Source organism: Curtobacterium sp. PhB128, from assembly GCF_004340725.1.
In the GTDB taxonomy this organism is placed as follows: domain Bacteria; phylum Actinomycetota; class Actinomycetes; order Actinomycetales; family Microbacteriaceae; genus Curtobacterium.
In genome coordinates this window covers 169,568-224,542 of the sequence record NZ_SLUR01000007.1, presented here as the reverse complement: position 1 = coordinate 224,542, position 54,975 = coordinate 169,568, and the positions used below count along the sequence as shown (strand labels likewise).

Below are 54,975 nucleotides of genomic sequence, written 5' to 3'. Positions count from 1 at the left end.
TCGATCGCGTCGACGAACACATCGGCCGCTTCACCCTCCCAGTCGGTCAGCCACCCGGACCCCTTCACCGACTTCAGCCGGGTCGAGGCGTCATCGGCTGCGTCGGAGATGCGCTGGTACTCCCGCGACATCATCCGCAACGTCGACGGATCACCCTTGACCGGATCATCACCCTGATCGACGACATCCCACCCCGACGGCCGCCCCATGACTACTCCGCCCTCGAGGCAGCGGGTCCGCCGCCGCCGTTCTCGTCGTTGACCTGCAGTGCCTGTGCGAGCTGCTCGTCGGTCTCGGTGTAGGTCTCGACGGACGCGCTCAGCATGTCCGCCAGCGCCTTCGTCGAGTCGCTGATCTTGTCGCGCTTGTCACCCCAGCGGTGGTCGAAGTCGTGCAGGGCGTCCTGCACGGTGCCCGAGCCGATCTCGTCGTCGGACGCATCGACGCGCTTGTGCGCCTGTTCGAGCGTGCTGTGCACGGTCGACAGGTCGGTCTGGAGCTCCCCGAGCCCCATCAGGTCAACGAGCAGTCTCGAAGCCACGGAACAATCCCTCCCCGATCACGAACCGGAAGCCACCGCCACCGGAACCGCGTCGACCCCGTGCCCCACGCGATCGCGGGACACGGGGTCGTCAGCGGTGTCAGCCCTTGAGGCCGGAAGCGAGCGACTCGTCCGTCTCGGACAGGGTCTGCGACGCCTTCGACAGGAACGTCGACAGGCCCTCGAGCCCCTGGACGGTCTGGGTCACGCCACGGTTGAACTCGTCGTAGGACTCGCCGAACGCGACGGACGACTTGTCGGTGACGTAGCCGTCGGAGATGAGCTGCTGGATCTTGCGCTGCAGGGCGGAGAGACGGTCTTCGATGTCCGCCTGACCCGCCTTGAGGTCGGAGGCTGCTGCCTCGAGGTCTGCGTACGAGACGTTGATGTTCGCCACGGTGTGACTCCCTTTCCCCGGAGTTTCGTCATGTCCCCCCAACGGGGCGTGTTGCAGGGGACACTACCATCGTCCTGCGACATGTAGTCAATGCTACGGGGGATGCCATGACCTTCACGTTCACGATGGTCGACCGCGAGAGCGGTCAGACCGCCAACGTCTACGTCGACGGGGACGACACCCGTGCGGTCGGCGAGCTCGTCGCCGAGGCCGAACGCCTCATCGCGACGGACGTCGTGGCCTCCGGACGGACCCCGGCGTACTTCGTCGGCGAGCAGCCGCTCGACCTGGCCGCGACGGTCGCCGAGTCCGGTGTGCGCGAGGGTGTGGTCGTGGCCCGCAGCCTCGAGCAGGTGCCGCCGCAGCCGCTCCGTCCGCTGACCGACGCCGAGATCCGGATCGTCTCGGGCCTGCACGCCGGCACCATCGTGCGGGTGGGCACCGGCACGGTGACGATCGGCACGGCGACGAACGCCACGGTGCGCATCCCGGTGAGCACCACCGCCGAGGTCGAGGCCGAGGCCACCGGGGCCGAGACCGTACCGGAGGTCGCCCTGCTCGTGTCGGTCACGGCCGACGGCGCGAAGGTCCGTCCGGCGAACGGCTTCGCCGGGGCAGTGCTCGACGGTGCTGCCGTCACCGAGGAGACCGACTGGCCGGAGACCGCGCAGCTGGCGATCGGCGGGGTCCTGCTCGGCTTCGGTCGGGCGCCGGACCGTGGGGCGCACCTGTCCCTGGCCGACGACGGCATGTCGCTCGAGTACAACCGCCCGCCGCGCATCCTGCCTCCCGACGAGCACACCCGCTACCAGCTGCCGGCCCCGCCGACCGAACCCCCGGCGCGGGCGCTGCCCATCCTGATGGCGCTGGCGCCGATGGGAATGGCCGTGATGTTCGTGTCGACCACCGGTCGCTGGATCTACCTGCTCATCGCCCTGCTGTCACCGATCCTGATGATCATCACGGGCCTCCAGGGTCGCCGTCAGGGCAAGAAGACGTACCGCCAGCGGATCGTGGAGTACGAGGACACCAAGGCGCGCATCGAGGCGGACGCGACCGAGAGCCTCCAGTCCGAACGGGCACGCTGGATCGCGAGCGCCCCCGACCCGGCTGCCGTCTACGAGACGGCGGTCACGCCGCTGCCGCGCCTGTGGGAGCGGCGTCGGACCGACCCCGACCACCTGCTCGTCCGTGTCGGCACGGCGACGCAACGGTCCGAGGTGACCATCGAGGACCCGGAACAGCTGTCGCACAAGCGGACCGTCGCGTGGGACGCGACCGACGTGCCGGTCCGGATCCGCCTGGCGGAGCGTGGCGTGATCGGCATCGCCGGCCCGGACGACGACGCCCGACGGCTGGCGAACTGGGTGGTCGCGCAGCTCGCGACGCTGCAGAGCCCGAAGGACGTCACCTTCACGCTGCTCACCGACACCACCCGGACCGCGCTGTGGGAGTGGATGTCCTGGTTGCCGCACGTCCGCCGCGACGGCGCCGACCAGCCGATGACGAGCATCGCCTCGAACGCCGCGACGACCGCGCGGGCCATCGCCGAGCTCGCGGCGGTCATCGACGCCCGGAAGGAAGCCGGTATCGGCAAGAAGACGCCGCCGGCCGACGAGATCGTGGTCGTGATGGACGGCGCCCGACGCCTGCGTGCGATGCCGTCGCTCGTGCAGGTGCTGAAGGAGGGGCCGTCGGTCGGGGTGTTCAGCATCTGCCTCGACCTGGACGAGCGGCTCCTGCCCGAGGAGTGCGACGCCGTGGTCGTGGTCCGCGACGACCGGATCCGGGTCACGCAGCAGCGCAGCGAGCGCATCGACGACGCCCGGCCCGACCTGGTCGACCAGGACTGGCTCGAGTGGGTCGCCCGGTCGCTGTCGCCGATCGTCGACGCCAGCCCGGACGTGCAGGACGGCGCCATCCCGTCGTCGGCGCGGCTGCTCGACGTGCTCCAGCTCGAACCGCCGACGTCCGAGGCCGTGCAGGCCCGCTGGCTGCTCGGCGGTCGCAGCACGACCGCCGTCATCGGCGCCTCGATCGACGGGCCGTTCGCGATCGACCTGCGGAACGACGGTCCGCACGGACTCGTGGCCGGCACGACCGGTTCCGGCAAGTCCGAGTTGCTGCAGACGATCGTCGCGTCGCTCGCCGTCGCGAACCGGCCGGACGAGATGAACTTCGTGCTCGTCGACTACAAGGGCGGTGCGGCGTTCAAGGACTGCGTCGACCTGCCGCACACGGTCGGCATGGTCACCGACCTCGACACCCACCAGGTGGAGCGGGCGCTCGAGTCGCTCGGCGCGGAACTGCGCACCCGCGAGCACGCCCTGGCCGAGGTCGGCGCGAAGGACCTGGAGGACTACCAGGACCTGCAGGCGAAGCGCGCGGCGTCGGGCGACGCGATCCCGAGCCTGCCGCGGCTGCTCATCGTCATCGACGAGTTCGCCTCGCTCGCCCGCGAGCTGCCCGACTTCGTCAAGGGCCTGGTGAACATCGCCCAACGTGGTCGGTCGCTCGGCATCCACCTCGTGCTCGCCACGCAGCGCCCCGGCGGTGTCGTGTCGCCCGAGATCCGCGCCAACACGATCCTGCGGATCGCGTTGCGCGTCACCGACCAGTCGGAGAGCCAGGACGTCATCGGCGCGAACGACGCCGCGCGGATCGCGAAGACGACGCCCGGTCGCGCGTACGTGCGGCTCGGCGCGGCCTCGTTGCTGCCCTTCCAGTCCGGTCGGGTGGGCGGGCGTCGGCCCGGCACGGACGACCAGGAGGCCCGGCCCGCCCTGGTCCGCGAACTCACCTTCGCCTCGTACAGCGAACCAGCCCCCCGCCCGGCAGCCGTCGAGGCCGCCGCCAGCGACGTGGAGGTCACCGATCTGAGCGTCCTCGTCGCGTCGATCGGCGACGCCACCCGCGCCCTCGGCACCCCCGAGCAGCGGAAGCCCTGGCTGCCCCCGCTCGGTGCGGTCGTCGGACTCGACGACGTCGAAGCCGCCGGTGCCGCAGGTGCCGCCGAGCTGCCGCCGCTCGCCGTGGCCTGGGGCGTCGAGGACCACCCCGCCGACCAGCAGCAGCGCCCCGCCGTGTTCGACCTCGACGCCGACGGCCACCTGTTCGTCATCGGGTCGCCGCGCTCCGGCCGCAGCCAGACGCTCCGCACCCTGGCCGGTGCGATGGCCCTGCGCCTCGGCGTCGGTGACGTGCACATGTACGGGATCGACTGCGGCAACGGCGCCCTGCTCGCGCTCGGGGCCCTGCCGCACTGCGGTGCCGTGGTGCAGCGGCACGAGCCAGACCGGGTCTCGCGGCTGCTCGGCATCCTGCTCCGCACCGTGCAGGAGCGCCAGGCGGCCTTCGCGAGCGGCGGGTACTCGTCCATCGCCGAGCAGCGGTCCGACGAGCACACCACCCCGCTGCCGCACGTCGTCGTGTTCCTGGACCAGTGGGAGAGCTTCATGGCGACCCTGGCCGACGCCGAGAACGGTGCGCTGCACGACGCCGTCCAGACGCTGCTGCGCGAGGGCGTCGGCGTCGGCGTGCACCTGATCGTCTCCGGCGACCGCACGCTGACCTCCGGCCGGATGTCGAGCCAGGTGGAGCGGAAGCTGCTGCTCGCCCTGGCCGACCGCGGCGACTACAACTACGAGGGCATCAACGGCAAGAAGCTGCCGGAGTCGATCCCGCCCGGTCGCGGCTTCCGGAACGCCACCGCGACGGAGACCCAGGTCGCCGTGCTGCCCGGCGGCCTCGGCGGACGCGACCAGGCGGCGGCGATCCGCGGCATCGGTGACGAGGTCCGCGCCCACGTCCCCGCGACCGTGCCGAAGCCGTTCCGGATCGACGTGCTGCCGCGGTCCATCACGTTCGAGGAGGCCGTGCGGTACCTGCCCTCGGCGGACGCCTCGGTCGGCCGGGTCGCGCTCGGAGTCGGCGGCGACGAGCTCCGGCTCTTCACCCACGACTTCGTGCAGGACACCCCAGTGTTCATCGTCGCCGGCAGCCCGCGCTCCGGCAAGAGCACCGCGCTCGTCGCGATGGCCCGGCACGTCCTGTCCGCGGGTGGGTCGGTCGTCGCGGTCACGCCGCGGGACTCCCCGCTCCGGGCACTCGAGGGTGCACCGCGCGCGACCGTGGTCACCGACGGCGGGATCGGGGCCGAGGGCCTCTCCGCCGCGATCGACACCGGCTCGGACGGCTTCACGCTCGTGCTCGTCGACGACGCCGAGGCGCTCAAGGAGACCCCGGCCGAACCGGTGTTCCGGGCGGTCATGGACTCCGACCGGGGTCGTTCGGTCGGGCTGGTCATCGCCGGCGACGTCGAGGGCGTCGCGAGCGGGTTCCGTGGCTGGCAGGTCGACGCGAAGAAGGCCCGTCGCGGGATGCTGCTCGCACCGCTCAGCACGGTCGACGGCGACCTGATCGGCACGAAGCTGTCGAAGAGCCTGGTGACGCAGGACCGGGTGCCGGGTCGGGCACTGCTCAACGACGCCGACCAGGCGCTGCGGCTGGTGCAGGTGCCCGCCGACTGACGGGGACGGCGCGACGTCGCGCGCCAGCGTCGCGCCGCCGCGCCGCTCGGCGTCAGCCGAGTGGGGCTTCGCCGACCAGCGCGGTCTGCGGCTCGGCGCGCAGCGTGTGGCCGCCGAACACGACCACGTCGCCCGGTTGCACCACGGTGCGCTGCGCCGGCGGCACCATCGTCGCCGGGAACCCCGGCCGCTGCAGCTCGACCCCGTTCGCCGACGCCGTGTCGAGCACCCAGAGCGAGCCCTCGGCACCGAAGCCGAACTCCAGGTGCGTGCGGCTGAGCAGCTTGTCCGGGTCCTCGAGGGCGATCATGTGCGCGTAGCCGCCGTCCGGGTGGGCGCTCGCCGGGTCGCGGCCGATCAGCCCGCCACCGGACACGGTCACCCGCTGGTGGTCGTCGAGCACCAGGACGGCCGCCGCAGTCTGCCGGGCCGGAGCCGCGTCGCGGCGGGCCGTGCCACCGGCGGAGCCCAGGGGACGCCCGGGCAGCTGCGCGACGGTCGCCCGCACCCGGTCGGCGCTGGCGCGGGGAGCCGGCGGCGGCGTGACGACCGCGCGGGCGAGTTCGCCGCGCTGCGCCATCCGCGCGAGGTCGTCGACGGTGACCCGCTCGACGACGGGTTCGACGGGCTTCCGACGCTTCCGGAACGGCCAGATCCGCATCAGTCGACCCCGCCGCCGACCGTGGCCGAGTCGATGAGCTCGAAGGTGTCGGTCACGGTCTCGAACAGTTCGTACAGCGGCTCGGCCAGGTCGGTCGCGGGCGAGGACACGCTCACCAGCGCGACCTGGTCACCGGCCGGCACGAATGTCTGCATCAGCACGACGTCGAACGATCCGCGGCCGTCCGGCGCCTGCACGGTCGAGACGCCCCAGACGCGCGGCACCCGACCGACGCGCGGGACCTCGTGCACGTCGACGTGCATGCCGTCGTCGTCACCGCCGAGTGCGGCGACGTGGTCGGTCAGGGCGGCGAGCGGGTCGCCGCCGGCCTCGGGAGCGGGCAGGACCGTGACGGTGAGGGCGCCGGAGACGATGCCGTCCTCGCTCGGCTCGGCGAAGGCCGCGCAGTACCGCGCACCGCTGTCCCACGCCGACCGCGCGAACCGACGGAGGGCCCGGACGATCTCGGTCCGGTGGTCCCAGAGCTCGCGCTGGTCCTCGATGCGCTCCTGCACCAGGGCGCTGATCCGGTCGTCGCGGCGCTCCGGCTCGACGGGCAGCTCGAACCAGGAGCGCGGGACCGTGATGGCGAAGTGGTCGACCGACATGCCCGCTACCGTACCGTGGCGTGTCGCCCGGCCGTCCGGCGCATCGCCCGCAGCAGCAGCGGACCCGGCAGCCGCAGCAGGGCCCCGGGCACGACCGACCGCACGCCGCTGACCGCGGCGACCGTCCGCTGGAACCGCCGTTGCTCGCGCGGCCCCCACGCGAACCCGTACGCGGTCCGCAGCCGCTCCGGCAGCATCCCGACCGTGACGATCCGGACGAGCGGCATCGCGGCACGCACCCAGAGCGGCGCGAACCGCGGGTGGAGCAGGTCACGCACCACCCCGCGGGCGTCGTCGGTGACCTCGAGCCGGTCGAGGGCGTCGGCCCAGTACTCGTCGAAGGCCGCGACCGAGGTCGGCCAGCGCTCGGCGGGCACCCGCAGCGTCGTCGCGATCGGGGCGTACGCGGCGAGCACGGCCTCGGCGCGTTCCGCCGTGACGGGAGCGCCGAACAGGTCGTGCGCCCGACGAGCCGAGTCGAACAGGGTCGCGGCCACCCACAGCTGCCGGTCGACCTCGTCCGCGCCGGTCACGGGCGCGTGGGCCCGGTTCACGAAGCCGGCGGCGATCGCGGCGTCCTGCTCCGTGCCGGAGACGACGGCGTACACGAACATCAGGGTGTGGGCCAGCCGCTGCTGCGGTCGGCGGGCGAAGTCCGAGTGCCGGCGGACCCCCGCCGCGACGACCGGGTCGGCGATCTGCAGCAGGATGGCGCGGCCGCCCGCGGCCACGGGTGTGCTGTCGGCGAGGAACCGACGCAGGCTGCGGTCGTGGACGCGACCGAACGACGGACGGGAGGTGGGCCCCACCAGCCGGTTCCGGCGCACCGCGCCAGCGGGGTGACGGCCGTGACTGGAGGCCCGTGGCGGGCCCGGCACCGGGCCTCCAGGCCGTGGGGTGGTCACGGTCCACCCCGTCGGCGTCGCGCCCGCAGGACGGGGACGAGATCAGCGCCGATCGCCGCGACGAGCGCGACCGCGCCGGTCACGAGGGCGGCCACCAGGTACGTGCCGTCGACCCGGACGTCGCCCGTCAGGGCGAGCACGGTCGCGACGAGCCAGATCGCGGGGAGCGGCCAGAGGCGGCTCGGCGCTCCGGTGACGACGGCTCCGACCACCGCGACCGCGAGGAGCGGAACCCATCGACCTGCCGGCCCCGACTGCGCGGCGAGGTGTGCGGCGGCTGCGACGAGCAGCATCGCCGCGATCGCCACCAGGCGGGCGGCCGACGGCATGCTGCGGACGCTGGCTCGGACACGACGGAACACGGCCCGATGGTACGGGCCGTGTTCCGCGGATCCCTGGGGGAGGCGCTGATCAGGGGATGCGGGTCAGAGCGGCTTGGTGCCGAGGTCGCCTCCGAGGTCCGGCCGGTCCTCGTCGGCGTCGTGCTCCCACAGGTCGGGGGAGCCCTCGCGTGGGGAGCCGCCGGTCGGGCCGTCGTCGGTACCGTCACCGCGCTGCGGCTCGACGGTCTCGCCGGCGACGGCGTCGTTCGTCACGGTCTCGAGGGACTCCTCGGACTCGTCCACCTCGTACGGGCCGACGTGCTCGCGGTCGATGTCGTCGTCGCGGCGCTGCTGGGCCTCGAAGTCGTCGACGGGGCTGATGCCGGGATCGCTCATGGTGTCCTCCTGGGTGTGGGTGGTGCCGGGTGTCCGATGGTGTTCAGGCGCTGACGAAGTGGACGTCGCCGGAGCCGAGCGCGAGCTGCTCCGCCAGGCCCTTCTCGTCGGTCGAGCCCCAGCGTTCGGCGATCTTGCCGTCACGGAACTTCGAGACCTGGATGCCGCGGACCTCGAAGGCGCGACCCGTCGGCGCGTGGCCCTGGAACGGACCGGTGTGGGTCCCGCGGATCGTGAACACCGCGGTGATGTAGTCGTCCGTGACGACGAGCGGGTCGGGCTCGAGCGTGAGGTCCGGGAACGCGGTGGTGAACTCGGTCCAGAAGTCGACGATCCCCGCGAGGCCGGGCTGCTGGTCGGGCGCGGGGTCGTGGTCCACGACGTCCTCCGCCCACACCTCGGGGAAGCGGTCGAAGGCCCGCGCCTCCAGGATCTCGCCGAGTCGTTCCTGTGCCTGCTGGTTCTGTTCCGCGGTCATGCGCGCTCCTTCGTTCGGGCCATCCGGTGGTTCGGGCCTGCCGGTGGTTCGGGCCTTCCGGTGTACGCCGGGTCGGTGAGAGCGGCGTCCAGGGTGCGCGAGTTCACCTCCGGGACACCTCCCCGTCACGACGGCCGTGCACACTGCCGGTGCTCGGGGGAGTGGAGCGCGGTCGCCGACGGGTGGTCGAGCGACCGCGCCTTCCCCTGCGTCCCGCGCCGCCCGTTGTCTCGACGTCCATGTCGCCGCGCTAGGCTGCGTGACGGCCGTTGTCTCGACATCGAGCGACCCTCGATGTGGAGTGCGCGACCGGGAAACCGATGCCGATCGCACGAACCGTGCGGGAAGAAGAACAGCGTGGATCTTTTCGAGTATCAGGCCAGGGACCTCTTCGAGTCCTACGGCGTCCCCGTCCTCCAGGGGATCATCGCCGACACCCCGGAAGAGGCGAGAGCGGCGGCCGAGAAGATCGGTGGCGTCGTGGTCGTCAAGGCCCAGGTGAAGGTCGGCGGGCGCGGCAAGGCCGGCGGCGTCAAGGTGGCGAAGACCCCCGACGAAGCGTTCGAGCACGCCCAGGCGATCCTCGGGCTCGACATCAAGGGCCACACCGTGCAGCGCGTCATGATCGCCCAGGGCGCCGACATCGCCGAGGAGTTCTACTTCTCCGTGCTGCTCGACCGGGCCAACCGCTCCTACCTCTCGCTCACCAGCGTCGAGGGCGGCATGGAGATCGAGCAGCTCGCGGTCGAGAAGCCCGAGGCGCTCGCCCGCGTCGAGGTCGACCCGCTCACCGGGATCGACGCGGCCGCCGGTCGCGCGATCGCCGAGCAGGCCGGGTTCCCGGCGGAGCTCGTCGACCAGGTGGCCGACGTCTTCTCGAAGCTCTACGACGTCTACAAGGGCGAGGACGCCACGCTCGTCGAGGTGAACCCCCTCGTCCGCACCGGCGACGGCCAGATCCTGGCGCTCGACGGCAAGGTCTCGCTCGACGAGAACGCCGACTTCCGCCACCCCGCGCACAAGGACCTCGAGGACTCCGCCAGCGAGGACCCGCTCGAGGCCAAGGCGAAGGCCCACGGCCTGAACTACGTGAAGCTCGACGGTCAGGTCGGCGTCATCGGCAACGGTGCGGGCCTTGTCATGTCGACGCTCGACGTCGTCGCCTACGCCGGTGAGCGCCACGGCGGCGTGAAGCCCGCGAACTTCCTCGACATCGGCGGCGGCGCCTCGGCCGAGGTCATGGCCAACGGCCTCGACGTCATCCTCGGCGACCCGCAGGTGAAGAGCGTGTTCGTGAACGTCTTCGGCGGCATCACCGCCTGCGATGCCGTCGCGAACGGCATCGTCGCCGCCCTCGGGATCCTCGGCGACGCGGCCACCAAGCCGCTCGTCGTGCGCCTGGACGGCAACAACGTGGAAGAGGGCCGACGGATCCTGGCGGAGGCAGCGCACCCGCTCGTCACCGTCGCCGCGACCATGGACGACGCGGCCGAGCAGGCCGCCGAACTCGCCGCTGCCGCGGCCTGAAGGGACTGACCATGTCGATCTTCCTCAACAAGGACTCCAAGGTCATCGTCCAGGGCATCACCGGCGGCGAGGGCACCAAGCACACCGCCCTCATGCTCAAGGCCGGCACCCAGGTCGTCGGTGGCGTCAACGCCCGCAAGGCCGGCACCACCGTCACCCACGGTGACGTGTCGCTGCCCGTCTTCGGCACCGTGCGCGAGGCCATCGACACCACCGGTGCCGACGTCTCCATCGTCTTCGTGCCGCCGGCGTTCGCCAAGGACGCCGTGCTCGAGGCCATCGATGCCGCGATCCCGCTCGTCGTCGTCATCACCGAGGGCATCCCGGTGCAGGACGCCGCCGAGTTCTGGGCACACGCCAAGGCGCTCGGCGGGACGACCCGCATCATCGGCCCGAACTGCCCCGGCATCATCACCCCGGGGGAGTCGCTCGTCGGCATCACCCCGGCGACGATCACCGGCAAGGGACCGATCGGCCTCGTCTCGAAGTCGGGCACCCTGACCTACCAGATGATGTACGAGCTGCGGGACCTGGGCTTCTCGACCGCCATCGGCATCGGCGGCGACCCGGTCATCGGGACGACGCACATCGACGCGCTCGCCGCGTTCGAGGCCGACCCCGAGACCGAGGCCATCGTGATGATCGGTGAGATCGGTGGCGACGCCGAGGAGCGCGCAGCCGAGTTCATCAAGGCGCACGTCACGAAGCCGGTCGTCGGGTACGTCGCGGGCTTCACCGCCCCCGAGGGCAAGACAATGGGCCACGCCGGAGCGATCGTGTCCGGTTCCGCCGGCACCGCCGAGGCGAAGAAGCAGGCGCTCGAGGCCGCCGGCGTCAAGGTCGGCAAGACGCCGTCCGAGACCGCTGCGCTGCTGCGTGAGGTCGTCGCCGCCCGCTAGTAGCCATCGCCCGGCACACGGTCGGGACGAAGCCGGGAGGCTCGGTGCGGGTTCCGCGCCGAGCCTCCCGTCGTTCGGGGGTCGGCTCACGTATCCTCGCTGCGATGAACCGCCTGGGAACCGCTCTGCTCGCCGCGATCGAGGCGGTCGTGACGGTCGGCGTCGGCATCGGGATCGCACTTGTGCCGCTCACCCTGCTGTGGGGCTTCGAGTACGGCCTGCAGATCGACTGGGACGTGTTCTGGAAGGCCACCGGCAGCGTCTGGCTCGTCGGCCACGGCGTCGACGTCTCGTTCCTGCTCGGGTCGGCACTGGCGAAGAGCTCCGGGGTCAGCGGTGCCGCCGATCCCATCCACGTGACGCTCGCGGCGCTCGGCTTCGCGGTCGTGACCGCCTGGCTCGGCGCCCGCGCCGGTCGACGCTTCGCGGAGACCGAGCACCGGACCACCGGCCTGCTGGTCGGGACGGCGGTCGTCGCGGCGCTCGGCCTGGGCGTCGCGTTGTCGTCGACCTCCGCCGTCACGCAGCCGACGATCTGGCAGGCCGTGGTCCTGCCCGCACTGTGGTTCGGGATCCCGGCGCTCATCAGCTCGGAGGTCTGCCGACGACGGCGCGACCTGCCGGCGGACCCCGCCACCCAGCGTGTGCTCGACCTGCTCGACCGTGCGCCCGTGCTCTGGCGTGCGATCGCCGGGTTCGGTCTCCGTGCCGGGACCGCCGCCACCGGAGTCGTCGTCGCGTTCGCCGGGGTCGTCGTCGCGCTCCTGCTCTTCACCTCGTTCGCCGAGGTGATCACCCTGTACGAGCAGTCCCACGCCGGCGTGATCGGCGGCATCGCCCTCACCGTCGGGCAGCTCGCGTTCCTGCCGGACTTCGTCGGGTGGGCGACGTCGTGGCTGATCGGCCCCGGGTTCGCCATCGGCACCGGTTCGAGCGTGTCCCCGATCGCCACCACCCTCGGACCGATCCCCGGACTGCCGGTGTTCGGCGCACTGCCGACCTCGGGCCACACCTTCGGCCTGGTCTGGATCCTGGTGCCGGTGGTCGCCGGCTTCGCGATCGGCGGCTCGATGCGCCCGCGACTCGTCCGTGCGCTGGGGAGCGCCGACTCCGCACTCCACCGGGCGCTCGCCGGTGTCGCGACGGGCATCGTCGCCGGTGTCCTGACCGGGCTGATCGCCTGGGTGTCGTCCGGATCGTTCGGCCCCGGACGACTGGCCGACGTCGGCCCGCACGCCCTGGTGGTGGGTGGGTTCGCCGCGCTCGAGATCGGCCTGCCGGCGGTCATCGCCCTCGCCGCGGGCAGCGACCTCGTCCGCCTGCCGGACCGGGGCTGGACACGGGAGCGCTGGACCGAGGCGGACGACGACGACGCAGACCGGACCGGAGCCGAGGCCGGGGCGGGATCGCTGCTCGCCGCGCTCGACCAGGCCGGCGCGGGACGGACCACCGACGTGCACCGGTTCGTGGTCGAGGAGACGCACGACGGGTCGACCGCTGCCCGCCCCCGCACCGCCGTGGACAGCCCGACGGAACCGATCGCCGACGAACCGGTCGCGCCTGCGCCCATCGCAGCGCCTCGGACGCCCCCGCGCGACCCGGACCACGACGTGGAACTGCCGGCCTGGGCGAAGACCGACGCCGTCGCCTCGGAGCGTCTGGCGGACGAGAGCCCGACCGAGCCCCGCTCGTCGGGACGTGCCGCGATGGGTGCCCTGCGCGATCGACTGCACGGTGCCGCCGACGGTGTGCGGGAGCGTGCCGGTGGACTCCGCGAGCGAGCCGGTGGACTCCGCGACCGCGTGACCGGTGCCGACGCCGTAGCGGAGCAGCAGCGCCCTGCGCCCGCTCCGGAACGGCCCGCCACGTCGACGCCCGTACCCGACCACACCGACGCGCAGCCGGCGTTCCCGTGGAGCACCGAGGAGTTCGTCGCCGGTCGGGACGACGTCGACGACGAACCGGCCGCACCCGAGGCCCCCGCCGCCGCTCCCACCCAGGCGGCCCGTCCCACGAACTGGGACGTCACCGACCAGATCCCCGACGAGGAGCTGCCCTGGTGGCGCCGCCCGAAGGACGATCGCTAGCGCCGACGTCATGCCGCGCGGGTCCCGGTAGGGTTGGTGCCGTGCTCGAACTGGTCGTCCTGATCTCCGGTACCGGGTCGAACCTCCGAGCCCTGCTCGAAGCGACCTTCGACGCCGAGTACCCCGCCCGTGTCGTCGCCATCGGTGCCGACCGCGATGCCGAGGGTCTCGGTCTGGGCGAGGAGTTCTCGATCCCGACCTTCACGGTGCCGTTCTCGCGCTACGAGACCCGCGCCGAGTGGGGACAGTCCCTCGCCGAGCAGATCCGCCCGTGGTCGCCCGACCTGCTCGTGCTCTCCGGCCTGATGCGCCTGCTGCCCCCGGCCGTGGTGTCCGAGTTCGCCCCGGGCATCATCAACACCCACCCGGCGTACCTGCCCGAGTTCCCCGGCGCCCACGGCGTGCGGGACGCCCTGGCAGCCGGCGTCACCGAGACCGGCGCGAGCGTCATCGCGGTCGACGACGGCGTGGACACCGGCCCGATCCTGGCCCAGGAGCGCGTCCCCGTGCTCCCGGGTGACTCCGAGTCGACGCTGCACGACCGCATCAAGCCGGTCGAGCGCCGCCTGCTCATCCAGACCATCCTCGACATCGCCAACGGCACCACCGACCTGAAGGGCACCCCGAGCGCATGAGCGTGCACGCAGCCGACCCCAGCCTCTACCGCGACCGTGACGTGGTGCCGGTCCGCCGCGCACTCATCTCGGTGAGCGACAAGTCCGGCCTGCTCGAGCTCGCCGGTGCCCTCGCCGAGTCGGGTGTCGAGATCGTGTCGACGGGGTCCACCGCCCAGACGATCCGTGACGCCGGGTACGCCGTCACCGACGTCGCGAGCGTCACCGGCTTCCCGGAGTCGCTCGACGGCCGGGTCAAGACGCTGCACCCCTCGGTGCACGCGGGCCTGCTCGCCGACCTGCGCCTCGAGTCGCACGAGCAGCAGCTCGCCGACCTCGGGATCGCGGCGTTCGAGCTCGTCGTCGTGAACCTGTACCCGTTCGTCGAGACGGTGGCCTCTGGTGCCGACACCGCGACCGTGGTCGAGAACGTCGACATCGGCGGCCCCGCGATGGTCCGTGCGTCGGCGAAGAACCACCCGAACGTCGCGATCGTCGTCTCGCCGTCGTCCTACGCCGAGGTCGTCGAGGCCGTCCGCGCCGGCGGCACCTCGCTCGAACTCCGCAAGCGTCTGGCGGCCCAGGCCTTCGCGCACACCGCGGCGTACGACACCGCGGTGGCGTCCTACTTCGCCAGCGACGTCGTCGCGGCCGCTGCGGCGCCGACGACCAGCGGCGACATCCAGACGCCCGGCGCGTTCGACGAGCACCTCGGCTTCACCGCCGACCTGTCGGCCACGCTCCGCTACGGCGAGAACGCGCACCAGGCAGCCGCGTTGTACACGAGCACCGACGGCGCCGGCATCGCGCAGGCGACGCAGCTGCACGGCAAGGAGATGTCGTACAACAACTACGTCGACGCCGACGCGGCCGTCCGTGCGGCGTTCGACTTCGACACCCCCGCGGTCGCGATCATCAAGCACGCCAACCCGTGCGGCATCGCGATCGCCCCGGCGGACGCCGCCGACCCGATCGCCTCGGCCCACGCCGCCGCGCACGCCTGCGACCCGCTGTCGGCGTTCGGTGGGGTCATCGCCGCGAACCGTCCGGTCACCGTGGCGATGGCCGAGACCGTGAAGGACATCTTCACCGAGGTCGTCGTCGCCCCGGGCTTCGACCCCGAGGCGCTCGAGATCCTGTCGCGCAAGAAGAACATCCGCCTGCTCACGCTGCCGGCCGACTTCGCCCTGGCACCGCGCGAGGTCAAGCAGATCTCCGGCGGCTTCCTGGTGCAGGACGCCGACCGCTTCACGGCGTTCGACCAGTCCACGTGGACCCTGGTCGCCGGCGCGCCCGCCGACGACCAGACCCTCGCCGACCTGGCCTTCGCGTGGAAGGCGAGCCGTTCGGTCAAGTCGAACGCCATCCTGCTGGCGAACCAGGGCGCGAGCGTCGGGGTCGGCATGGGCCAGGTCAACCGGGTGGACTCGTGCCACCTCGCGGTGAACCGTGCCGGTGACCGCGCGACCGGCAGCGTCGCGGCGTCCGATGCGTTCTTCCCGTTCGCCGACGGCCTGCAGGTGCTGCTCGACGCCGGTGTGCGCGCGGTGGCCCAGCCCGGTGGCAGCGTCCGCGACGACGAGGTCATCGCCGCGGCGACGGCCGCGGGCGTCACGATGTACTTCACGGGCGAGCGCCACTTCTTCCACTGAAGTGAACAAATCGCGGCACCCTATTGCGCGCTGAGAGTCACTGTGAATAGTCTGTAAGGCTCCGCGACAGGCAGCCGACGGTCCCTCGGGACCGGTGGCACCGCGGACACAACGGTGACGAAGACGACGACTGGAGTGACGATGGACAACATGACCGGAACCGTGGCGACGGCCGCCCGTGCAGGTCTCGTGTCCGTCGTGGGGACCACTCCCGCACGGCGATCCCTGATCGCACCGCGACCGCGCGTCGCGGCCGCCGTCTAGCCAGGCCGTTCCCACGGCCTCGCGGCGCCGCACGACCAGCGTCCGCGAACCACCCGCCTGAACCCGGGGGACGAGTGTCTCCCGGTGCCCTCCGGCCCGACCGACGTCACGCGAGTGACGGCGGAGGCGCGACCACGCGCCCGGCCGATGATCACCACGCAACGCCACACCGAGCCTCCAGGTCGAGGCCGCGCACGCACCGCACGCCAGAGCAAGCAAGCAGCAGGCGGCCAGGGCGCAGCGCGACCCGGGGACCCGGCAGACGCATGAGGACGCAACGCATGTCCAAGTCGCCCACCACGGCGCGCCCGTCCACCTTCCGCGCGATCGCGCGGATCTACCCCTACGTGAAGCCCTACCAGGGGCGCCTCATCGGCGGCATGGCCGCAGCGATGGGAGCCTCCTTGGTGGCGCTCGCAATCCCCTACGTCCTGCAGTGGCTCGTCGACGGCCCGCTGTCATCGAAGGACGGCGCACAGATCTGGCCCGCCGGCCTCGGCGTGCTCGCCCTCGGTGTGCTCGAGGCGTTCTTCATCGCCTCGCGCCGCCGGATGGTGATGCGCCCCTCGACGCGGATCGAGGCCAGCATGCGGAACTCGCTGTACGCGAAGCTGCAGGACCTGCCCGTCGCGTTCCACGACCGGTGGGAGTCGGGGCAGCTGCTGTCCCGTTCCGTGTCGGACCTGTCGTTGATCCGCCGCTGGCTGGCCTTCGGTGTCGTCCTGCTCGTCGTGAACGTCGTGACGATCGTCGTCGGCTTCGTCGTGCTGTTCACCTTCGGGTGGCTGCTCGGGCTGATCTTCCTGATCGCGTCGATCCCGCTGTGGATCAACGGGCTGCTGTTCGAGCGTCGGTACTCCGTCGTCGCGCGCCGCAGCCAGGACCAGGTCGGTGACCTCGCGACGAGTGTCGAGCAGTCGGTGCACGGCATCCGCGTGCTCAAGGCGTTCGGCCGCGGCGGGTCGAAGCTCGAGGAGTTCAGCGAGCAGGCCGAAGCCCTGCGCGGCACGGAGATCAAGAAGGCGAAGGCCATCGCGAGCATCTGGCTGTGGCTGCTGCTCGTGCCGGACGTCGCGTTCGCGCTGTGCCTGCTCGCCGGCATCTGGCTGGCGTCGCAGGGCGAGATGACCGTCGGTCAGCTGTTCGCGTTCTTCGCGACGGCGACGGTGCTGCGGTTCCCGATCGAGTCGATCGGCTTCCTGCTCTCGATGACGTTCGACACCCGCACGGCGGTCGACCGCTTCTTCGAGGTCATGGACTCCGAGAACACCATCACGGACCCGAAGGACCCGAAGACGATCGCGGAGCCGCACGGGGCACTGTCGTTCAACGGCGTGCACTTCCGGTACCAGGACTCCGCGCCGCAGTACCCGGACCTGATCAACGGCGTCGAGCTGCAGCTGCAGCCGGGCGAGACCATGGCGCTCGTCGGGCTCACGGGCTGCGGCAAGACGACGCTGCTCTCGCTGGTGCCGCGCCTGTACGACGTGACCGGCGGATCGGTGACGATCGACGGGGTCGACATCCGCGACCTCACCCGCGAAGAACTGCGCCGGCACGTCGGCGTCGCCTTCGAGGACGCCACCCTGTTCTCGTCGACCGTGCGTGAGAACGTGCTGCTCGGTCGACCGGACGTGCAGGGTGCCGAGGCCGAGGCGCTCATGCGCGAGGCACTCGACATCGCGCAGGCGTCCTTCGTGGACGACCTGCCCGACGGCGTGGACACCCGGGTGGGCGAAGAGGGGCTGTCGCTGTCCGGTGGACAACGCCAGCGCCTGGCGCTCGCTCGCGCGATCGCCGCGCGGCCGTCGGTGCTGGTCCTCGACGACCCACTGTCGGCGCTCGACGTCGACACCGAGGCGCGGGTCGAGGCGGGCCTGCGGCGCGTGCTCGCCGACACCACGTCGCTCATCGTGGCGCACCGTCCGTCGACGGTGACGCTGGCCGACCGGGTCGCCCTGATGGAGAACGGCGTCGTCACCGCCGTCGGGACCCACCACGACCTGATGGCCACCAACGAGCACTACCGCTACGTCATCTCGTCGCTCGACGACGACGACGCGACCGCACGACAGGAGGCGATGGCATGAGCCAGCAAGAGAAGAACCTGCCGCTGGACACGGCGGCCGGGCCGGGAGGCGCGGATCCCGTCGTCGACGACATCGCCGACGCGCAGTCTGCCGCGCCCGTCACCGCCTCGATCACCACCCTGGGCGTGCGCGGCGAGGAGCGCGAGGACTTCACCAAGGCGGAGAGCAAGCGCCTGCGGCGTCGCTCCCTCGCCCTGCTCGGTTCCCTCGCGGCCCCGCTGAAGCTCCGCCTCGTGCTGCTCGGGATCGTCGTCGTGGTCTCCACGGCGGGCACCGTCGCGGGCCCGGCGCTCATCGCGTGGGGCATCGACAACGCGCTGCCCGCCGTGATGGACCAGAACGACTGGGTGCCGGCGTTCGGCGTCGTCGCGACGTACATCGTCGTGGCCGTCCTCGGCGCGGTGCTCACCGCCTGGTACACCGTGCTCGCCGCACGGATCAGCCAGGCGATCCTGTTCGACCTGCGCAAGCGGGTGTTCCTGCACACGCAGCGGCTGTCGCTCGAGTTCCACGAGACCTACACGTCCGGCCGGATCATCTCCCGCCAGACGAGTGACCTCGACTCGATCCGTGAGCTGCTCGACTCCGGCCTGAACCAGCTCATCCAGGGCGTGCTCTACATGGTGTTCACCGCCGTGGCCCTGGTGCTGCTCGACCCGACGTCCGGGCTCGTGCTCGCGGTGTCGCTCGTGCCGCTCTGGTTCCTGATCCGCTGGTTCCAGAAGAACTCGCAGACGCTGTTCCGCGCCACCCGCGTCACCTCGGCGCGCGTGATCGTGCACTTCGTCGAGACCATGACGGGCATCCGCGCCGTACAGGCGTTCCGCAAGGAGTCCCGCAACAAGGACGAGTACGGCGGCTTCGTCGAGGACTACCGGCTGGCGAACACGAAGGTGTTCAACCTGTTCGGGACGTTCGACCCGGTGCTCGTGCTCATCGGCAACGCCACGCTCGCTGCGGTGGTCGTCGTCGGCGGCTTCCGGATCGTCGGCGGGACGCTCGAGGTCGGTGCGCTGCTCGCGGTCGCGCTGTACGCCAAGCGCTTCTTCGACCCGGCGCAGGAGCTCGCGATGTTCTACAACGGGTACCAGTCGGCCTCGGCGGCGATGGAGAAGATCTCCGGCGTCCTCGAGGAACGGCCGAGCGTGCCGGACCCCGTGAAGCCGACCAAGCTGGCCGACGCCACGGGCAAGATGGACTTCGACGAGGTCGTGTTCGCCTACAACGCGGGCAAGGTCGTCCTGCCGGAGTTCGACCTGCACATCCCGTCCGGGCAGACCATCGCGCTCGTCGGGTCCACCGGCGCGGGCAAGTCGACGCTCGCCAAGCTCATGGCGCGCTTCTACGACCCGTCGCACGGTTCCGTGCGGCTCGACGGCGTGGACCTGCGCGACCTCGACACGAAGGACATGCGCCGCGCGATCGTCATGGTCACGCAAGAGGCCTACTTGTTCTCCGGCACGGTCGCGGACAACATCGCGCTCGGCAAGCCGGGGGCCTCCCGCGCCGAGATCGAGGCGTCCGCCAAGGCGGTCGGCGCGCACGAGTTCATCATGGCGCTCCCCGACGGGTACGACACCGACGTGAACAAGCGCGGTGGTCGTGTCTCGGCGGGACAGCGGCAGCTGCTCTCGTTCGCGCGGGCGTTCATCGCGGACCCGAAGGTGCTCATCCTCGACGAGGCCACGGCGTCGCTCGACATCCCCTCGGAGCGGCTGGTGCAGGAAGGGCTGGAGACCCTGCTCGCCGACCGCACCGCGGTGATCATCGCGCACCGCCTGTCCACGGTCGCGATCGCGCACCGCGTGCTCGTGATGGAACACGGGAAGATCGTCGAGGACGGCACCCCCGCCGACCTCATCTCGGGTACCGGACGGTTCGCCCAGCTGCACGCGGCCTGGCGCGACTCGCTCGTGTAGGACGTAGTCGGGCTGCACCACGTGGTTGGCTTGCTCCATGAGCAACGACAGCGTGCAGCCCGGCGGCGTCGCCCTGCGCGACCCCTTCTACGGCGCACCCTTCACCGAGGCCGTCCGGCGGTTCTGGCGGAAGTACACCGTGTTCACCGGACGGGCCTCGCGTGCCGAGTTCTGGTGGTGGTGGATCACGTCGCTCGCGATCGGACTCGTCCTGCAGCTCGTCCCGCAGGCGTTCACGCCGGACACCGCGCTGTTCGAGAACCCCGTCGGGTCCTACCTGTTCGTCCTCTGGGGCCTCGCGACCCTGATCGGGTCGCTCGCCCTCGGCGCCCGACGGCTGCACGACGCGGGCCTGTCCGGCTTCTGGCAGTTCCTGCACGTCGTGCCCGGCATCGGCTCGCTCGTCGTGTACGTGCTGTGCCTGATCCCGACCAGCCCGAAGGGCGAGCGCTTCGACCGCTGACCGCCGGCGCACGGACGGACGACGTGCGCGGGCCGCACGTCAGAACGGGTCGTCCGCATCCGTGGACGGCGACCAGCGAGCACGACGCATGTCGAGCCTCCAGGCCGCCGTCCCCTGCACGAGCGGCGTGCCCTCCGCGCGGTAGTGCTGGAGCGCCCGGGCCTCGTGGTGCAGCGGCGGGTGCCCACCCGCGCGCACCACACGCCACCAGGGCAGGTCGGCGCCCTCGTGCGCCATCACCTTGCCGACCGCACGCGACGCACGTGAGCCGAGCGCTGCGGCGACGTCGCCGTACGTCATGACGTGACCCGGCGGGATCATCCGGACCACCTCGGCCACCGCCGCGCCGAAGTCCTGCTCCGGCGCGGGGGCGTCGTCCTCGGGCACGTCGTCGGTGAGTACGTCGTCGGAGACGTACTAGAGCGTCAGGACCGCGAAGTGGTCGCCGTACTGGGTCTCGCGGACGACCTCGAAGCCGACGGCACGGAAGAACGCCTCGGGGCTGTCGTCGCCGCCGGGCTCGTACACGACCGTCAGGCGTTCCTGCCCACGGCTGCGGGCCTCGTCCGCCAGGCCGTGCACGGCGAAGCGGCCGACGCCGCGACCCTGCGCCGTGCCGGCGACGTTGACACGCCAGATGGCACTGCGCAGCTCTTCCTGCGCGTTGTCCGCGTCGAACGAACCGATGATGAGGCCCAGGACCTCGTCGCCGTCCAGGACCACCCGGGTCCACGCGGAGCTCGGCTTGACGTCGGACTCGGCGACCCCGTAGGTGGTCGGCTGCACGAACTGTTCCTGACCCGGCTTGAGCGTCAGGGAGTTCGCCGCGGCAGCGGTCTTCGCGGAGAGTTCTTCGAGACGCAGGTCGGCCATGCGGCCAGGGTAACGGTGCGACCCGTGTGGGGGCCAGCGCGGACGGCAGACCGAGACCGCACCGTTGCCGCGGTATGGTCGCGGAATGGCAGAACATCGGCGTGGAGCGAACCTCCCGTCGATCGGCGGGTTCAACCGCACGGTCGTGCTCGATGCCGTCCGACGCTCGCCGGACGGCCTGAGCCGCGTCGAACTCGCCTCGCGAACGGGCCTCAGCGCGCAGACCGTGTCGAACGTCACCCGGTTCCTGATCGAGGCCGGCATGATCGTCGAGTCCGGCACCGTCGTCGCCGGTCGGGGCAAGCCGCGCACCATCCTGCGGCTCGAACCCGGCAGCCGCTACGCCGTCGGAGTGCACGTCGACCCGGCCGTCGTCACCTACGTGCTCCTCGACCTGGCCGGCACCGTCGTCGCCTCGTCCACCACCTCGACCCCGACCGCCGACGACCCGTCCGAGGTCGTCCGCACCATCGGCTCCGCCGTCGACGGCCTGATCGCCGACGCCGGCGTGGACGTCGACGGGGTGCTCGGCGTCGGGATCGCCAGCCCCGGCCCCATCGACGTCGACGCCGGCATCGTCGTCGACCCGCCGTTCCTGCCCCGGTGGCGGGACGTGCCCCTGCGCGACGCGCTCGCCGAGGCAACGGGCTACCCCGTCCTGCTCGAGAAGGACGTCACGGCCGCCGCGGTCGGCGAGATGTTCCTGGCGGGGGAGTCGTCGGCGCGGAACTTCGCGTTCGTGTACTTCGGCACCGGCTTCGGCGTCGGGCTCGTCGTCGACCACGAACCCGTGCGCGGCGTCGGGTCGAACGCCGGGGACGCCGGGCACATCATGGTCGACCAGCGATCGCTCGCCGGCACCCCGGACGGGTCCGGCAGCCGGGGAGAGGTCGGTGCGGCCGTGGCGCCGGACCGGCTCGTGCGGATCGCGCGGGAGCGGGGGGTGGCGTTGTCCGGCGGCGGCGACGCTGCTGGTGCGGTCTCGTCCGGTGGTGCGGTCTCGTCCGGTGGTGCGGCCGTGTCCGGTGGTGCGGCCGCGTCCGACGGGTCGGTCCCGTCCGACGGGTCGGTCGACGCGGTGAACCGTGCCTGGGACGAACTCGCCGAGGCCATCGCCGCCGGCGACGAGGCCGCGATCACGCTCGCAGCCGAAGCCGGCACCGTCATGGGCGACGCCGCCGTCGTCATCGTGAACCTGCTCGACATCGACCGGGTCGTGTTCGGCGGACCGTTCTGGTCCCGCATCGCGAGTGCCGCACTGCCGGCCGCCCGCGCGGCGATCGTCGGGTCGCCGTTGCTCGTGCCGAAGCACGCGGTCGACGTGGTCGAGAGTGACCGCGGTGCCGACGTCGCCGCGGTGGGAGCCGCGTGCCTGGTGCTCGACGCCGCGTTGTCCCCGCGGGCGAGCGGGCTGCTCATCCGCCGCTGACGGCGGTTCGTCCGCCGCTGACCGCGGTGCATCCGCCGCTGACGGCGGTCAGGGGTGGCTCGCACCGCCCGCTACGCTGCGAACCGACGGATCCGCCAGGTGGGCGGCGAACGACGGGGGACACATGACGGACAACGGCGCCGCGGGCACGATCGACCGACGCTGGGCGAAGGTCCGGCCACTCGTGTTCCGGACGATCATCGGCGCGGTCGTCGCAGCCGGGCTCGTCGGCATCGTGGCGGTGTTGGTCGGCGACTTCGGACGGGTCGCGGTGCAGCTGCTCCTGACGATCGTCGTGGTGGTCGTCTTCGCCCTGTTGTCCTGGTACGACGCCGACGTCTCGTCACGCCGATCGGGCACGTTCGCGTTCGTCAGCATCGCCACGTCGATGTACCTGCTCGTCGCGGGGCTGTACAAGGTGTGGCTCGCCCCGACGGACTCCTCTGGCGATGACGGCCTCTGGCTCGTCGGCGAGCGGTTCTGGCACTGGATCTGGCTCGTCGGCGTCGCCCGCGTGGCGCTCCTGCACGTGCACCTGCTGCTCGTCATCCACCGCCGGTACCCGACACCTGCGCTCCAGGTCGTCGCGAAGGCCACCGTCGGGGTCATCGCCCTGCTCGCACTGCTGCTGTCGATCCCGCTGCTCGCACCCGACGTGGACTACGCCCGCGGCTACTGGCGACTCGTCTGGGTGGTGGTCATCCTCGACCTGCTCGGAACGGTCGTCGTCCCGCTCAGCAACGCGCTCTTCCGCCCGCGGGGCGCCGTCCCGGCGGGGGCGGTCGGAGCGTGGCCGACGCCGGAAGCGCCGCCGGCAGCACCCCCGATGGCGCCCGCGGCACCGATCGCGACGTGGGCCGCCACTCCGGTGCCCGATGCCCCGACGGCTGCCACGGCCGCCACGGCGGCCGGCCCGGTCAGCGGGGACCGGTACCGGTACGAGCCGCGCCCGGAGGCGTCGCGTGCCCTGGCGTGGCCGCGGTACGTCGACGGCACGCCACTGCCGGCGCTGCCCGACGGGTCGCCCGACTTCTCCGGGGTCGCGCAGGGCTGAGGGATAGCGGCGCTCGGGCGCCGCGCGACACCTGTCGTTCACCGGGCGGCCACCGGTCGGACGCCCGGGTGCTGAACAGTCGTGCAGGTCTCCCCTCCCCTCCCGAGAAGGACCTGCATGCGCACTCCTGCCCTGCGCCCCCGCTCCGTGCGGATCGGTGCTGCCATCGTCACCGCGCTGGCCCTCGGCGCCGGTGTCGTCACGGCCAGCCCGGCACTCGCCGCCGTCGGTGACGACGACCCGAGCGTCGGCGCCGCCGCCCCGAACGGCCTCGTCGTCAACGAGGTCGAGTCGAACGGCGACGACACCGACTGGGTCGAGCTCGCGAACACGTCGTCGGCGTCGATCGACCTGACCGGGTACGCGTTCCTCGACGACGACAGCACCCACGACGCCTACGTCCTGCCCGCCGGCTCGACGATCGCCCCCGGCGGGTACTTCGTCATCGACCAGCTCTCGGCGACCGCGCCCGGGTTCGACTTCGGACTCGGCGGCGCCGACACCGCGCGGGTGTACGACCCCGCCGGCGACCTGGTGCTCCGGTACTCGTGGACGAGCCACGCGGTCGTCACGTACGGCCGGTGCGCCGACGGGACCGGTGCGCTGGTCGACACCACCGCGTCGACGAAGGGGGCCGCCAACGACTGCTCCTCGCCCGTGCGCATCAACGAGGTCGAGTCGCAGGACGGCACCCCCGGCGACTGGGTGGAGCTGACCAACGTCGGCAGCACCACGGTCGACCTGGGCGGGTACGTCCTCAAGGACAGCGAGGACGACCACGCGTACACGATCCCTGCCGGCACGACGATCGCGGCCGGGGGCTTCACAATCCTCGACGAGGCGGACTTCGGCTTCGGGCTCGGCAAGGCCGACTCCGCCCGGGTCTTCGATCCGCGGGGTGCGCTGGTCGACTCGTACTCGTGGACGGCCCACGCTGCCGCCACGTACGGCCGCAACCCGGACGGCACCGGCGACTTCGCCGAGACCGCCGAGTCGACGAAGGGCACCGCGAACCGGTTCGCCGGAGTCGTCACCGCCGAGCCGTGGCCCGGCGGCCCGGACGAGACCGTGCTCGACGACGAGGACACCTTCACCGGTGACCTGAGCGGCATCGACTGGACCACGTCCAGCACGTCCGAGGACGGCCAGCTGTGGGCCGTGCAGAACGGCGACGGTCTGCTCTACCACCTGACCTCGGACGGGCAGGGCGGCTGGGCACCGTCGAACGCCGCGGGCACGGACCTGCGGTACGCCGACGGCACGGGCACCCCGGACGCCGAGGGTGTCACCGTCACGAGCGACGACCCGGGCGCCGTGTACGTGTCGACCGAACGGGACAACGACGTGTCGAAGACCAGCCGTCCGTCGGTCCTGCGGTACGCCACCACCGACGGGTCCGAGTCGACCCTGCGCGCCACCGACGAGTGGGACCTCGCAGCCGACTTCCCGGGGCTCGGTGCGAACGCCGGCCTCGAGGGCGTCACCTGGATCCCGGACTCGTGGCTCACCGAGCACGACTTCGCCGACGAGCACACCGGCGCGGCCTACGCACCGTCGACGTACGCCCGACACGGCGAGGGGCTCTTCTTCGTCGGCGTCGAGGGCACCGCGAGCGTCTACGCCTACGCCCTGATGGCGGACGGTTCGTTCCAGCGCGTTGCCACCATCGGTTCGCCGTTCGCGGTCGTCGCCGACGTGCAGTTCGACCCGACCCTCGACGCGCTCTGGGTGGTGTGCGACGACGCCTGCGCCGGACGCACCGCGCTGTACGAGCTGACCGATGGTGCCTTCACCGCCGCGAAGGTCTTCGAGGCTCCGTCGAACGCGGACCGGACGCTCGCCAACGAGGGCTTCGCGATCTCCGGCGTCTGCGCCGACGGGGAGCGTGCGACCTTCTACGCCGACGACAACGACACGGACGGGTTCTCGCTCCGCACCGGGACGTACCCGTGCGAGGGCGGCGGCACCGACCCGGGCACGGACCCGGGCACCGACCCGACGCCGACGCCGGCTCCGACCCCCACGCCCACGCCTGCTCCAGGCGACGGAGGATCGACGCCTGCGCCGACCCCCGGGACCGGCGGACCGACGCCGACGCCGACCCCGTCGCCGGCCGCTCCGATCGCCCCGGTGGCTCCCTCGGAGACCGGCCTGACGGACACGAACCGTGGGAGCGTCTCGGCCCCGTCGTCCGCTCGTGCGGGGGAGACCATCACGGTCACGGTGGGCACGCAGTACGCCGGCGACCGGGTGAACGTGTGGCTGTACTCGACCCCGACGCTGCTCGGCACCGTGACGGTCGCCGCTGACGGCACGGTGCGCGTCACGATCCCGGCCGATGCTCCGGTTGGCGAGCACCGCATCGTCGTGACCGCGGCGGACGGCACGGTGCTGGGCTGGACCCCGATCACGATCACCGCTGACGGGCAGCTCGCGTTCACGGGTGCCGAGGGCCTCGGTGCCGGAGCACTCATCGCGTTCCTGCTGCTCGCTGCGGGTGCGGGTGTGCTGATCGTCCGCCGTCGCAAGGCGGCGGCGGCGGAGTAGCCCCCACGCCCCGCGGGGGTACTTCGTGAGCAGGAATGGTCGGGTTCGCTCAGCGGACCCGACCATTCCTGCTCACCATGCGTGATCAGCAGTCCTCGCCGCCCCCGCAGTAGCGTCGCAGCATGAGCATCGACGTCCTCCGGTACACCGCCTTCGCCGCCGAGCCCGGGGGCGGCAACCCCGCCGGCCTGGTCCTCGACGCAGCGGCACTGACCGACGGCGAGATGCTCGCCGTCGCCCGCGAGGTCGGCTACCCCGAGACCGCGTTCGTCGTCGGCGCCACGGCGACCGGCCCGCACGTCCGCTACTTCTCGCCCGCCGCCGAGGTGCCGTTCTGCGGGCACGCGACAGTCGCGCTCGCGGTGGCGCTCGCCGAACGGCAGGGGCTCGGCCGCCGAGTGTTCACGACGGCCGCCGGCGAGGTCGCCCTCGACGCCACCACCGGCCCGGACGGGGTGGTCCAGGTCGCGATGACGAGCGTCGAACCGGCGACGCGGGACATCGACCCGGCGCTCCTCGCCCGGTTGTTCGACCTGCTCGGGCTCACGGCCGACGACATCGCGCCGGGCTTCCCGGTGCTCGAGTCCTTCGCCGGCAACTGGCACCCGGTGCTCGTGCTGCACGACCGGGAGCTCTTCCACCAGTTCCGGTTCGCACCCGGCCCGCTCGCGGACCTCAAGCGCGAGGCCGACTGGCAGGGGACGGTCACGGTGCTGCTCCGGACCGGGGAGCGCGAGTACGAGGCCCGGAACCTGTTCCCAGCCGGCCGCATCACCGAGGACCCGGCGACGGGTTCGGCTGCGGCGTCGACCGGGGCGTACCTGCGCGAGGTCGGTGCCGTCGAGCCGGGGGACCGCGTCGTCATCCGGCAGGGGCGGCACGTCGGTCGTCCGAGCCTGCTGCTCGTCGACGTGCCGGAGTCCGGCGGGATCACCGTGACGGGGAGCGCGACCCCGATCGACTGATGGACGTTCCTTCCCAGAGCGCGTGGGATGGGAAGCGGAATCGGGCGTACCTGGTCGAAAGTTCCGACCAGGTACGCCCGATTCGGCACGGTACGCCCACCAGCCACCCCAGGCAGCAGCGCCCCGACGCGCGCGGCGCGAAAAACTCCTTGACACGGATAAGTCCATACGCTGGACTAATCCTGCGCGCGGGCGATGGAGCCCGCGGATGTCACCCGTGCAAAGGAGCACCGATGAAACGCACCCGCATCATCGCCGGACTCGCAGCCGTGGCCGTCGCCGCGGTCGGCCTGGCAGGCTGCTCAGCCTCGGGGTCCGCCTCGAGCGACACGATCAAGATCGCGTACCAGAAGTTCGGAGCCTTCCAGCAGCTCGACGCCCAGATGAAGGTCGTCAAGAAGGAGTACGAGAAGGACAACCCGGGCAAGAAGGTCACGCTCGTCCCGATCCAGGCCCAGGGCAACGACTACTACACGAAGCTCGCGCTCATGAACAAGGCGCCCGCGACGGCTCCCGACGTCATGTACGAGGACACGTTCCTCGTCAAGGCCGACGCCGAGGCCGGCTACCTCCTGCCGCTCGACAAGTACACGGCGAAGTGGAAGGACTGGGACCAGTTCTTCGACAACGCCAAGCAGGCCGGCCAGGGTGACGACGGCAAGATCTACGGCGTCCCGATGGGCACCGACACCCGCGCTCTTTGGTACAACAAGGACATCTTCAAGTCCGTCGGCCTGCCCGTGCCGTGGCAGCCGAAGACCTGGGACGACGTGCTCGCCGCGGCGAAGACGATCAAGGACAAGAAGCCCGACCTCATCCCGTTCAACATCTACTCGGGCAAGGCGCAGGGCGAGGCGTCGACCATGCAGGGCTTCGAGATGCTCCTGTACGGGGCGGACGGCTCCGGCAACACGCTCTACAAGGACAAGAAGTGGGTCACGGGCTCGAAGCAGTTCGAGGACTCGCTGCAGTTCGTGAAGGACGTCTACCAGGGCGGCCTCGGCCCGACACCGCAGCAGGCGCTCGACACGAACGTCGGCACGACCATCGCGCAGACGTGGCTGCCGAAGGGCAAGCTCGCGATCGACCTCGACGGTTCGTGGCAGTCCGGCACGTGGCTCAAGTCCGGCACCGCGCCGTGGGCCGAGTGGAACGACGTGATGGGTCAGGCACCGATGCCGACGCAGAACGGTCAGGACCCGGGCTACAACTCGATGTCCGGTGGCTGGACCCTGGCGGTCGGCGCGAAGTCGAAGAACCCGCAGGCGGCGTTCGACTTCATCACGAGCTTCCTCGACAAGGACGGCTCGCTGAAGTACGACACCGAGAACAGCCAGATCGCCGTCCGAAAGGACGTCGCGGACGACACCGCCTACACCGACGCCAACCCGACGTTCAAGTTCTTCTCCGGACTGGTGGAGAACACGAACTTCCGCCCGGCGACGAGTGACTACTCGCAGGTGTCGAACGCGATCCAGGTCGCGATGGAGTCGGTCATGACCGGACAGCAGACACCGAAGCAGGCGGCTGCCGTGTACGACAAGGCCGTCACGCAGGTGGTCGGCAAGGAGAACACCGTCTCGGCTGGTTGACGGACGTCACCCACTGACGGACGGGAGGCGCGGGGCGGCCCCGCACCGCGCCTCCCGGTCCGTCCTTCCCCACCTTCGGAACCCCTCCGCACCCGGAAGGCACCCATCGTGTCCAGCACCCCCCTCGCGCCGACGTTGTCGGCGCCCGGTGCGCCGAAGCGCACCGATCCACCCGTACCGCGCAAGCGGCGACCACTGCGGAACGTCGGTCGAGCGGTCCCGCTCCTGCCCGCCCTCGTCCTGCTCGTCATCTTCCTGCTCGGCCCCGTCATCTCGTCGTTCTACGGGTCGTTCACGAACTCCGCACTCACCGGCGCCGGCGCTGCCGACCAGCAGTTCGTCGGCTTCCAGAACTACGTCGAACTGTTCCAGGACCCGGACTTCCCGAAGTCCGTCATCCTGACGGTCGTGTTCCTGCTCGCCTCGGCGGTCGTGGGACAGAACGTGCTGGGGCTCGGCCTCGCACTCCTGATGCGCTCGGCCAACAAGGCCGTCCGCGCGATCGTCGGCACCTTCGTCGTCGCCGCCTGGGTCCTGCCCGAGATCGTCGCCTCGTTCGCCGCGTACGCCTTCTTCAACGACGAGGGCACGCTCAACGAGTTCCTGAAGTCCATCGGCATCAGCGGACCGAACTGGCTCTACACGTTCCCGATGTTCGCCGTGATCCTGGCGAACATCTGGCGCGGTACGGCCTTCTCGATGCTCGTCTACTCCGCCGCCGTGCAGGAGGTCCCCGAGGAGATCACCGAGTCCGCCGAGGTCGACGGTGCCACCGGGTGGCAGCGCCTCGTCTACATCACCCTGCCGGTGATCCGACGGAGCATCTCCACCAACCTGATGCTGACGACGCTGCAGACGCTGTCGGTCTTCACCCTCATCTTCGTGATGACCGGGGGTGGGCCGGGCACGAACTCGTCGACCCTGCCGATCCTCGCCTACCAAGAGGCGTTCAAGTTCTCGCAGCTCGGCTTCGGGACCGCGATCGCGACCATCCTGCTCGTGGTGGGGGCGGTCTTCTCGATCATCTACATCCGAGCCCTCAAGCCGGAGGTGGACTGATGGCCATCACTGCCCCGTCCCTCGACCCGACCACCACCCGCTCGGTGACCGCTCCCGGTTCGCTGCACATGACGTCGCCCCGCGGCCGCACCATGCGGTGGGTGGCGAACACCGTGCTGCTCGTCATCGCGGTGTGCTTCGCGGTCCCGCTGCTCTGGCTCGTCCTCGCCTCGGTCGACACCCAGGCGTCGCTGTCCGTGAAGCTGCCGACGCAGTTCACGCTCGACAACTTCACGAAGGTGCTCACGCCCGAGCTGTCGTTCATCCCGCTCGCGAACAGCCTGCTGCTCTCCGGTGGCACGGCGGTCGTCACCGTGGTCTTCGCACTGCTCGCCGCGTACCCGCTGTCCCGCTACAAGATGCGGGTCAACAAGCCGTTCCTGTACAGCATCCTGTTCGGGACCGGCCTGCCGATCACCGCCATGATGGTGCCCGTCTACGCGCTGTTCGTGTCGCTCAACCTGATCGACAACGTGTGGGGCTGCATCTTCTTCCTCGCCGCCACGTCGCTGCCGATGGCGATCTGGATGGCGAAGAACTTCATGGACTCCGTGCCGATCTCGCTCGAAGAAGCTGCGTGGACCGACGGGGCCTCGATGATGACCACCCTGACGCGCATCGTCGTCCCGCTCATGCGTCCGGGCATCGCCGTCGTGTTCATCTTCGTGTTCATCCAGGCGTGGGGGAACTTCTTCGTCCCGTTCGTCCTGCTGCTCTCGCCCGACAAGGTGCCCGCCGCGGTGAGCATCTTCAACTTCTTCGGGCAGAACGGGGCGGTCGCGTACGGACAGCTCGCCGCGTTCTCCATCGTCTACTCCGTGCCCGTCATCGCCCTCTACGTGATCGTGTCCCGAGGCCTCGGCGGCGGCAACGCCCTCGCCGGCGGCATCAAGGGCTGATCTGCTGGCCCCGGCCGGCTCTCTCGAAAGGAACCACATGCACCAGGACGAACCGCTCGTCGAGGCACGGATCGCCCGCCTCGTCCGCGACCGTGTCGACCCCGCCGTCCACCGCCGCTCGGCGCCGGTGACGATCGAGGCGTGGGAGGTGCCGGACGAGCCGGTTCCGTTCGACTCCGCCGTCCAGCAGGCGTACACACCGTTCACCGTGGGCAGCGCCTGGGGTGGTCGACCGTGGGGGACCACCTGGTTCCGGATCACCGGCACCGTCCCCGCCGACTTCGGTACCGCGCCGGGGACCACTGCGGAACTGCTCGTCGACCTCGGGTTCACGAAGCGGCACCCGGGGTTCCAGGCCGAGGGACTGGCGTACCGGCCCGACGGCTCCACGATCAAGGGCGTCGAGCCGCGGAACGACACCGTGCCCGTCGAGGTCGGCGCAGGGGAGTCGTTCGAGCTGTACGTCGAGGCCGGCGCGAACCCGGACATCGGCGGCGACTCGTTCCAGGGCGCGACGCCCCTCGGGTCGCGCTCCACCGCGGGTGACAAGCCGATCTACCGCGTGCGTGCCCTCGAACTCGTCGAGCGCGACGACACCGTGTGGGAGCTGCAGCAGGACTTCTGGGTCCTGCGCGGCCTGATGGCGGAACTCCCCACGGACGGCACCCGCGGCGCCGACATCCTGCACGCGCTCGAGCTGGCAGCGGACGCCCTCGACCCCGACGACGTCGCCGGCACCGCAGCCGATGCTCGTCAGGTGCTCGCACCCGTCCTGGCCGTCCCCGCCAGTGCCGCCGCACACCGGGCGATCGCCGTCGGCCACGCCCACATCGACTCCGCCTGGCTCTGGCCGGTGCGCGAGACGATCCGCAAGTGCGCCCGCACCTTCTCGAACGTGCTCGACCTGATGGACCGCGACCCGGACTTCACCTTCGCGTGCTCGTCGGCGCAGCAGTACGCGTGGATCCGCGACGGCTACCCGTCGATCTGGGCCCGGATCAAGCAGCGCGTCGCCGAGGGCCGGTGGATCCCGGTCGGTGGCATGTGGGTGGAGTCGGACACGAACCTGCCCGGTGGTGAAGCGCTCGCCCGACAGTTCGTCGCCGGTAAGCGCTTCTTCCTCGAGGAGTTCGGCATCGACACCCCCGAGGCCTGGCTGCCCGACTCGTTCGGCTACTCCGGTGCGCTGCCCCAGATCGTCCGCGCCGCCGGCTCGAAGTGGTTCGTCACCCAGAAGCCGTCGTGGAACGAGACGAACGTCATCCCGCACACGTCCTTCCACTGGGAGGGCATCGACGGCTCCCGCGTCCTGACGCACCTGCCGCCGGCCGACACCTACAACTCCGACGTCTCCGCCGCCGACCTGCACCGCGGCGAGCGGAACAACAAGGAGCGTGGCGTCGCGAACACCTCGATGCTGCTCTACGGGTTCGGCGACGGCGGTGGTGGACCCACCCGCGAGATGGTCGCGGCCGCCCGACGCCAGCACGACCTGGACGGCTCGCCGCGCGTGCAGCTCGGCACCCCCGCCCAGGTCTTCGAGGAGCTCGAACGGGTGCTGCCGACCCCAGGTGTGTGGTCCGGCGAGATGTACCTCGAGTTCCACCGTGGCACCTACACGTCGCAGATCCGCACGAAGCAGGGCAACCGTCGCTCCGAGCACCTGCTCCGCGAAGCCGAGCTCTGGGCGTCGACCGCGGCCGTGCGCCTCGGGCTCGACTACCCCTACGAAGAGCTCGAGCGCGCCTGGCACACCGTCCTGCTGCAGCAGTTCCACGACATCCTGCCGGGGTCCTCGATCGCCTGGGTCTACGAGAACGCTGAGGAGAACTACGCGCAGATCGCCCAGGTGCTCGAAGGGCTGATCGGCAACGCGACGACCGCGCTCGCGAACGGGGGTGCTGCGGCGCTCGCCGGGGTCGGGGCCTCGTCGTCGGCCGCCGCCGGCGGCAGCAGCGCGCTGCTCGACGCGCCGTCCGGCGCCGACGCCGTCGGCGGCAGTGGCTCGTCCGGGAACGTCGTGCGCTTCAACGCCTCGCCGGTCGCGGCGGGAGACGCGGCCGCCCTGGGTGGTTCGCTCGGCTCGGAACCGCGACCCGTGCCTCCCGTCCGCTCTGGCGACCACTTCGTGTTCGACACGGGCGTCGTCACGGCGACCATCGACGGCGCTGGCCACGTCGTGTCGCTCGTCGACCGCGCCAGCGGGCGCGACGCGATCGCACCGGGTGCGGCAGCTGCCGAGTACACCGTCTTCCGCGACACCCCGAACCAGTGGGAGGCGTGGGACATCGACCGTGCGTACCAGCGCAACGGCACCGTGCTGTCGGCCTCGTCGGTCGCGATCGACGGCTCCTCGCTCGTGGTGGAACGGTCCTTCGGGTCGTCGACGCTCACGACCCGGTACTCGGCGGTCGCCGGGCTCGCAGAGCTGGTGATCGAGACCGAGGTCGACTGGCACGAGCACCAGAAGCTGCTGAAGCTCGCATTCCCGGTGGACGTCCGAGCGTCGTCCGCCTCGAGCGAGATCCAGTTCGGCCACATCGACCGGCCGACCCACCAGAACACCTCGTGGGACCACGCCCGCTTCGAGACGTCGGCGCACCGCTGGGTGCACGTCGCCGAGCCCGGGTTCGGTGTCGCGGTGGCGAACGACTCCACGTACGGACACGACATCACACGCTCGACGCGGCCCGACGGCGGGACCACGACGCTCGTGCGCGAGTCGCTGCTGCGCGGGCCGACGTTCCCGGACCCGAACGCCGACCAGGGGCACCACGTGTTCCGGACGGTGCTGCGGGTGGGGGCGTCGGTGCTCGACGCCGCCGACTCCGGCTACCGGCTGAACCTGCCGGTGCGGACCGTCGCCGGTTCGACCGCGGTTTCGCCGCTGGTCTCGGTGTCGTCGCCGCAGGTCTTGGTCGAGGCCGTGAAGCTCGCCGAGGACCGCTCCGGTGACGTGGTCGTGCGACTGTACGAGGCCTCCGGCGGTCGGGCGACCGACGTCGGGGTGTCGTTCGGGTTCGACGTCGCTTCGGTGGCGACGGTGGACCTGCTGGAACGCCCGCTGGGGGACTCGTGGGACTCGGGGGAGCCGGTCGTGCTCACGCTCCGGCCCTTCGAGATCGTGACCCTGCGGGTACGCCGGGCCTGAGGCAGCGGGGCCGGTCCCCCTCGGGGGAGAGACCGCGGCGCCGGACGGGACACGGGTGCGTTCCGTCCGGCGCCGCCTTCTGTGTGTGGGTGGTGGGGTACCTGGTCGATTCGGGCATGGGTGGTCGACTCGGGCGTACCTGGTCGAAAGTTCCGACCAGGTACGCCCGATTCCGCTTGGCATCGCGGCCGTTCTGGGAAGGAACGTCCTCCCTCCACAGGCGGGCAGGCCTGGAGGCCCGTCCACAGACCTCGACGTCAGCCCGCTGGGCGCATGGCGGGTCGGGCAACGTCTCCTCCATGAACGAACCGCTGCCCATCCTCCGAGCCTCGGCCACGCGTGAGGCCGGACTCGACGCCACCACCCTGCGCCGCCGGACCCGACTCCAGGGCCCGGGCCGACTCGTCCGGGCAGGGCCGAACGCGTTCGTCGACGGAGCAGCGTGGGACGCGGCCGGGCCACGGCAGCGGTACGTCACCCGCGTGTACGCGCGGCTCGGCCGGCTCGGCCCGCGGGCGACGGCATCGCACGACTCAGCGGCCGCGGTGCACGGGCTGCCCGCGCTCGGCGGGTGGAGCGTCCCGGTGCACGCCACCGTGCCGGATTCGATGTACCGGGGGGGGGACCCCCGAGCTGGTCCTGCACACGAGACCGGTGTCCGGCGCCGAACGGGTCCGGATCGGCGACCTCGCCGTGACCGCGGTCCCGCGGACGGTGATCGACATCGCGATGAGCGGGGACCTGCGTACGGGGGTCGTCGTGGCAGACGCTGCGCTGCGCAACGGGACCGAGCGCGACGAGCTGTGGCGAGCGGTGCACCCGCGTGCTCGCGGGCGGGCCCGGGCCGCGCAGGTCCTCGACCTGGCCGACGGGCGTTCGGGGTCGCCGGCGGAGTCACTCGCGCGCGTGGTCTTCCGCGAGCTCGGGTTGCCCGCTCCCGTGCTGCAGCAGGAGTTCGTCGTCGACGGTCGCCGGTCCGCCGTCGACTTCTGGTTCCCCGCAGAAGGCGTCGTCGTCGAGATCGACGGACGCGCGAAGTACACGCAAGACCGGTACTTCGGCGGTCGCAGCCAGACCGAGGTGTTCCTGGACGAGAAACGTCGCCACGCCAGGCTGCTCACGGTGCCGGGTGTGCGGACGATCATCCGGCTCGAGTGGCGGGACCTGTTCGACCTCGATGCGCTGGCGCTCCGGTTCCGCGCCGCGGGGTTGCCGTGTGCGATCCGCCCGGTCCGGAGCGCCCGCCGCACCGCAGTCGGTGGGCGTCGGTGAGCCGGCTCAGCGCGGCGTGGTTAGCGTGGCGGCATGGCAGTGCAGGAGATCTGGCTCGTCCGCCACGGTGAATCGCTCGCGAACGTCGCCGCCGCCCGAGCAGAGGCCGCGGGCGACGACGTCATCGACGTCGAGTACCGGGACGCCGACGTCCCGCTGAGCCCGCTCGGCGAGTCGCAGTCGCGGTCGCTCGGACAGGAACTCGCCGATCGTGGCATCGACGACGTCCCCGTGGCGCTGTGGGTCTCGCCGTACCTGCGTGCGAAGCAGACCATCGAGATCGCGCTCGGGGCCGGCGGGCTGGCCGAGCCCGACAGGCGGGTGGACGAGCGGCTCCGCGACCGCGAGCTCGGTGTGCTCGACCTGCTCACCCTGCAGGGTGTCCGGAACCGGTACCCCGACGAGGAACGTCGACGGCAGTGGCTCGGCAAGTACTACCACCGGCCAGCGGGCGGCGAGTCCTGGGCCGACGTGATGCTCCGGCTCCGATCGGCACTGGTCGACGTCGAACGGATCGAGGGCACCGAGCGGCTCGTCGTCGCGGCGCACGATGCCGTCGTGATGCTGGTCGTGGCGGTGTGCCTCGACCTCGACGAGCCGGCGCTCATGGAGTTCGCTCGGACGCACGCGGTCGCGAACGCCTCCCTCACCCGACTCCGCCGCGAGCGGGCGGGCGCACCGTGGGTGCTCGAGGAGTTCTCCTCCGTCGGGCACCTCGACGACGACGAGGTCACGGCGCACACCGGCCGGAAGGACGACGAGCATGTCCGCTGAGACCGTCACCCCGAACTTCCTGCGGGACTGGCCGCTCCCCGAGCCCGGCGCCGGCAAGTACGGTCGCGGGCAGGTGCTCGTGGTCGGCGGCGCAGCGCGGACGCCCGGCGCCGCGATGCTCTCGGCGCTCGCTGCACTCCGGGTGGGAGCGGGGCGGCTCACCCTCGCGGTGGGGCGGAGCATCGCGAACGAGGTCGCGGTCGCCGTGCCCGAGTCCGGTGTCGAACCGCTCGTCGAAGACGCGGACGGTCACGTCGCCGTGGGCGCGATCGAGGGGATCGCCACCTCCGCCGCGAGTGCGGACGCGCTGCTGGTCGGCCCGGGACTCGACGAGCCGAACGGCACCCGTGACCTGGTGGCCGGGCTCGCCGACGTCGTCGGACCGCAGACCACCGTCGTGCTCGATGCGTTCGCCCTCGGGGTGGCGGCCGACGTGCGGGACCGTCTGGAACCGCTCCGGGGTCGGCTGGTGATGACGCCCAACTCCGGCGAAGCCGAACGGCTCCTCGGTCGGGAGGGCAGCGGCGACGACGTGGCCGACGCGATGGCGATCGCGCAGCGGTTGGGTGCGGTCGTGGCCCTGGGGGACGCCATCGCGACTCCCCAGGGGCGGAGCTGGATCAAGGGCACCGGCTCCGGAGGACTCGGCACCAGCGGCAGTGGCGACGTCCTGTCGGGTGCGGTCGCCGGCCTGCTCGCTCGTGGCGCGGAACCGGCACAGGCGGTGGCGTGGGCGTCCTACGTGCACGCGGCTGCCGGTGATCGGCTCGCGGTGCAGGTCGGGCCCCTCGGGTACCTGGCGAGCGAACTCGTGACCGAGATCCCGCGGGTGCTCGTCGAACTCTGCGCCTGAGCTCGCCCGTTCTTTCCCAGAGCGCGCGCGATACCTCGTGCTTTCGGGCATACCTGCCAGGAACTTCTGACCAGGTACGCCCGAATCGACCAGGTACGCCGCCGCCCCGCCCGCGCCGCGCCGCGCCGCTCAGCCCTGCAGCGCCTCCACGGCCTTCGCGATGCGCCGCGCTCGGGTCTCCGGCGCCTTCGCCTGCGACACCGGATCGGCCAGCGCTCGCTGCCGCGAGTTCGACAGCGTGTCGAAGGCTGCACGCACCCCAGCGTCCTGCAGTGCCGCCGCCAGGTCGTCGGGCAGGTCGATGACCCGGGGCTGCGTGTCGACGACGAGCGTGACCTCGACGGTGTCCCCGGCCGCGATGCCCGCGGCCTCGCGGTGCGACGCGGACAGCGGCACCAGGAACTGCTCGTCCATGACCCCGACGGTGGACCGGTAGGTGTAGCCGCCGTTGATCGTGACCACCACCGGCGGGCGCTTCCCCGCACCCAACGCATCGATCACGGACGACGGGACCGGGAGCCCTGTCGCCGTCTTCCTCGCCAGCAGGACCGTCGTCGTGAACTGCATCCGTGCCTCCAGGCCGTGAACCGGAGCACGCACCGAGCGTGCCGCCAGGCGAGATCGTACAGCCGCACCCGCTGTTCCGCAGCCGTTCACCGCCGCAGCACGGGCCGGAAACCGGCCGCCTCCACGATCGTCCCGGGCCGAGAACCGCGGCCCCGCCCGAAGCACCCACCCACAGCACCCGCAGCACCCACCTGAAGCACCCGCAGCACCCACCCGAAAGGCACCTCCCGTGCAGCACAAGCGCACCATCGCCGGCATCGCCCTCGCCGCCGCAGCGATCGTCACCCTCGCCGGATGCTCGGCCACGAGCTCGGCCAGCACGACGAAGGACGACACGAACTGGAAGACCGCCACGAGCGCCGAGGCCTCCGGTGGCATGGACGCCCTCGTGAAGGCCGCGAAGGCCGAGGGACAGCTCAACGTCATCGCGCTGCCGCCGTCGTGGGCCAACTACGGCAAGATCATCGACGGTTTCACGAAGAAGTACGACATCAAGGTCAACTCCGCGAACCCGAACGGCTCCAGCGCCGACGAGGTCGCCGCGGTGAAGTCGCAGAAGGGGCAGTCCACCGCTCCCGACGTGCTCGACCTCGGCAACGCCGTGCTGCAGGAGAACCTCGACCTGCTGACGGACTACAAGGTCGCGAACTGGAGCGACATCCCGGACACGCTCAAGGAGCAGGACGGCGCCTGGACCCGCGACTACACGGGCCTGATGTCGATCGGCTACGACTCGTCGAAGATCACGGACGCCCCGAAGGACCTGACGGACCTGCTCGGCTCCGAGTACAAGGGCAAGGTCTCGATCGCGGGCGACCCGACGCAGGCGAACCAGGCCGCATCGGCCGTGTACCTGGCCGCGCTCGAGAACGGCGGCTCGGCCGACGACATCACCAAGGGCGTCGACTACTTCGGCAAGCTCAAGCAGGCCGGCAACTTCCAGAACGTGCTGCCCACGCAGGCCACGGTCGCGTCGGGTGAGACCCCCGTGGTCATCCAGTGGTCGTACAACAACCTCGCCTGGGGCCCCGCCGCCGGTGCGAGTGGCAACAAGGACTGGAAGACCGTCGTGCCCGAGGGCCAGGCGCTCGGCTCGTACTACTCGCAGGCCATCAACAAGGACGCCCCGCACCCCGCCGCAGCGCGCCTGTGGCAGGAGTACATCGCCAGCCCCGAGGCGCAGAACCTGTACCTGCAGGCCGGTGCGTTCCCGTCGACCCTCGCCGCCCTGGAGGAGTCCGGCAAGGTCGACCAGGACGCCCTCGACGCCGCCGGTGGTGCGCCGAAGGACTACGTCGAGCTGACCGACGCACAGGTGGCAGACGCCGCGAAGGTGCTGTCGGCCAAGTGGTCCTCGACCATGGGGTCCTGACCAGCATGACCACCGCATCGGCGGGCGCGCCCGCGCCATCGGCGGGCGCGCCCGCGCCAGCGGCGAGCGCACCGGCGACGAGCGCGACGAGCCCCGTGCTCCCGACGTCCGCACGAGCGTCCGCCGATGCCACCCACGGCGCCGGACCCCGTGTCCGGCGCCGCGTCGGCCTGGCCTGGCTCGGCCTCACCCCGTTCGCCGCGTACGTCCTGCTCTTCCTCGCCGTCCCCGCGGTGATCGCGGTCGGCAGCGGGTTCTTCACCGACGACGGCGCGTTCACCCTCGCGAACCTCGCAGCGTTGGCCGAGCCCTCCGTCCTGCGGGCCTTCGGCGGCTCGTTCGGCCTGTCCGCCGTGTCCGCCGTGATCGGCGCCGTCATCGGAGCGCTCGTCTGCTGGGCACTGTCGGCACTGCGGCCCGACGGGCTCGTCCGGTCGATGATCGACTCGGCCGCGAGCGTCCTCGCCCAGTTCGGCGGCGTCATGCTCGCGTTCGCGTTCATCGCCACGATCGGCGTGCAGGGTCTCGTCACGACGTGGCTGGTGTCCCTCGTCGACGTGGACCGCAACGCGACCGGCGCCTTCCTCTACACGGTGCCCGGTCTCGTCATCCCCTACGTCTACTTCCAGGTGCCGCTGATGGTCCTCACGTTCATGCCCGCGCTCGAGGGCGTGAAGACGCAGTGGGGCGAGGCCGCCGCCACCCTCGGCGCCTCCCGCGCCACGTACTGGCGCCGGATCGCCCTGCCCGTGCTCGCACCGGCGTTCTGGGGCTCGTTGCTCCTGCTGTTCGCGAACGGCTTCTCGTCGTTCGCCACCGCCGCGGCACTCATCTCGCAGGGCGGCATCGTGCCGCTCACGATCCGCACGCAGCTCACCAGCGAGACCCTCATCGATCTGCAGAACGTCGCCGGCGTGCTCGCCTTCGGCATGGTCGTCGTGATGGCGGTCGTCATGGGCGCGTACTCGTTGCTGCAGCGCCGGGCCGCAAGGTGGCAGCGATGAGCGCGGCAACGCCGGTGGGGCCGTCGCGTCCGACGTCGGTCGCGTCCGGTCGGACGGGAGGCTCGCCCCGCGTCGGCCGCTTCGGCACGGCCCCGTCACGGGGCACCGCCACGGCCGTGCTCACGGTCGTCGGGATCGTCTTCGCCGTCCCGCTGGCCGCGCTGGTGCAGTTCACCTTCCGCGAGGGCACCGACGACGGTCTGACCTTCGCGCACTGGGCCGCCATCGTCGACCCGGCCAACGCGTTCACCTACCAGCCGGTGTTCGACGGCCTCGGGGCATCGCTGCTCATCGCGGTCATCACCGTCGGCATCGTGCTGTTCGTCCTGCTGCCCGCCCAGATCATCACGGCGCTGCGCTACCCGAGGCTCCGCCGCGTGCTCGAGTTCGTCTGCATCGTCCCGATCACGGTCCCCGTGGTGGTGCTCGTCGTCGGCTTCATCCCCGTGTACCAGGTGGTCTCGCGGGTCTTCGGGTCCGGTGCCTGGACCCTGGCCTTCGCGATCGGCATCGTCACGCTGCCGTTCGCGTTCCGCCCGATCGCCGCCGCCATCACCGCGACGGACATGACGGTGCTGTCCGAGGCCGCCCGGTCGCTCGGCGCCTCGTGGTGGACGGTCACCTGGCGGGTGCTCCTGCCGAACCTGCGCCGGGGCATCACCGCCGCGTGCTTCCTCACCATCACGGTGGTCCTCGGCGAGTACACGCTCGCCGCGTTCCTGTCCCGCACCACCTTCCAGACCGCCCTCGTGCTCGTGCAGCAGACCGACCCGTACGTCGCCGCGATCTTCTCGGTCGCGGCCCTCCTGTTCGGCTTCGTGCTGCTCGTCGTCATCGGCCGCATCGGGACGGGCCGTCGTGCCGGCCGTGCCCGCACCGTCCGCACCACCCGCGTCAAGGAGTCCGCATGACCGTCACCGCACCGGCAGCCCCGGCGTCCCTCGCCTCCACCGGCGCCGTCGTCGAGCTCGAAGCCGTCGAGAAGCACTACGGCACGCACCGGGCCCTGGCCGGACTGTCGCTCCGCGTCGAACCGGGCGAGTTCGTGTCCCTGCTCGGCCCGTCCGGCTGCGGCAAGACGACGGCGCTCCGGGCGCTCGCCGGCCTCGAGGCCATCGACGCCGGCGCCATCCGCATCGACGGCCAGGACGTCGCCGCCACCCCGGTGAACAAGCGCGACATCGGGATGGTGTTCCAGCAGTACTCGTTGTTCCCGCACATGACGGTGCGGCAGAACGTCGCGTTCGGCCTCGAGATGCGCCGTGTCCCCGCCGCCGAGCGCAGGAGCCGCGTCGTCGAGGCACTCGACATGGTGCACCTGGGCGAGTTCGCCGAGCGCTACCCGCACCAGCTGTCGGGTGGCCAGCAGCAGCGCGTCGCCCTCGCCCGAGCCCTGGTCACGCGGCCCCGCGTCCTCCTGCTCGACGAGCCGCTGTCCGCCCTCGACGCCAAGGTGCGGGTCTCGCTCCGTGAGGAGATCCGCCGCATCCAGAGCGACCTCGGCATCACCACGGTGTTCGTCACCCACGACCAGGAAGAGGCGCTTGCCGTCTCCGACCGCATCGCCGTGATGAACGCCGGCGACATCGAGCAGATCGGCACGCCGGAGGAGCTCTACCGCTCCCCGTCGTCGGCGTTCACGGCGGACTTCGTCGGCCAGTCCAACCGGCTGCAGGGCGACCTGCGCGGCGGCGACGTGTTCGTGTACGGGTTCCGCGTGCCCGCGCTCGACGCCTCGGTCGCCGACGGCCCGGTGCTCGCCTACGTCCGACCGGAGGACGTCGCCTTCGCCCCGGAGGGCATCACCGGCACCGTCGTGTCGTCGAGTTTCCTCGGCTCGATCCGCCGCACCACGGTCCGGCTCGACGACGACACCGTCGTGACCGTGCAGCACGAGGTCGGTGACCGCCGTGCCGCCGGCGAGTCCGTCGCCGTCCGCCTGCTCGGCGCCCCCGTCGCGGTCGCCCCGCTCACCTGACCGCGAAAGCGACAGTCCTCGCCGGGCCGGGCCCGTCCCCTCCGCGAAAGCGACAGTTTCCCGCGGAAGGTCGGCGGCACACTGTCGCTTTCGCGGGGTGGGCGCGACCACGGGCGGACGGGAGGCGCGTGACGGCCTGGCACCGGGCCTCCCGTCCGGTGGGGTCAGCGCTGGAAGCGCGCCTCGCGCTCGTCGGACAGGGCGGCCGCAACGCGGGCTCGCATGTTCGCGGGCATGTCGGGCAGGTCGTCGAGCCGGGCCCAGAACGCCTCGGTGTTCTCGCCGTCCGCCGGGTTCGGCGTGCCCGAGACGTACCGGCAGGCGAACACCAGGTCGAGGTACTGCGCCCGGTCGCCGTTCGGGTACGTCATCTCCGGCAGCACCTGCACCCACGCCAGCCGTTCGGCCACGGCGACGACGTCGGCCTCTTCCAGGACCTCGCGCTCGGCGGCGACGGCGGGTTCCTCGCCCGGGTCGACGATGCCGGTCACCGGGGTGAAGGCACCGTTGTCCGCACGACGGACCACGAGGAGCTCCTGGTCGGCACCGGAGCCCCGCGTGACCACGGCGGTGACGCCCGTCAGCCACAGCGGATCGGTGCCGATCCTCGAGCGGAGGGACAGGACGAAGTCGGGGGTGGGCATGTCCCCACGCTACCGATCCCGCCCTGTCGGAGACTGGTCATGACCAGTAGCATGGGCGTGTGGAGATCATCATCCTGCCCACGCCGGCTGAGGTCGGTCGCGTCGCCGCGGCCAAGATCGCGTCCGTCGTCGCCAAGAAGCCGTCCGCCGTCATCGGTCTCGCCACCGGATCCAGCCCGCAGGGCATCTACACCGACCTGCAGCGTCGGGTCGGTGCGGGCGAGATCTCGTTCGCCGAGGCTCGCGGTTTCGCCCTCGACGAGTACGTCGGCATCCCGCTCGAGCACCCGGAGTCGTACGCCAGCGTCATCGCGCGCGACGTCGTGGCGCCGCTCGGGTTCGACCCCTCGCGGGTGCGGGTGCCCGACGGTCGTGCCGACGACCTCGAGTTCGCGGCGAAGGAGTACGACGCCGCGATCCGTGCCGCCGGCGGGATCGACGTGCAGATCCTCGGCATCGGCGCGAACGGGCACATCGGGTTCAACGAGCCGACGTCCTCGTTCGCCTCACGCACCCGGATCAAGACCCTGGCGCCGTCGACCCGTGACGCCAACGCGCGGTTCTTCGACTCGCCCGAGCAGGTCCCGACGCACTGCATGACGCAGGGGCTCGGCACCATCCTCGACGCCCAGCAGCTCGTCCTCGTCGCGCAGGGCTCCGCCAAGGCCGACGCGGTCGCCGCCGCGGTCGAGGGACCGCTCAGCTCGTTCGTCCCCGGATCGGCGCTGCAGCTGCACGAGCACGCGACGGTCGTCGTCGACGAGGAAGCCGCGGCCGGTCTGCAGCTCGCCGACTACTACCGCTACACGTACGCGAACAAGCCGGCCTGGCAGGTGTTCGAGTAGGACCGACGATCAGCCGTCTGCACGCTGCCGGAACGCGGTGTGCAGGCGGCTGAGGCCGTCATCGAGGGTCTCGCCCGAGCACCCGAAGTTCAGCCGCGCGAAGCCCTGACCCTGGCGTCCGAACGCCGGGCCGGAGGCGAGCGCCACCTTCGCCTCGTCGACCAGCAGTGCTGCGGGGTCGTCGCCCCACGGCAGGGCGCGCAGGTCCAGCCACGCCAGGTAGGACGCCTGCGGCTGCCGGTACTCCGCCCCGGGCAGGACGTCACCGATCCGCTCGGCCAGGGTGCGGCGGTTCGCGGCGAGTTCGGTGAGCAGGGACGCGAGCCACGGCCCCCCTTCGCTGAACGCGGCGACGCTCGCGGTGTACCCGAGGATCCCGGTGCGCTCGACGACCTCGGTCGGTAGGGCGTCGAACCACGCACGGGCCCGCTCCGAGGCGCCGACGATCAACGCGCACTTCGTGCCCGCGAGGTTCCAGGCCTTGCTCGCGCTCGTCAACGAGACCCCGAGCGCGGCGGCCTCGGGGCACGACTCCAGGAACGGCGTGAAGACCGCGTCGGCGTGCACGAGCGGCGCGTGGATCTCGTCCGAGACGACCACGGCGTCCCACTCGGCGGCGAGCTTCGCGAGTGCGACGAGCGACGAGCGGTCGTGCACCAGGCCGAGCGGGTTGTGCGGGTTGCAGAGCAGCACGGTACGCGCGCCGTCGGCGAACGCCTGCGCGAGGCCGTCCAGGTCCATCCGCCAACCGGCCGTGGTGTCGAACGGGTCCGCGGGGCCGTCGGGTGCGAGCAACGGGACCTCGGTCACGGTGCCGCCGGCCTCGGACACGTACTCCCAGAACGGCGGGTACACGGGCGGCATGATGACGACCTGGTCGCCTGGCTCGATGATCCGGCGGAGCATCTCCACCGCAGCAACCGACACGTCGGTGGTGGTGCGGACGAGGTCGGGGTCGACGCGCCAGGCCCACCGGCTCTCGGCGAAGTCCGCGAACGCCTCGGGCAGGGCACGACCGTGGCCGACGTACCCGGTGTCACCGTTGGTGACCGCGGCGACGAGGGCCTCACGCACCGGTTCTGCGAGCATCGAGTCCATCTCGGCGACGAACATCGGCAGGACGTCCGGCGGGTACGCGGTGTACTTCTCGCTCGTACGGCTGCGGTGCGCATCGAACACGGAGACCATGACGCTCATGCGCCCATCCTGACAGTGCCCGTCGCCGCCCGGCAGGATGAACCCGTGGAACCCCGCTCGCGTACCGTGCTCCGGGCCGCCCGTGATGCGGTGCTGGTGGTGGCCGGCAGCGTCGCGATCGGCCTGGTGATCGTGATCGCCGGACTGGGATGGCTCGACGACATGCCCTACCGGGGGTCCTCGACCGAAGCGGCCTACATCGCGGTCGCGGTGGCGGCGGTGGCCGTCTGCGGGTTCGGGGCGCTCGTCGGTCTCGCCGCGATCAGGGCGTCGGTCAGCTCGTCGGACGGAGCCCGGCGAGCAGGATCTCGACGTAGCGCTCCGGATCGCTGACCCGGGTGCCGCCGGCGACGGCCGCTTCGCGCAGCCCGCACAGCAGCCGGCGGAGGTCGTCGGCGTCGACGTCGGTCCGGACGATCCCCTCGGTGCGTCCCCTCGCGAGCAGCGCGTCGACGGACACCACCAGGTCGCCGGCGAGGGCAGCGGTGTCCGCGCAGGAGAACCCGCCGTTGGTCAGCAGGTCACCGAGGGCTGCGTCGTCCACCATGCTCCGGAACGCGGCCGTGACGACCCCGCGGAGCGCATCGGCTGCGTCCGGCAGCACGACGGCGTCGCGGACCTGGTCGAGCATGTCCTCGAGCGCGTCGATCGCGAGCGCTTCGAGCAGGTGCTGCTGGCTCGGGAAGTGCCGGTAGGCCGTCCCGACCCCCACTCCGGCCTCGTGCGCGACGGCGTTGAGCAGGGCCGGTTCGCCCCGGTCGACGAAGGTGCGGGCGACGTCGAGCAGTGCCGTCCGGTTGCGCTGGGCATCGGAGCGCAGCGCCTCGGGTCGGGCCATCGCGATCGTCATGTGGACACTCTATCCGGTTGTGCTAGCGTTCCGGATGAATCATCCGATTGGGTGCGCCGAACGAGCAGGAGACGACGATGGACAGCTTCGAGTGGGAACCGGCAGCGATGCCCGACCAGCACGGCAGGACCGTGGTGGTCACCGGCGCGACCGGTGGGCTCGGCCTCGTCGTCGCCACGACCCTCGCCTCGGCCGGCGCCCGCGTCGTCGCCGGGGTGCGCGACCTCGACAAGGCGGCTCGCGTCCTCCCCGTGGGACTCGACCTGGAGGCGCGGCTCGTCGACACCGCGTCCGTCGCGTCCGTCACGGCGTTCGCCCGGCAGCTCGCCGAGGACGGCATCGCCGTGGACGCCCTCGTCAACAACGCCGGTGCGACGATCGGCACCTTCGGGCGCACCGACGAAGGAATCGAGCGCACCTGGGCGACGAACGTCGTCGGGCCGGCCGTGCTCGCCGAGGCGATGCTCCCGCTGCTCGGCGGGCCGTCGCCCCGCGTCGTGCTCGTCGGCTCGAACCTGTCGCAGCGCACCCGCCGCGTGCCCGGTCCCGGCGGGGTCGACGGTCCGGACGACTACTCGCAGTTCGGTGTGTACACCGACTCCAAGACCGCGGCCGCAGCGCTGAGCGTCGACCTCGGTGAACGACTCCGTGCTGCCGGTTCGGACATCCGGACGGTGATCGCGCACCCCGGCATCGCGGCGACGGGGATGAACGACCAGGCGGAGACCCTGACGCAGCGCCTCGGCGGCATGGTCGCACGCAGCTTGGCCCGGACCGCTGCGGACGGCGCTCGTTCGACCCTCTGGGCAGCCACTGCCCCGGACGTCACCGAGGGGGTGTTCGTCGGACCGGCGCTCCGTCGTGGTGACCGGCGGCTGCACGTCGTGCCGGTGCAGGGCCCGGCGGCGGACCCGGCGTTCCGCGCTCGCGTCCGGGCGTTCGTGGACCAGGTCGCGGTGCGCGACGGGTCCTGATCATCCGTTCACGTGGGCAGCAGGTGCCGGAGTGCCGCTTCCGTGATGCGCGCCGGCATCGTGTGGCCGCCGTCGAACACCTCGGTCGTCGCGACACCCGGAGGGAACGCGTCGAGGACGCGCCGGACGCCGGCGAGGGGGAACAGTCCGTCGTCCCGTCCCGCCGCGACGAGGACCGGTTGATCAACGGCCGACGCGACCAGGGGGACGTCGCCAGCGGCGGTGAGTCCCGGGACGAACCAGGCCGGGTTGTGGCGGATCCGAGCGTCCTCGAACGAGCCCAGCGTACCGAGTCCGCAGCTGACCACGCCCCGCGTGAGTCGGGCGTCCACGGCGAGTGCGAACAGCGCCACCTGTCCGCCGAGGGAGTGTCCGACGATGCCGAGTTCGGTGTCGGCAGTACTCGTCTCGATCATCCAGGACGTCACCGTGGCGATGTCACGCGAGTGCTTCGCCTGCAGGCTGCTGCCGTCTGCCACACGGAAGAGCGCGTCGAGGCGTTCGTCGGCCGCCGGGTCGTCAGTCCAGTCGCGTCGGCGTTCCTCGAAACCGATCAGATCGGGGATGACCACGCGGGCCCCACTGCGAGCGAGCACCACGCCGTAGGCGAGAGTCGGATCCCCCGCCCGCCCGGCGGCCTCGCTCTTCCCGGAGGTGAAGTCGCCCGCGTGCTGGTGGACGGCGATGACGTCCGTTCCCGTGCCGTGGTCCGGGGTCAGGAGGAAGCACGGGATGGTGTCGCCGTCGGCCGTGCCCAGCTCGACGCGTGCCCACCGCACCGACCCGTCGCGTCCGAGCGGCTCCAGGCGGACCGCCACCGGACGGAGCTCGTCAGGGGACGGCAGCCCGAGCAGGTCGCGGACGCGTCCTCGGGCCGGTTCGTCGGTCGTCGACACCATGCCCGGACGCTACCAGCGGCGGTGAACCCGCCTGTGGGCCCCGAACACGCCGACCGTGGTGAACAGCAGGAGAGGGCTCGGTGACGGATCGCGCGTCCCCCGTCCGAGGGGGCTAGCGTCGCCGACGTGAACCGTTCTCGCGTGCACCGTCGCCCGCTCGTCCGCCCGCTCCCGCTCGCCGCGGTGGCCACGATCGCCGCGCTGCTCGGGACGGGGGTCGTCGCCGCGCCGGCCGTCGCCTCGCCGTCAGGGCAGGCAGCGCAGGCGGGGCGGACCGTCTCCGACCCGGCTCGGTACGTCGACCCGTTCATCGGCACGAGCGGCGACGGCAACACCTGGCCCGGCGCGACCGCACCGTTCGGCATGCTCCAGTGGAGTCCCACCGGCACCGCGGGCGACCAGACCTCGACGCCGGTCGCGAACGGCTACTCGTACGACGTGAACCGGCTGCGCGGGTTCAGCCTGACGCACCTGAACGGTGCCGGCTGCGCGCCGGGGGCCGCCGGTGACGTGCCGATCATGCCGGTCACGACCCCGATCACGACGTCGCCGTCGGCCGACTCCACCGACGCGGTCTACGCCGCCGGCTACTCGCACGACGACGAGTCCGCCAGCCCCGGGCGCTACGGCGTCGCACTCGACAACGGCGTCCGCACCGACCTCGCCGTCACCACCCGGGCCGGGATCGGCGAGTTCGCGTTCCCCGCCGGGAAGGCCGCGAACCTGCTCTTCCGCACATCGAACTCGATCAACGGCAGCGAGGCCGCGACCACCCGCGTCGACGCCCGCACCCGCACAGTGGGCGGCAGCGTCCTCACCGGCGGCTTCTGCAGCCGCCGGGCGAACGGCGGCGGGGCCACCAACCCCGACCGGCGCAGCTACTACCGGCTGTTCTTCACGGCCACCTTCGACAAGGCGTTCACGAGCACCGGCACCTGGCAGGACGGCACGGTCCGACCGGGAGGCACGTCCTCCTCCGGTGGGGAGGGCTACCTGACCGGCGCCGACCGTGCCGGACGCGGCTCGGGCGCGTGGGTCGGGTTCGACGCGCGTCGCGGTGCGACGGTGCACGCGAAGATCGGCATCTCGTACGTGAGCGCCGCAGGAGCGATCGCGAACCGCGACGGCGAGGTGACCCAGCGCTCGACCGTCGCCAGCGTGGCGGCCGGCACACGGGCCTCCTGGAACCGCGAACTGTCGCGTCTGCGCGTCGGAGGCGGCACCGCGGACCGCACCACCCAGCTGTACACGTCCGTGTACCACGCGCTCATGCAGCCGAACACGCTGAACGACCGCGACGGCCGCTACCTCGGGCCGGACCAGCGGGTGCACCGCATGGACCGAGGGCACCGGGCCGTCTACGGCACGTACTCCGGGTGGGACCAGTACCGGGCGCAGATCCAACTGCTCGCACTGCTGCGGCCGGACGTCGCCGGGGACATGGCGCAGTCGATGCTGCGGTTCGCCCAGCAGAACGGTGGGGTGTGGGACCGCTGGCTCCACCTCGGGGCGCCGACGCACGTGATGACGGGTGACCCCTCGGCCGCGACCCTCGCCACCTGGTACGCGATGGGGGTCCGGAACTTCGACGTGCGGACCGCCTACGCCTCGCTGAAGCACCAGGCGACCGTCGAGAACGCCGACGCCGAGAGCGACATCGGGTGCCCGGGCCAGTGCCTGGCGCAACGCCCGGCGCTCGACGAGTACCTGCAGCGTCAGTACGCCGCGAACGACGACTGCTCGTGCTGGGGTGGCGCTGCCGAGACGCTCGAGGACTCGATCTCCGACAGTGCGCTCGGGTACTGGGCGGGTTCCCTCGGGCTGCGCTCGGACGCCCGGGTGTTCGCGGAGCGCGGGACCTACTGGAAGAACACCTTCAACGCGGCCGTCGGTTACCAGGCCGCTCGTCAGGCCGACGGATCGTGGACGCCCGACTGGTCACCCTCGACCGGCACCGGGTTCGCGCAGGGGACGAGTGCGCAGTACACCTGGCTCGTGCCGCAGGACGTACAGGGGCTGTCGACGGCCCTGGGTGGCGACGACGCGGCGGTCGCGCGACTCGACGCGTTCTTCCACGACAGCACTGGTGCGTTCGCGGTGACCGGCGGCGACGCCACGAAGTTCGACCCGACCAACGAGCCGGACATCCACACGCCGTGGATGTACAACGCGCTCGGGAAGCCGTGGAAGACGCAGGAGACCGTGCGCCGGGTCGTCGACGACGCCTACACGACCGGGCCGAGCGGGCTGCCGGGCAACGACGACCTGGGCACGATGAGCGCCTGGTACGTCTTCGCGTCGATCGGGTTGTTCCCGCAGACGCCGGGGCGGGCGGAGATGCTCATCGGCAGCCCGACGTTCAGCACGGTCGACATCCGGCGGTCGAGCGGGGAGCGGATCATCGTCCGGTCCTCCGGCACCGCGCCGTACGTGCACGGTGCGCGGTTGGACGGGCGGACCCTCGAGAAGTCGTGGGTCCCGGCGTCCTTCGTCACCCGCGGCGGCACGCTGTCGCTCCGGGTCGGGGACACGGCGGACACGACGTGGGCGAGCGGTGCTCGGGGGCGCCCGATCGACCGGTGAACAGCGCTTGACACGTCGTACTCCAGTACTGATATGTTGACCCCGTCCGGAGGGCGGAAGGGGCAGCATGGGGGATCTGGTGGTCGACCTGTCGACGATGCAGGCGGTGTCACGAGGGGTCCTGCAGGCGGCTGGTGACTTCCGGTCGGAGCATGCGCTGTCCGGGGCCGACAGCGGCACGTTCGGGTCGGCGACGGTGGAGTCGGCATTCGTCGTGTCGGCCAGCGCCCTCGACGCGATGATCGGTTCGCTCGGTGACGACGCGGACACCCTGGGTGGGTACGTGACCACCGCTGCCGAAGCGGTCCTGCGCGCCGACGCCGACCTCGCCCGGCGGGTCCGGTGAGCGCCGACCCCACCGCCGGAGACCCGGACGGCATCCAACGCGTCGCCCGCCTGCACGACGAGCACGCGGATGCCGTCCGCGACGGAGCCCGTCAGGTGCTCGTCGCGGCGGAGTCCGCGGCGGCCGGGTGGCAGGGCGCAGCGCAGCAGCAGTTCCTGACGGTCGCAGCGACGGTGCCGGCGAGTGCGCACCGCGTCGCCGCACGGTTGGACGCCGCGGCGACGGCGCTCGCCGACTACGCGCGCGAGGTCCAGCAGATCCAGGACGAAGCCGCTCGCCTGCAGACGGCGCTCCGGAACACGGCCGACGACATCGCGGTGAACGCGCGGGCGGTCCGCGCCGCGACCCGGACGGCGGCCGGACCCGATGCGGTCGAGGCGGACGAGGTCCTCCTGCAGCAGGTGCAGAACAGCGGCGTCTGGCTCGCGGGGCTCGAGGCGCGGTTGTCGGCGCAGTGGGACGAGCTCGTCGCCCGACGCGCTGCCGCGGACCGTGCGGCGGCGTCTGCGCTCGACGACCGAGCGGTGCTCGGCGGCCTCGTCTCGGCTGCGGCCGCCCGGGCGATGAGCGACGGGCAGTTCACCACCTGGCTCGGCACCCTCGACCACGAGAGCATCGCGGCGCTGCGGGACGACCCGCGCATCGCCCGGCGTCTCGCAGGGCTCGACGCCACCGACGTCGCCGGGTGGTGGCAGGCGATGTCCGGCCCGGACGGAGCGCCGTCGGCAGCCCAGCGGGCGTTCGTCGTGGCGTTGCCCACGGTGATCGGGAACCTGAACGGCGTCGCGTACTGGGGACGGGTTCGGGCGAACACGACGGTGCTGGTCGACCGGCTCGCCCACGCGGAACGGCAGGTCGCGCACTGGCGGGAGCAGCTCGACGCCGCGAAGACCCCGGCCGGAGCTGCCGCCGTCCGAGCGGAGCTGTCCACGTGGTCGCGGCAGCGCGATGCCCACCGGAACATCCAGGACACCCTCGACACGACCCCGGTGTCGCTCGTGTCACTCGTCGACGACCGTCCACCACTCGGGCAGATCGTCGCCGGTGACCTCGACCGCGCCGCGCACGTCAGCGTCATCGTGCCGGGCATGAACACCGCGACGGACCAAGACGGCACGGTGCAGAACTACGGCAAGATCGCGATGGGGATGCGCGCTGAGCAGGTCCGCGTGTCCGGCGTCCGCGCCGGCGACATCGCCGTGGTGTCCTGGATCGGGTACCACCCACCGATGGCCGACGACCCGACGTTCGCGGCCGTCGTCGCGAACGGCCGCGCGCACGAGGGCGCCGACCGACTGGTGGCCGACCTCGACGGGTTCCATGCGGCACGCGCCGCCGCCGGACGCGACGCCGACCTCACCGTGCTGGGGCACTCCTACGGCACGAACGTGGCGACGATCGCGTTGACGAGGACCCACGCCGACCACGTGGTGCTGCTCGGCTCGGCCGGGGTCACGGACGTCGCACCGAAGGCTTCGGCGCTGCACGTGCCGCTGGGCGAGGTCTTCGCCAGCCAGGGTGCCGAGGACGGCTGGGCCGTCACCGGCCAGAACCTTTCGGGTCGGCGGGATCCGACCGAGTCCTCGTGGAACGCACACGAGTTCAGCTCGGAGACCCAGCGCGGCAGCGACGGCACGCTGCACGGGGTCACGCAGCACGGCCCCTACGTCGGCGGGAACGGTGACGGCCGGTACTCGTACTTCGACGACGGCACCACGGCCCAGCACAACAGCGCGCGGGCCGCGATGGGACTCGGCAGCACGATCCCCGAACAGGGCGGTCCCTTCGACCGGATGCGACAGCAGACGATGGACGATTGGCTGATGTTCGGCTGGCAGACAGGACTCACCGGTGACCCGAGGCTCTGAACGGTGGGGCGGAGCCGTCGTGGCATCGATCGCCGTCACGATGCTGTTGGCCGGGTGCGCCGACGTCGCCCCGTACTCCCCGATGCAGAAGGACACGTCGATGAACGTCGAAGAATCCCACCAGGACGTCCTGGACGTCTTCGCTGCCGTCCGGTCGGTCGTCGGCGAGGACGGCTGGGGCGATGACGATCCCGCATGGTTCATCTGCGGTACAGGGAGCCACGAAGCGGCTCAGTACTCGTACTCGGCGACCCGTCGGCTGCCGCTGCCCGGTACGCCCGAGCAGGTCGCCCGGCGCGTCGTGACGGCGCTCGCCGCTGTCGGGTACGACGGCGCACGGGTGCAGCGCGACGCGACACTGACGCCGGAGCGGACGGTCATCGGCTACCCGAACGGCTACCTCGGCGGTACCGCGAGCGACGGGTTCGCCGTCATGTTCCAGGTGTACGAGTCCCACGCCGACGTGTCCATCTACGGGCACTGCGTGCCGGGGAGGGCACCGAAGTTCGGTGAACCACTGAACCCACGCCCCACCGATCTGCCCTGACCGACGGGCCGGCAGGCCCTACGATCGACCCGACAGAGGGGGACCACCATGACCGAACTCGCCGACTGGGAGACCGAGGGCGCCAAGGCCCGACCGACGACCCCGGACGATCGCAACCGGCCACCAGCACCGGCCGCCCTGCGCGCCACGACCTGGATCGGGGGGCTGCTGCTCATCGCGGCGGTGTTCGTGTTCGTGGGTGCGTCGTCCCTCGGCGTGCGCGAGGACGAGTCCGAGGTGCACTTCCTCACCCGGCTCGTCATCGTGGTCGTCATCGGGGTCGCCGTCGCCGGGCTCGGCGCGGTCGCCCTGCTGCTCCGGCTCGTCGCGGGGGCACTCGTCCGGCGCTGATCAGCGCAGCTCGCGCCCGCCGCCCCACACCCGCTGCACCTCGAGCGCCGGGGACAGCGCCACGAGGTCGGCCGCGTACCCCGGCGCGAGCCGCCCCAGTCGGTCGCCGAGCCCCAGCGCCGCGGCCGGCACACTCGTCAGCGCCGCCACGGCCTCGGGCAGGGTCCGCCCTGCCAGTCCGACGGCGTTCCGCAACGCCACGTCCTGCGTCAACGTCGACCCCGCGATGGTGTCGGTCCCGGCGACGTGCGCCACGCCGTCCGTCACGGTGACGTCGAGCGATCCCAGCCGGTACGAGCCGTCGGCTGCACCCGCAGCGCCCATGGCGTCGGTGATGAGCGCCACCCGGCCCGGGGCAGCGCGGAACAGGGTGTCCGCGACGACCGGGTGCACGTGCACGGCGTCGAGGATGAGCTCGAGTGTCACCCGGTCGTCGGCCACGGCGGCACCGATCGGCCCCGGGGCGCGGTGGTGCAGCCCCGGCATCGCGTTGAACGCGTGGGTCAGCAGCGTCGCACCGGCGTCGAACGCGGCACGGGCCTGGTCGTAGGTGCCGACGGTGTGGCCGACGGCGACGGTGACCCCGGCGGCGACGAACCGGCGGACGGCGTCGAGCGCGCCCGGCAGTTCCGGCGCGATGGTGACCTGGCGGATGACGCCCTCGCCGGCCTCGAGCAGTGCGACGACCGCTGCGGGGGACGGGTCGATGAGGAACGACTCGTTGTGGGCGCCCTTGTTGTGCGGGGACAGGAACGGCCCCTCCAGGTGCACGCCGAGCACGAGTGGGTCGGTCGCCATCACGGAACGGATCCGCGCGAGCGAGTCCGCGAGCGCGGGGACCGGGTTCGCGACGAGGGACAGGACCGACCGGGTCGTGCCGTGCGCCCGGTGGACGGCCAGCGACTCGGCGAAGGAGTCGTCCTCGTACGACTCGGTCGCACCGCCGTGCCCGTGCAGGTCGGTGAACCCGGGCGTCAGGACCGCGTCGCCCAGGTCGACGACCTGGTCCGCCGCGGGGGCTTCGGGGCCGGAGCCGACCGCGTGCACCACGTCACCGGCGAGCAGGACCCAGCCGTCCGCCGTGGACCCGGCCGCGTCGACGACGCGGGATGCGCGCACCAGGGTGCGCTGGGCCTCCCGGCCGGCCTGGAGGCCCGTGGCGGTCATGCGGTCTCCTTGCGGAACGCGATCACGCCGCTCAGGGCGGCGATCACGATGAAGACGAAGCCCACGACCGGGTGGCCGATGGAGATCCAGGTCGCGCCTGCGGCGATGACCAGGGCGACCTCGACGATCGTCTTGCCGACGATGTCGGTCTCGATCGGCGACGCCGGCGAGCGGAAGAAGTACCAGACGACGGCCGCGAACAGCGGGGCGCCGACCATGAACAGGTAGCCGGGCAGGGGGAGTTGCCACGACCAGTAGCCCCAGAACGCCAGGGAGAGCAGGCCGAACGTGCAGACCAGGACGCGGAGCACGCGCCAGACGTCGAACGGCCGTCGCTGCTTGCCGGCGGGTGCCGGGCCGGGGACTGCTTCCCAGTCGACGGGGGACTGCGGGGCGTTCGTCATGGTGCTGCCTACTTGAAGATGATGGTGCGGGCGCCGTCGAGCAGGACGCGGTCCTCGGCGATCCAGCGCACTGCCTGGGTGAGGGTGCGGGACTCTTCGTCCTGGCCGATGGAGACCAGCTCGGCGGGGTCCTTCGTGTGGTCCACGCGCACGACGTTCTGCTCGATGATCGGGCCCTCGTCGAGGTCGCTCGTGACGAAGTGGGCCGTCGCACCGATGAGCTTCACGCCGCGGGCGTGCGCCTGGCGGTAGGGGTTCGCGCCCTTGAAGCCGGGCAGGAACGAGTGGTGGATGTTGACCGCACGGCCCTCGAGCGCCGCGCAGAGCTCCGGCGACAGGATCTGCATGTAGCGGGCGAGCACGACGAGTTCGATGTCGTGCTCCTCGACCGCTTCGAGGACACGGCGCTCCATAGCCGCCTTGCTGTCCGCTTCGGTGACCGGACGGTGCTCGAACGGCACCGAGTAGAACGACGCGAGCTCGGACAGGTCCGGGTGGTTGGACAGCACGAGCGGGACCTCGATCGGCAGCTGCCCACCGCGCTGGCGGTAGAGCAGG

51 protein-coding genes (1 of these 51 running past the window's edge) are annotated in these 54,975 nt (G+C 71.7%); 32 read left to right on the top strand and 19 right to left on the bottom strand.

The window, feature by feature from the left end; genetic code table 11:
• From EDF23_RS13870 to EDF23_RS13860, 3 genes are all read right to left on the bottom strand, one after another.
• A partial coding sequence (locus EDF23_RS13870) for a hypothetical protein (protein WP_131921961.1) occupies nucleotides 1-209 on the bottom strand: 209 nt, incomplete at its 3' end.
• 2 nt (nucleotides 210-211) lie between these two features.
• Nucleotides 212-541, bottom strand: a complete 330-nt coding sequence (locus EDF23_RS13865; protein WP_123936922.1) for a hypothetical protein — start codon at nucleotides 539-541, stop codon at nucleotides 212-214.
• Between the two features lie 100 nt (nucleotides 542-641).
• A complete protein-coding gene (locus EDF23_RS13860) occupies nucleotides 642-938 on the bottom strand; it encodes a WXG100 family type VII secretion target (protein ID WP_071404660.1) in 297 nt (98 codons plus the stop codon).
• 107 nt (nucleotides 939-1,045) lie between these two features.
• Here EDF23_RS13860 and EDF23_RS13855 point away from each other — a divergent pair, with 107 nt between their 5' ends.
• Nucleotides 1,046-5,467, top strand: a complete 4,422-nt coding sequence (locus EDF23_RS13855; protein WP_131921960.1) for an FtsK/SpoIIIE domain-containing protein — start codon at nucleotides 1,046-1,048, stop codon at nucleotides 5,465-5,467.
• Between the two features lie 52 nt (nucleotides 5,468-5,519).
• On the opposite strand, the gene EDF23_RS13850 is transcribed toward EDF23_RS13855, so the two are convergent.
• The 6 genes from EDF23_RS13850 to EDF23_RS13825 form a co-directional block, all read right to left on the bottom strand.
• Nucleotides 5,520-6,128, bottom strand: coding sequence for an FHA domain-containing protein (locus EDF23_RS13850; RefSeq protein ID WP_123293218.1), 609 nt, complete (start codon nucleotides 6,126-6,128; stop codon nucleotides 5,520-5,522).
• Nucleotides 6,128-6,736: a hypothetical protein gene (locus EDF23_RS13845; RefSeq protein WP_111085350.1), complete on the bottom strand. Its 609-nt coding sequence runs from the start codon at nucleotides 6,734-6,736 to the stop codon at nucleotides 6,128-6,130. The genes EDF23_RS13850 and EDF23_RS13845 overlap by 1 nt, the downstream gene beginning before the upstream one ends.
• A 5-nt stretch (nucleotides 6,737-6,741) precedes the next feature.
• Entirely contained in the window at nucleotides 6,742-7,545 is an 804-nt protein-coding gene (locus tag EDF23_RS13840; RefSeq protein ID WP_165901131.1) for an oxygenase MpaB family protein, read from the bottom strand.
• Between the two features lie 92 nt (nucleotides 7,546-7,637).
• Nucleotides 7,638-8,003: a hypothetical protein gene (locus tag EDF23_RS13835; protein ID WP_131921958.1), complete on the bottom strand. Its 366-nt coding sequence runs from the start codon at nucleotides 8,001-8,003 to the stop codon at nucleotides 7,638-7,640.
• Nucleotides 8,004-8,066: 63 nt separating this feature from the next.
• Nucleotides 8,067-8,360: a hypothetical protein gene (locus EDF23_RS13830; RefSeq protein ID WP_131877586.1), complete on the bottom strand. Its 294-nt coding sequence runs from the start codon at nucleotides 8,358-8,360 to the stop codon at nucleotides 8,067-8,069.
• 43 nt (nucleotides 8,361-8,403) lie between these two features.
• Nucleotides 8,404-8,838 carry an ester cyclase gene (locus EDF23_RS13825; RefSeq protein WP_131921957.1) on the bottom strand — a complete coding sequence of 145 codons (435 nt, stop codon included), beginning with the start codon at nucleotides 8,836-8,838 and terminating at the stop codon, nucleotides 8,404-8,406.
• 357 nt (nucleotides 8,839-9,195) lie between these two features.
• Here EDF23_RS13825 and sucC point away from each other — a divergent pair, with 357 nt between their 5' ends.
• From sucC to EDF23_RS13785, 8 genes are all read left to right on the top strand, one after another.
• Nucleotides 9,196-10,365 (top strand): ADP-forming succinate--CoA ligase subunit beta, encoded by a 1,170-nt coding sequence (sucC, locus tag EDF23_RS13820; RefSeq protein ID WP_123671459.1) that lies wholly within the window; start codon nucleotides 9,196-9,198, stop codon nucleotides 10,363-10,365.
• 11 nt (nucleotides 10,366-10,376) lie between these two features.
• Nucleotides 10,377-11,264: a succinate--CoA ligase subunit alpha gene (gene sucD / locus EDF23_RS13815; RefSeq protein ID WP_123340958.1), complete on the top strand. Its 888-nt coding sequence runs from the start codon at nucleotides 10,377-10,379 to the stop codon at nucleotides 11,262-11,264.
• Nucleotides 11,265-11,368: 104 nt separating this feature from the next.
• Nucleotides 11,369-13,351 (top strand): DUF6350 family protein, encoded by a 1,983-nt coding sequence (locus EDF23_RS13810; RefSeq protein ID WP_131877584.1) that lies wholly within the window; start codon nucleotides 11,369-11,371, stop codon nucleotides 13,349-13,351.
• Nucleotides 13,352-13,392: 41 nt separating this feature from the next.
• Nucleotides 13,393-13,986: a phosphoribosylglycinamide formyltransferase gene (purN, locus tag EDF23_RS13805; RefSeq protein ID WP_111085342.1), complete on the top strand. Its 594-nt coding sequence runs from the start codon at nucleotides 13,393-13,395 to the stop codon at nucleotides 13,984-13,986.
• Nucleotides 13,983-15,617: a bifunctional phosphoribosylaminoimidazolecarboxamide formyltransferase/IMP cyclohydrolase gene (gene purH / locus EDF23_RS13800; RefSeq protein ID WP_123936913.1), complete on the top strand. Its 1,635-nt coding sequence runs from the start codon at nucleotides 13,983-13,985 to the stop codon at nucleotides 15,615-15,617. Before purN ends, purH begins: the two co-directional genes overlap by 4 nt.
• Before the next feature lie 545 nt (nucleotides 15,618-16,162).
• Entirely contained in the window at nucleotides 16,163-17,971 is a 1,809-nt protein-coding gene (locus EDF23_RS13795) for an ABC transporter ATP-binding protein (RefSeq protein WP_131877582.1), read from the top strand.
• The gene (locus EDF23_RS13790; RefSeq protein WP_243648924.1) at nucleotides 17,968-19,890 is read left to right on the top strand and encodes an ABC transporter ATP-binding protein; all 1,923 of its coding nucleotides are present in this window, start codon (nucleotides 17,968-17,970) and stop codon (nucleotides 19,888-19,890) included. The genes EDF23_RS13795 and EDF23_RS13790 overlap by 4 nt, the downstream gene beginning before the upstream one ends.
• Nucleotides 19,891-19,927: 37 nt before the next feature.
• Complete coding sequence (locus EDF23_RS13785) at nucleotides 19,928-20,353, top strand: DUF805 domain-containing protein (RefSeq protein WP_123293233.1); 426 nt, start codon at nucleotides 19,928-19,930, stop codon at nucleotides 20,351-20,353.
• Nucleotides 20,354-20,392: 39 nt separating this feature from the next.
• Here the strand turns inward: EDF23_RS13785 and EDF23_RS13780 are convergent, their stop codons facing one another.
• Together EDF23_RS13780 and EDF23_RS13775 are read right to left on the bottom strand one after the other, a co-directional pair.
• Complete coding sequence (locus EDF23_RS13780; protein ID WP_235035781.1) at nucleotides 20,393-20,740, bottom strand: MGMT family protein; 348 nt, start codon at nucleotides 20,738-20,740, stop codon at nucleotides 20,393-20,395.
• A gap of 30 nt (nucleotides 20,741-20,770) precedes the next feature.
• Nucleotides 20,771-21,226 carry a GNAT family N-acetyltransferase gene (locus tag EDF23_RS13775; protein WP_111085338.1) on the bottom strand — a complete coding sequence of 152 codons (456 nt, stop codon included), beginning with the start codon at nucleotides 21,224-21,226 and terminating at the stop codon, nucleotides 20,771-20,773.
• Between the two features lie 85 nt (nucleotides 21,227-21,311).
• Between EDF23_RS13775 and EDF23_RS13770 the strand changes: the two genes are divergently transcribed.
• The 11 genes from EDF23_RS13770 to EDF23_RS13720 all read left to right on the top strand — a co-directional run bounded on the left by EDF23_RS13770 (nucleotide 21,312) and on the right by EDF23_RS13720 (nucleotide 36,821).
• A complete protein-coding gene (locus EDF23_RS13770) occupies nucleotides 21,312-22,655 on the top strand; it encodes an ROK family transcriptional regulator (RefSeq protein ID WP_131921956.1) in 1,344 nt (447 codons plus the stop codon).
• A gap of 124 nt (nucleotides 22,656-22,779) precedes the next feature.
• The gene (locus tag EDF23_RS13765) at nucleotides 22,780-23,709 is read left to right on the top strand and encodes a hypothetical protein (RefSeq protein WP_131921955.1); all 930 of its coding nucleotides are present in this window, start codon (nucleotides 22,780-22,782) and stop codon (nucleotides 23,707-23,709) included.
• A 117-nt stretch (nucleotides 23,710-23,826) separates the two neighbouring features.
• A complete protein-coding gene (locus tag EDF23_RS13760) occupies nucleotides 23,827-26,256 on the top strand; it encodes a lamin tail domain-containing protein (protein WP_131921954.1) in 2,430 nt (809 codons plus the stop codon).
• Nucleotides 26,257-26,378: 122 nt separating this feature from the next.
• Nucleotides 26,379-27,221: a PhzF family phenazine biosynthesis protein gene (locus tag EDF23_RS13755; RefSeq protein ID WP_131921953.1), complete on the top strand. Its 843-nt coding sequence runs from the start codon at nucleotides 26,379-26,381 to the stop codon at nucleotides 27,219-27,221.
• A gap of 233 nt (nucleotides 27,222-27,454) precedes the next feature.
• Nucleotides 27,455-28,813, top strand: a complete 1,359-nt coding sequence (locus EDF23_RS13750; protein WP_123293238.1) for an extracellular solute-binding protein — start codon at nucleotides 27,455-27,457, stop codon at nucleotides 28,811-28,813.
• Nucleotides 28,814-29,008: 195 nt separating this feature from the next.
• Complete coding sequence (locus EDF23_RS13745; RefSeq protein ID WP_228504537.1) at nucleotides 29,009-29,872, top strand: sugar ABC transporter permease; 864 nt, start codon at nucleotides 29,009-29,011, stop codon at nucleotides 29,870-29,872.
• 68 nt (nucleotides 29,873-29,940) lie between these two features.
• Complete coding sequence (locus EDF23_RS13740; protein ID WP_173169120.1) at nucleotides 29,941-30,771, top strand: carbohydrate ABC transporter permease; 831 nt, start codon at nucleotides 29,941-29,943, stop codon at nucleotides 30,769-30,771.
• Nucleotides 30,772-30,808: 37 nt separating this feature from the next.
• Nucleotides 30,809-33,922 (top strand): glycoside hydrolase family 38 C-terminal domain-containing protein, encoded by a 3,114-nt coding sequence (locus EDF23_RS13735; RefSeq protein WP_131877569.1) that lies wholly within the window; start codon nucleotides 30,809-30,811, stop codon nucleotides 33,920-33,922.
• 654 nt (nucleotides 33,923-34,576) lie between these two features.
• Nucleotides 34,577-35,194: a hypothetical protein gene (locus EDF23_RS13730; RefSeq protein WP_131921952.1), complete on the top strand. Its 618-nt coding sequence runs from the start codon at nucleotides 34,577-34,579 to the stop codon at nucleotides 35,192-35,194.
• Between the two features lie 33 nt (nucleotides 35,195-35,227).
• On the top strand, nucleotides 35,228-35,968 hold the full coding sequence (locus EDF23_RS13725; RefSeq protein WP_131877565.1) for a histidine phosphatase family protein: 741 nt from the start codon (nucleotides 35,228-35,230) through the stop codon (nucleotides 35,966-35,968).
• Entirely contained in the window at nucleotides 35,958-36,821 is an 864-nt protein-coding gene (locus tag EDF23_RS13720; protein WP_131921951.1) for an NAD(P)H-hydrate dehydratase, read from the top strand. Before EDF23_RS13725 ends, EDF23_RS13720 begins: the two co-directional genes overlap by 11 nt.
• Nucleotides 36,822-36,950: 129 nt before the next feature.
• Here the strand turns inward: EDF23_RS13720 and EDF23_RS13715 are convergent, their stop codons facing one another.
• The gene (locus tag EDF23_RS13715; RefSeq protein WP_123936903.1) at nucleotides 36,951-37,388 is read right to left on the bottom strand and encodes a YdeI/OmpD-associated family protein; all 438 of its coding nucleotides are present in this window, start codon (nucleotides 37,386-37,388) and stop codon (nucleotides 36,951-36,953) included.
• Nucleotides 37,389-37,617: 229 nt separating this feature from the next.
• On the opposite strand from EDF23_RS13715, the gene EDF23_RS13710 reads away from it, so the two are divergent.
• The 4 genes from EDF23_RS13710 to EDF23_RS13695 are packed head-to-tail and all read left to right on the top strand — an operon-like array spanning nucleotide 37,618 to nucleotide 41,742.
• Nucleotides 37,618-38,760 carry an ABC transporter substrate-binding protein gene (locus EDF23_RS13710; RefSeq protein ID WP_131921950.1) on the top strand — a complete coding sequence of 381 codons (1,143 nt, stop codon included), beginning with the start codon at nucleotides 37,618-37,620 and terminating at the stop codon, nucleotides 38,758-38,760.
• Between the two features lie 5 nt (nucleotides 38,761-38,765).
• Entirely contained in the window at nucleotides 38,766-39,764 is a 999-nt protein-coding gene (locus tag EDF23_RS13705) for an ABC transporter permease subunit (RefSeq protein ID WP_131921949.1), read from the top strand.
• Nucleotides 39,761-40,675: an ABC transporter permease subunit gene (locus tag EDF23_RS13700; RefSeq protein WP_131921948.1), complete on the top strand. Its 915-nt coding sequence runs from the start codon at nucleotides 39,761-39,763 to the stop codon at nucleotides 40,673-40,675. Before EDF23_RS13705 ends, EDF23_RS13700 begins: the two co-directional genes overlap by 4 nt.
• The gene (locus EDF23_RS13695) at nucleotides 40,672-41,742 is read left to right on the top strand and encodes an ABC transporter ATP-binding protein (RefSeq protein ID WP_131921947.1); all 1,071 of its coding nucleotides are present in this window, start codon (nucleotides 40,672-40,674) and stop codon (nucleotides 41,740-41,742) included. Before EDF23_RS13700 ends, EDF23_RS13695 begins: the two co-directional genes overlap by 4 nt.
• Nucleotides 41,743-41,906: 164 nt before the next feature.
• On the opposite strand, the gene EDF23_RS13690 is transcribed toward EDF23_RS13695, so the two are convergent.
• Nucleotides 41,907-42,386 carry an NUDIX domain-containing protein gene (locus EDF23_RS13690; protein ID WP_123936898.1) on the bottom strand — a complete coding sequence of 160 codons (480 nt, stop codon included), beginning with the start codon at nucleotides 42,384-42,386 and terminating at the stop codon, nucleotides 41,907-41,909.
• Nucleotides 42,387-42,445: 59 nt separating this feature from the next.
• Between EDF23_RS13690 and nagB the strand changes: the two genes are divergently transcribed.
• Nucleotides 42,446-43,231 carry a glucosamine-6-phosphate deaminase gene (gene nagB / locus EDF23_RS13685; protein ID WP_111085323.1) on the top strand — a complete coding sequence of 262 codons (786 nt, stop codon included), beginning with the start codon at nucleotides 42,446-42,448 and terminating at the stop codon, nucleotides 43,229-43,231.
• 9 nt (nucleotides 43,232-43,240) lie between these two features.
• Here the strand turns inward: nagB and EDF23_RS13680 are convergent, their stop codons facing one another.
• Nucleotides 43,241-44,428 carry an aminotransferase class I/II-fold pyridoxal phosphate-dependent enzyme gene (locus EDF23_RS13680; protein WP_131921946.1) on the bottom strand — a complete coding sequence of 396 codons (1,188 nt, stop codon included), beginning with the start codon at nucleotides 44,426-44,428 and terminating at the stop codon, nucleotides 43,241-43,243.
• 45 nt (nucleotides 44,429-44,473) lie between these two features.
• Here EDF23_RS13680 and EDF23_RS13675 point away from each other — a divergent pair, with 45 nt between their 5' ends.
• Complete coding sequence (locus EDF23_RS13675; RefSeq protein ID WP_123671476.1) at nucleotides 44,474-44,761, top strand: hypothetical protein; 288 nt, start codon at nucleotides 44,474-44,476, stop codon at nucleotides 44,759-44,761.
• Here the strand turns inward: EDF23_RS13675 and EDF23_RS13670 are convergent.
• Nucleotides 44,703-45,278, bottom strand: coding sequence for a TetR/AcrR family transcriptional regulator (locus EDF23_RS13670; RefSeq protein WP_123671477.1), 576 nt, complete (start codon nucleotides 45,276-45,278; stop codon nucleotides 44,703-44,705). The genes EDF23_RS13675 and EDF23_RS13670 overlap by 59 nt on opposite strands.
• Before the next feature lie 77 nt (nucleotides 45,279-45,355).
• Here EDF23_RS13670 and EDF23_RS13665 point away from each other — a divergent pair, with 77 nt between their 5' ends.
• Nucleotides 45,356-46,252, top strand: coding sequence for an SDR family NAD(P)-dependent oxidoreductase (locus EDF23_RS13665; RefSeq protein ID WP_131921945.1), 897 nt, complete (start codon nucleotides 45,356-45,358; stop codon nucleotides 46,250-46,252).
• A gap of 8 nt (nucleotides 46,253-46,260) precedes the next feature.
• On the opposite strand, the gene EDF23_RS19285 is transcribed toward EDF23_RS13665, so the two are convergent.
• Nucleotides 46,261-47,151 (bottom strand): alpha/beta hydrolase, encoded by an 891-nt coding sequence (locus EDF23_RS19285; RefSeq protein ID WP_165901130.1) that lies wholly within the window; start codon nucleotides 47,149-47,151, stop codon nucleotides 46,261-46,263.
• Nucleotides 47,152-47,277: 126 nt separating this feature from the next.
• On the opposite strand from EDF23_RS19285, the gene EDF23_RS13650 reads away from it, so the two are divergent.
• From EDF23_RS13650 to EDF23_RS13630, 5 genes are all read left to right on the top strand, one after another.
• Nucleotides 47,278-49,734 (top strand): GH92 family glycosyl hydrolase, encoded by a 2,457-nt coding sequence (locus EDF23_RS13650; RefSeq protein WP_243648923.1) that lies wholly within the window; start codon nucleotides 47,278-47,280, stop codon nucleotides 49,732-49,734.
• 67 nt (nucleotides 49,735-49,801) lie between these two features.
• Nucleotides 49,802-50,080, top strand: a complete 279-nt coding sequence (locus EDF23_RS13645) for a hypothetical protein (RefSeq protein ID WP_131921942.1) — start codon at nucleotides 49,802-49,804, stop codon at nucleotides 50,078-50,080.
• The gene (locus tag EDF23_RS13640; RefSeq protein ID WP_131921941.1) at nucleotides 50,077-51,948 is read left to right on the top strand and encodes an alpha/beta hydrolase; all 1,872 of its coding nucleotides are present in this window, start codon (nucleotides 50,077-50,079) and stop codon (nucleotides 51,946-51,948) included. The genes EDF23_RS13645 and EDF23_RS13640 overlap by 4 nt, the downstream gene beginning before the upstream one ends.
• Complete coding sequence (locus EDF23_RS13635; protein ID WP_243648922.1) at nucleotides 51,932-52,495, top strand: hypothetical protein; 564 nt, start codon at nucleotides 51,932-51,934, stop codon at nucleotides 52,493-52,495. The genes EDF23_RS13640 and EDF23_RS13635 overlap by 17 nt, the downstream gene beginning before the upstream one ends.
• A 48-nt stretch (nucleotides 52,496-52,543) precedes the next feature.
• Nucleotides 52,544-52,846 carry a hypothetical protein gene (locus tag EDF23_RS13630; protein WP_131921940.1) on the top strand — a complete coding sequence of 101 codons (303 nt, stop codon included), beginning with the start codon at nucleotides 52,544-52,546 and terminating at the stop codon, nucleotides 52,844-52,846.
• Here EDF23_RS13630 and nagA read toward each other — a convergent pair whose 3' ends face one another.
• The 3 genes in view from nagA to purU are tightly spaced (at most 8 nt apart) and all read right to left on the bottom strand, a layout consistent with a single transcriptional unit that may run on beyond the window.
• A complete protein-coding gene (nagA, locus tag EDF23_RS13625) occupies nucleotides 52,847-54,013 on the bottom strand; it encodes an N-acetylglucosamine-6-phosphate deacetylase (protein ID WP_131921939.1) in 1,167 nt (388 codons plus the stop codon).
• Complete coding sequence (locus EDF23_RS13620) at nucleotides 54,010-54,417, bottom strand: YrdB family protein (RefSeq protein ID WP_131921938.1); 408 nt, start codon at nucleotides 54,415-54,417, stop codon at nucleotides 54,010-54,012. The genes nagA and EDF23_RS13620 overlap by 4 nt, the downstream gene beginning before the upstream one ends.
• Before the next feature lie 8 nt (nucleotides 54,418-54,425).
• Nucleotides 54,426-54,975, bottom strand: partial view of a formyltetrahydrofolate deformylase gene (gene purU / locus EDF23_RS13615; protein WP_131921937.1) — the 3' portion only. It continues 311 nt past the right edge of the window; 550 of the gene's 861 nt are visible here — the last part of the coding sequence; its start codon lies off the right edge, out of view; it ends in the stop codon at nucleotides 54,426-54,428.

Coding starts and splice junctions, on each gene's coding strand:
- EDF23_RS13855 (WP_131921960.1), top strand. CDS start 1,046: ATGACCTTCACGTTCACGATGGTCGACCGCGAGAGCGGTCAGACCGCC.
- EDF23_RS13850 (WP_123293218.1), bottom strand. CDS start 6,128: ATGCGGATCTGGCCGTTCCGGAAGCGTCGGAAGCCCGTCGAACCCGTC.
- EDF23_RS13845 (WP_111085350.1), bottom strand. CDS start 6,736: ATGTCGGTCGACCACTTCGCCATCACGGTCCCGCGCTCCTGGTTCGAG.
- EDF23_RS13830 (WP_131877586.1), bottom strand. CDS start 8,360: ATGAGCGATCCCGGCATCAGCCCCGTCGACGACTTCGAGGCCCAGCAG.
- EDF23_RS13825 (WP_131921957.1), bottom strand. CDS start 8,838: ATGACCGCGGAACAGAACCAGCAGGCACAGGAACGACTCGGCGAGATC.
- sucD (WP_123340958.1), top strand. CDS start 10,377: ATGTCGATCTTCCTCAACAAGGACTCCAAGGTCATCGTCCAGGGCATC.
- EDF23_RS13810 (WP_131877584.1), top strand. CDS start 11,369: ATGAACCGCCTGGGAACCGCTCTGCTCGCCGCGATCGAGGCGGTCGTG.
- purH (WP_123936913.1), top strand. CDS start 13,983: ATGAGCGTGCACGCAGCCGACCCCAGCCTCTACCGCGACCGTGACGTG.
- EDF23_RS13795 (WP_131877582.1), top strand. CDS start 16,163: ATGTCCAAGTCGCCCACCACGGCGCGCCCGTCCACCTTCCGCGCGATC.
- EDF23_RS13790 (WP_243648924.1), top strand. CDS start 17,968: ATGAGCCAGCAAGAGAAGAACCTGCCGCTGGACACGGCGGCCGGGCCG.
- EDF23_RS13785 (WP_123293233.1), top strand. CDS start 19,928: ATGAGCAACGACAGCGTGCAGCCCGGCGGCGTCGCCCTGCGCGACCCC.
- EDF23_RS13775 (WP_111085338.1), bottom strand. CDS start 21,226: ATGGCCGACCTGCGTCTCGAAGAACTCTCCGCGAAGACCGCTGCCGCG.
- EDF23_RS13770 (WP_131921956.1), top strand. CDS start 21,312: ATGGCAGAACATCGGCGTGGAGCGAACCTCCCGTCGATCGGCGGGTTC.
- EDF23_RS13765 (WP_131921955.1), top strand. CDS start 22,780: ATGACGGACAACGGCGCCGCGGGCACGATCGACCGACGCTGGGCGAAG.
- EDF23_RS13760 (WP_131921954.1), top strand. CDS start 23,827: ATGCGCACTCCTGCCCTGCGCCCCCGCTCCGTGCGGATCGGTGCTGCC.
- EDF23_RS13755 (WP_131921953.1), top strand. CDS start 26,379: ATGAGCATCGACGTCCTCCGGTACACCGCCTTCGCCGCCGAGCCCGGG.
- EDF23_RS13750 (WP_123293238.1), top strand. CDS start 27,455: ATGAAACGCACCCGCATCATCGCCGGACTCGCAGCCGTGGCCGTCGCC.
- EDF23_RS13740 (WP_173169120.1), top strand. CDS start 29,941: ATGACGTCGCCCCGCGGCCGCACCATGCGGTGGGTGGCGAACACCGTG.
- EDF23_RS13735 (WP_131877569.1), top strand. CDS start 30,809: ATGCACCAGGACGAACCGCTCGTCGAGGCACGGATCGCCCGCCTCGTC.
- EDF23_RS13725 (WP_131877565.1), top strand. CDS start 35,228: ATGGCAGTGCAGGAGATCTGGCTCGTCCGCCACGGTGAATCGCTCGCG.
- EDF23_RS13720 (WP_131921951.1), top strand. CDS start 35,958: ATGTCCGCTGAGACCGTCACCCCGAACTTCCTGCGGGACTGGCCGCTC.
- EDF23_RS13715 (WP_123936903.1), bottom strand. CDS start 37,388: ATGCAGTTCACGACGACGGTCCTGCTGGCGAGGAAGACGGCGACAGGG.
- EDF23_RS13705 (WP_131921949.1), top strand. CDS start 38,766: ATGACCACCGCATCGGCGGGCGCGCCCGCGCCATCGGCGGGCGCGCCC.
- EDF23_RS13700 (WP_131921948.1), top strand. CDS start 39,761: ATGAGCGCGGCAACGCCGGTGGGGCCGTCGCGTCCGACGTCGGTCGCG.
- EDF23_RS13695 (WP_131921947.1), top strand. CDS start 40,672: ATGACCGTCACCGCACCGGCAGCCCCGGCGTCCCTCGCCTCCACCGGC.
- EDF23_RS13690 (WP_123936898.1), bottom strand. CDS start 42,386: ATGCCCACCCCCGACTTCGTCCTGTCCCTCCGCTCGAGGATCGGCACC.
- EDF23_RS13680 (WP_131921946.1), bottom strand. CDS start 44,428: ATGAGCGTCATGGTCTCCGTGTTCGATGCGCACCGCAGCCGTACGAGC.
- EDF23_RS13670 (WP_123671477.1), bottom strand. CDS start 45,278: ATGACGATCGCGATGGCCCGACCCGAGGCGCTGCGCTCCGATGCCCAG.
- EDF23_RS13665 (WP_131921945.1), top strand. CDS start 45,356: ATGGACAGCTTCGAGTGGGAACCGGCAGCGATGCCCGACCAGCACGGC.
- EDF23_RS19285 (WP_165901130.1), bottom strand. CDS start 47,151: ATGGTGTCGACGACCGACGAACCGGCCCGAGGACGCGTCCGCGACCTG.
- EDF23_RS13645 (WP_131921942.1), top strand. CDS start 49,802: ATGGGGGATCTGGTGGTCGACCTGTCGACGATGCAGGCGGTGTCACGA.
- EDF23_RS13630 (WP_131921940.1), top strand. CDS start 52,544: ATGACCGAACTCGCCGACTGGGAGACCGAGGGCGCCAAGGCCCGACCG.
- nagA (WP_131921939.1), bottom strand. CDS start 54,013: ATGACCGCCACGGGCCTCCAGGCCGGCCGGGAGGCCCAGCGCACCCTG.
- EDF23_RS13620 (WP_131921938.1), bottom strand. CDS start 54,417: ATGACGAACGCCCCGCAGTCCCCCGTCGACTGGGAAGCAGTCCCCGGC.